The organism is Nitrosopumilaceae archaeon, assembly GCA_035631875.1.
In the GTDB taxonomy this organism is placed as follows: domain Archaea; phylum Thermoproteota; class Nitrososphaeria; order Nitrososphaerales; family Nitrosopumilaceae; genus TA-20.
The window spans coordinates 57,672-114,923 of record DASQHX010000013.1 but is presented as its reverse complement, the minus strand read 5'-3'; the positions used below and the strand labels follow the sequence as shown (position 1 = coordinate 114,923).

70 protein-coding genes (2 of these 70 running past the window's edge) are annotated in these 57,252 nt (G+C 35.4%); 32 read left to right on the top strand and 38 right to left on the bottom strand.

All coding sequences use genetic code 11. The annotated features are described in order from the left end of the window. From VEU72_09865 to VEU72_09845, 5 genes are all read left to right on the top strand, one after another. A protein-coding gene (locus VEU72_09865; GenBank protein ID HYL67438.1) for an arginase family protein crosses the window boundary here: on the top strand, positions 1-782 show its 3' portion. The gene continues 52 nt to the left of window position 1, outside the view; the window shows 782 of its 834 coding nt (coding positions 53-834); its start codon lies beyond the left edge, outside the window; its stop codon occupies positions 780-782. A 61-nt stretch (positions 783-843) separates the two neighbouring features. Further along, complete coding sequence (locus VEU72_09860) at positions 844-1,245, top strand: DUF2203 domain-containing protein (GenBank protein ID HYL67437.1); 402 nt, start codon at positions 844-846, stop codon at positions 1,243-1,245. Beyond that, positions 1,246-2,133: a prenyltransferase gene (locus tag VEU72_09855; GenBank protein HYL67436.1), complete on the top strand. Its 888-nt coding sequence runs from the start codon at positions 1,246-1,248 to the stop codon at positions 2,131-2,133. 40 nt (positions 2,134-2,173) lie between these two features. Beyond that, positions 2,174-3,280 (top strand): aldo/keto reductase, encoded by a 1,107-nt coding sequence (locus VEU72_09850; protein HYL67435.1) that lies wholly within the window; start codon positions 2,174-2,176, stop codon positions 3,278-3,280. A 69-nt stretch (positions 3,281-3,349) separates the two neighbouring features. After that, positions 3,350-3,493: a YHS domain-containing protein gene (locus VEU72_09845; protein ID HYL67434.1), complete on the top strand. Its 144-nt coding sequence runs from the start codon at positions 3,350-3,352 to the stop codon at positions 3,491-3,493. Here the strand turns inward: VEU72_09845 and VEU72_09840 are convergent. Then, the gene (locus tag VEU72_09840; protein HYL67433.1) at positions 3,490-4,443 is read right to left on the bottom strand and encodes an asparagine synthase-related protein; all 954 of its coding nucleotides are present in this window, start codon (positions 4,441-4,443) and stop codon (positions 3,490-3,492) included. The two genes, VEU72_09845 and VEU72_09840, sit on opposite strands and share 4 nt — an antisense overlap. 81 nt (positions 4,444-4,524) lie before the next feature. Here VEU72_09840 and VEU72_09835 point away from each other — a divergent pair, with 81 nt between their 5' ends. After that, complete coding sequence (locus VEU72_09835) at positions 4,525-4,941, top strand: transcriptional regulator (protein ID HYL67432.1); 417 nt, start codon at positions 4,525-4,527, stop codon at positions 4,939-4,941. Here the strand turns inward: VEU72_09835 and VEU72_09830 are convergent. Together VEU72_09830 and VEU72_09825 are read right to left on the bottom strand one after the other, a co-directional pair. Then, complete coding sequence (locus tag VEU72_09830; GenBank protein ID HYL67431.1) at positions 4,938-5,264, bottom strand: DNA-binding protein; 327 nt, start codon at positions 5,262-5,264, stop codon at positions 4,938-4,940. The genes VEU72_09835 and VEU72_09830 overlap by 4 nt on opposite strands. Positions 5,265-5,325: 61 nt before the next feature. Beyond that, the gene (locus VEU72_09825; GenBank protein ID HYL67430.1) at positions 5,326-5,844 is read right to left on the bottom strand and encodes a DNA-directed RNA polymerase subunit K; all 519 of its coding nucleotides are present in this window, start codon (positions 5,842-5,844) and stop codon (positions 5,326-5,328) included. Between the two features lie 52 nt (positions 5,845-5,896). Between VEU72_09825 and VEU72_09820 the strand changes: the two genes are divergently transcribed. Next, the gene (locus tag VEU72_09820; GenBank protein ID HYL67429.1) at positions 5,897-6,280 is read left to right on the top strand and encodes a cyclophilin-like fold protein; all 384 of its coding nucleotides are present in this window, start codon (positions 5,897-5,899) and stop codon (positions 6,278-6,280) included. On the opposite strand, the gene VEU72_09815 is transcribed toward VEU72_09820, so the two are convergent. Further along, entirely contained in the window at positions 6,268-6,579 is a 312-nt protein-coding gene (locus VEU72_09815) for a MarR family transcriptional regulator (protein HYL67428.1), read from the bottom strand. The two genes, VEU72_09820 and VEU72_09815, sit on opposite strands and share 13 nt — an antisense overlap. Positions 6,580-6,659: 80 nt before the next feature. Between VEU72_09815 and VEU72_09810 the strand changes: the two genes are divergently transcribed. The 3 genes from VEU72_09810 to VEU72_09800 are packed head-to-tail and all read left to right on the top strand — an operon-like array spanning position 6,660 to position 9,471. After that, positions 6,660-6,953, top strand: coding sequence for a hypothetical protein (locus VEU72_09810; GenBank protein HYL67427.1), 294 nt, complete (start codon positions 6,660-6,662; stop codon positions 6,951-6,953). A 37-nt stretch (positions 6,954-6,990) separates the two neighbouring features. Further along, entirely contained in the window at positions 6,991-8,763 is a 1,773-nt protein-coding gene (locus VEU72_09805) for an ATP-dependent DNA ligase (protein ID HYL67426.1), read from the top strand. A 54-nt stretch (positions 8,764-8,817) separates the two neighbouring features. After that, positions 8,818-9,471, top strand: a complete 654-nt coding sequence (locus VEU72_09800) for a DUF47 family protein (GenBank protein ID HYL67425.1) — start codon at positions 8,818-8,820, stop codon at positions 9,469-9,471. 100 nt (positions 9,472-9,571) lie between these two features. Here the strand turns inward: VEU72_09800 and pstS (VEU72_09795) are convergent, their stop codons facing one another. The 6 genes from pstS (VEU72_09795) to pstC all read right to left on the bottom strand — a co-directional run bounded on the left by pstS (VEU72_09795) (position 9,572) and on the right by pstC (position 15,651). Then, positions 9,572-10,687, bottom strand: coding sequence for a phosphate ABC transporter substrate-binding protein PstS (pstS, locus tag VEU72_09795; GenBank protein HYL67424.1), 1,116 nt, complete (start codon positions 10,685-10,687; stop codon positions 9,572-9,574). A gap of 309 nt (positions 10,688-10,996) precedes the next feature. Continuing rightward, entirely contained in the window at positions 10,997-12,142 is a 1,146-nt protein-coding gene (gene pstS, locus VEU72_09790) for a phosphate ABC transporter substrate-binding protein PstS (GenBank protein HYL67423.1), read from the bottom strand. A 163-nt stretch (positions 12,143-12,305) separates the two neighbouring features. Continuing rightward, entirely contained in the window at positions 12,306-12,932 is a 627-nt protein-coding gene (locus VEU72_09785) for a phosphate uptake regulator PhoU (protein HYL67422.1), read from the bottom strand. Positions 12,933-12,935: 3 nt separating this feature from the next. Beyond that, positions 12,936-13,742 carry a phosphate ABC transporter ATP-binding protein PstB gene (gene pstB / locus VEU72_09780; GenBank protein HYL67421.1) on the bottom strand — a complete coding sequence of 269 codons (807 nt, stop codon included), beginning with the start codon at positions 13,740-13,742 and terminating at the stop codon, positions 12,936-12,938. Continuing rightward, entirely contained in the window at positions 13,742-14,659 is a 918-nt protein-coding gene (pstA, locus tag VEU72_09775; GenBank protein ID HYL67420.1) for a phosphate ABC transporter permease PstA, read from the bottom strand. The genes pstB and pstA overlap by 1 nt, the downstream gene beginning before the upstream one ends. Continuing rightward, positions 14,656-15,651: a phosphate ABC transporter permease subunit PstC gene (gene pstC / locus VEU72_09770; protein HYL67419.1), complete on the bottom strand. Its 996-nt coding sequence runs from the start codon at positions 15,649-15,651 to the stop codon at positions 14,656-14,658. The genes pstA and pstC overlap by 4 nt, the downstream gene beginning before the upstream one ends. Positions 15,652-15,766: 115 nt before the next feature. Here pstC and VEU72_09765 point away from each other — a divergent pair, with 115 nt between their 5' ends. Continuing rightward, a complete protein-coding gene (locus VEU72_09765; GenBank protein ID HYL67418.1) occupies positions 15,767-16,822 on the top strand; it encodes a phosphate uptake regulator PhoU in 1,056 nt (351 codons plus the stop codon). A 34-nt stretch (positions 16,823-16,856) separates the two neighbouring features. On the opposite strand, the gene VEU72_09760 is transcribed toward VEU72_09765, so the two are convergent. Next, positions 16,857-17,216, bottom strand: coding sequence for a hypothetical protein (locus VEU72_09760; GenBank protein HYL67417.1), 360 nt, complete (start codon positions 17,214-17,216; stop codon positions 16,857-16,859). A gap of 176 nt (positions 17,217-17,392) precedes the next feature. Between VEU72_09760 and VEU72_09755 the strand changes: the two genes are divergently transcribed. Next, positions 17,393-18,214 carry a CHAD domain-containing protein gene (locus tag VEU72_09755; GenBank protein ID HYL67416.1) on the top strand — a complete coding sequence of 274 codons (822 nt, stop codon included), beginning with the start codon at positions 17,393-17,395 and terminating at the stop codon, positions 18,212-18,214. A 61-nt stretch (positions 18,215-18,275) separates the two neighbouring features. Here VEU72_09755 and VEU72_09750 read toward each other — a convergent pair whose 3' ends face one another. Continuing rightward, positions 18,276-19,781 carry a Ppx/GppA phosphatase family protein gene (locus VEU72_09750; protein ID HYL67415.1) on the bottom strand — a complete coding sequence of 502 codons (1,506 nt, stop codon included), beginning with the start codon at positions 19,779-19,781 and terminating at the stop codon, positions 18,276-18,278. 101 nt (positions 19,782-19,882) lie between these two features. Further along, positions 19,883-20,389, bottom strand: a complete 507-nt coding sequence (gene sixA, locus VEU72_09745; GenBank protein ID HYL67414.1) for a phosphohistidine phosphatase SixA — start codon at positions 20,387-20,389, stop codon at positions 19,883-19,885. A gap of 265 nt (positions 20,390-20,654) precedes the next feature. Here sixA and tmk point away from each other — a divergent pair, with 265 nt between their 5' ends. Together tmk and VEU72_09735 are read left to right on the top strand one after the other, a co-directional pair. After that, complete coding sequence (tmk, locus tag VEU72_09740) at positions 20,655-21,359, top strand: dTMP kinase (protein ID HYL67413.1); 705 nt, start codon at positions 20,655-20,657, stop codon at positions 21,357-21,359. Beyond that, positions 21,331-22,056, top strand: coding sequence for a thymidylate kinase (locus tag VEU72_09735; protein ID HYL67412.1), 726 nt, complete (start codon positions 21,331-21,333; stop codon positions 22,054-22,056). Before tmk ends, VEU72_09735 begins: the two co-directional genes overlap by 29 nt. A 38-nt stretch (positions 22,057-22,094) precedes the next feature. Here the strand turns inward: VEU72_09735 and VEU72_09730 are convergent, their stop codons facing one another. Both VEU72_09730 and VEU72_09725 read right to left on the bottom strand, forming a co-directional pair. Continuing rightward, positions 22,095-22,247 (bottom strand): hypothetical protein, encoded by a 153-nt coding sequence (locus VEU72_09730; protein HYL67411.1) that lies wholly within the window; start codon positions 22,245-22,247, stop codon positions 22,095-22,097. Positions 22,248-22,384: 137 nt separating this feature from the next. Further along, the gene (locus tag VEU72_09725; protein ID HYL67410.1) at positions 22,385-23,881 is read right to left on the bottom strand and encodes an alkaline phosphatase family protein; all 1,497 of its coding nucleotides are present in this window, start codon (positions 23,879-23,881) and stop codon (positions 22,385-22,387) included. A gap of 310 nt (positions 23,882-24,191) precedes the next feature. Between VEU72_09725 and VEU72_09720 the strand changes: the two genes are divergently transcribed. Beyond that, positions 24,192-24,581 (top strand): hypothetical protein, encoded by a 390-nt coding sequence (locus VEU72_09720; GenBank protein ID HYL67409.1) that lies wholly within the window; start codon positions 24,192-24,194, stop codon positions 24,579-24,581. A gap of 149 nt (positions 24,582-24,730) precedes the next feature. Here VEU72_09720 and VEU72_09715 read toward each other — a convergent pair whose 3' ends face one another. Together VEU72_09715 and VEU72_09710 are read right to left on the bottom strand one after the other, a co-directional pair. Beyond that, positions 24,731-24,862, bottom strand: coding sequence for a hypothetical protein (locus VEU72_09715; protein ID HYL67408.1), 132 nt, complete (start codon positions 24,860-24,862; stop codon positions 24,731-24,733). Between the two features lies 1 nt (position 24,863). Then, complete coding sequence (locus tag VEU72_09710) at positions 24,864-25,154, bottom strand: Lrp/AsnC ligand binding domain-containing protein (GenBank protein ID HYL67407.1); 291 nt, start codon at positions 25,152-25,154, stop codon at positions 24,864-24,866. A 471-nt stretch (positions 25,155-25,625) separates the two neighbouring features. Between VEU72_09710 and endA the strand changes: the two genes are divergently transcribed. Continuing rightward, complete coding sequence (endA, locus tag VEU72_09705; protein HYL67406.1) at positions 25,626-26,162, top strand: tRNA-intron lyase; 537 nt, start codon at positions 25,626-25,628, stop codon at positions 26,160-26,162. Here endA and VEU72_09700 read toward each other — a convergent pair. Both VEU72_09700 and VEU72_09695 read right to left on the bottom strand, forming a co-directional pair. Then, complete coding sequence (locus VEU72_09700; protein ID HYL67405.1) at positions 26,159-26,548, bottom strand: hypothetical protein; 390 nt, start codon at positions 26,546-26,548, stop codon at positions 26,159-26,161. The genes endA and VEU72_09700 overlap by 4 nt on opposite strands. Then, complete coding sequence (locus VEU72_09695) at positions 26,549-26,785, bottom strand: hypothetical protein (GenBank protein ID HYL67404.1); 237 nt, start codon at positions 26,783-26,785, stop codon at positions 26,549-26,551. A 109-nt stretch (positions 26,786-26,894) separates the two neighbouring features. Here VEU72_09695 and VEU72_09690 point away from each other — a divergent pair, with 109 nt between their 5' ends. Beyond that, the gene (locus tag VEU72_09690) at positions 26,895-28,679 is read left to right on the top strand and encodes an SDR family NAD(P)-dependent oxidoreductase (protein HYL67403.1); all 1,785 of its coding nucleotides are present in this window, start codon (positions 26,895-26,897) and stop codon (positions 28,677-28,679) included. Then, positions 28,679-29,155: a hypothetical protein gene (locus VEU72_09685; GenBank protein HYL67402.1), complete on the top strand. Its 477-nt coding sequence runs from the start codon at positions 28,679-28,681 to the stop codon at positions 29,153-29,155. Before VEU72_09690 ends, VEU72_09685 begins: the two co-directional genes overlap by 1 nt. On the opposite strand, the gene VEU72_09680 is transcribed toward VEU72_09685, so the two are convergent. The 3 genes from VEU72_09680 to VEU72_09670 all read right to left on the bottom strand — a co-directional run bounded on the left by VEU72_09680 (position 29,118) and on the right by VEU72_09670 (position 30,878). Then, positions 29,118-29,876 carry a sulfite exporter TauE/SafE family protein gene (locus VEU72_09680; GenBank protein ID HYL67401.1) on the bottom strand — a complete coding sequence of 253 codons (759 nt, stop codon included), beginning with the start codon at positions 29,874-29,876 and terminating at the stop codon, positions 29,118-29,120. The genes VEU72_09685 and VEU72_09680 overlap by 38 nt on opposite strands. An 85-nt stretch (positions 29,877-29,961) precedes the next feature. Further along, on the bottom strand, positions 29,962-30,630 hold the full coding sequence (locus VEU72_09675; protein HYL67400.1) for a hypothetical protein: 669 nt from the start codon (positions 30,628-30,630) through the stop codon (positions 29,962-29,964). A gap of 104 nt (positions 30,631-30,734) precedes the next feature. Beyond that, positions 30,735-30,878 (bottom strand): hypothetical protein, encoded by a 144-nt coding sequence (locus VEU72_09670; GenBank protein HYL67399.1) that lies wholly within the window; start codon positions 30,876-30,878, stop codon positions 30,735-30,737. A gap of 162 nt (positions 30,879-31,040) precedes the next feature. On the opposite strand from VEU72_09670, the gene VEU72_09665 reads away from it, so the two are divergent. Continuing rightward, on the top strand, positions 31,041-32,051 hold the full coding sequence (locus VEU72_09665; GenBank protein HYL67398.1) for a homoserine dehydrogenase: 1,011 nt from the start codon (positions 31,041-31,043) through the stop codon (positions 32,049-32,051). Next, positions 32,048-32,524, top strand: a complete 477-nt coding sequence (locus VEU72_09660) for a PUA domain-containing protein (protein HYL67397.1) — start codon at positions 32,048-32,050, stop codon at positions 32,522-32,524. The genes VEU72_09665 and VEU72_09660 overlap by 4 nt, the downstream gene beginning before the upstream one ends. Here VEU72_09660 and VEU72_09655 read toward each other — a convergent pair whose 3' ends face one another. From VEU72_09655 to VEU72_09630, 6 genes are all read right to left on the bottom strand, one after another. Continuing rightward, positions 32,525-33,103: a proteasome subunit beta gene (locus VEU72_09655; GenBank protein HYL67396.1), complete on the bottom strand. Its 579-nt coding sequence runs from the start codon at positions 33,101-33,103 to the stop codon at positions 32,525-32,527. It abuts the gene before it with no gap. 139 nt (positions 33,104-33,242) lie between these two features. After that, positions 33,243-34,589, bottom strand: a complete 1,347-nt coding sequence (locus tag VEU72_09650) for a M20/M25/M40 family metallo-hydrolase (protein HYL67395.1) — start codon at positions 34,587-34,589, stop codon at positions 33,243-33,245. 5 nt (positions 34,590-34,594) lie between these two features. After that, positions 34,595-35,458, bottom strand: a complete 864-nt coding sequence (locus tag VEU72_09645; GenBank protein HYL67394.1) for an NAD(P)H-hydrate dehydratase — start codon at positions 35,456-35,458, stop codon at positions 34,595-34,597. Positions 35,459-35,531: 73 nt separating this feature from the next. Beyond that, positions 35,532-36,368, bottom strand: a complete 837-nt coding sequence (locus VEU72_09640) for a tRNA (adenine-N1)-methyltransferase (GenBank protein HYL67393.1) — start codon at positions 36,366-36,368, stop codon at positions 35,532-35,534. Between the two features lie 39 nt (positions 36,369-36,407). After that, on the bottom strand, positions 36,408-38,288 hold the full coding sequence (locus VEU72_09635; GenBank protein ID HYL67392.1) for an arginine--tRNA ligase: 1,881 nt from the start codon (positions 38,286-38,288) through the stop codon (positions 36,408-36,410). Positions 38,289-38,291: 3 nt separating this feature from the next. After that, entirely contained in the window at positions 38,292-39,011 is a 720-nt protein-coding gene (locus VEU72_09630) for a phosphoglycolate phosphatase (protein ID HYL67391.1), read from the bottom strand. Between the two features lie 41 nt (positions 39,012-39,052). Between VEU72_09630 and VEU72_09625 the strand changes: the two genes are divergently transcribed. From VEU72_09625 to VEU72_09605, 5 genes are all read left to right on the top strand, one after another. Next, positions 39,053-39,292, top strand: coding sequence for a DUF504 domain-containing protein (locus VEU72_09625; protein HYL67390.1), 240 nt, complete (start codon positions 39,053-39,055; stop codon positions 39,290-39,292). 53 nt (positions 39,293-39,345) lie between these two features. Beyond that, positions 39,346-39,843 carry a VTT domain-containing protein gene (locus tag VEU72_09620; GenBank protein HYL67389.1) on the top strand — a complete coding sequence of 166 codons (498 nt, stop codon included), beginning with the start codon at positions 39,346-39,348 and terminating at the stop codon, positions 39,841-39,843. A gap of 79 nt (positions 39,844-39,922) precedes the next feature. Beyond that, complete coding sequence (locus VEU72_09615; GenBank protein HYL67388.1) at positions 39,923-41,029, top strand: GTP-binding protein; 1,107 nt, start codon at positions 39,923-39,925, stop codon at positions 41,027-41,029. A 37-nt stretch (positions 41,030-41,066) separates the two neighbouring features. After that, positions 41,067-41,243 carry a hypothetical protein gene (locus VEU72_09610; GenBank protein HYL67387.1) on the top strand — a complete coding sequence of 59 codons (177 nt, stop codon included), beginning with the start codon at positions 41,067-41,069 and terminating at the stop codon, positions 41,241-41,243. Between the two features lie 91 nt (positions 41,244-41,334). Next, entirely contained in the window at positions 41,335-41,556 is a 222-nt protein-coding gene (locus tag VEU72_09605; protein HYL67386.1) for a hypothetical protein, read from the top strand. A gap of 30 nt (positions 41,557-41,586) precedes the next feature. Here the strand turns inward: VEU72_09605 and VEU72_09600 are convergent, their stop codons facing one another. The 3 genes from VEU72_09600 to VEU72_09590 form a co-directional block, all read right to left on the bottom strand. Beyond that, positions 41,587-41,871, bottom strand: coding sequence for a hypothetical protein (locus tag VEU72_09600; protein ID HYL67385.1), 285 nt, complete (start codon positions 41,869-41,871; stop codon positions 41,587-41,589). Positions 41,872-42,073: 202 nt separating this feature from the next. Beyond that, positions 42,074-42,436 carry a hypothetical protein gene (locus VEU72_09595; GenBank protein HYL67384.1) on the bottom strand — a complete coding sequence of 121 codons (363 nt, stop codon included), beginning with the start codon at positions 42,434-42,436 and terminating at the stop codon, positions 42,074-42,076. Positions 42,437-42,734: 298 nt separating this feature from the next. Next, the gene (locus tag VEU72_09590) at positions 42,735-44,186 is read right to left on the bottom strand and encodes a collagen-like protein (GenBank protein HYL67383.1); all 1,452 of its coding nucleotides are present in this window, start codon (positions 44,184-44,186) and stop codon (positions 42,735-42,737) included. 137 nt (positions 44,187-44,323) lie between these two features. Between VEU72_09590 and VEU72_09585 the strand changes: the two genes are divergently transcribed. Further along, positions 44,324-45,466, top strand: coding sequence for a tetratricopeptide repeat protein (locus VEU72_09585; protein ID HYL67382.1), 1,143 nt, complete (start codon positions 44,324-44,326; stop codon positions 45,464-45,466). Positions 45,467-45,470: 4 nt separating this feature from the next. On the opposite strand, the gene VEU72_09580 is transcribed toward VEU72_09585, so the two are convergent. Both VEU72_09580 and VEU72_09575 read right to left on the bottom strand, forming a co-directional pair. Beyond that, positions 45,471-46,280 carry a rhodanese-like domain-containing protein gene (locus VEU72_09580; GenBank protein HYL67381.1) on the bottom strand — a complete coding sequence of 270 codons (810 nt, stop codon included), beginning with the start codon at positions 46,278-46,280 and terminating at the stop codon, positions 45,471-45,473. After that, positions 46,268-48,034 (bottom strand): nitrite/sulfite reductase, encoded by a 1,767-nt coding sequence (locus tag VEU72_09575; protein ID HYL67380.1) that lies wholly within the window; start codon positions 48,032-48,034, stop codon positions 46,268-46,270. The genes VEU72_09580 and VEU72_09575 overlap by 13 nt, the downstream gene beginning before the upstream one ends. A 238-nt stretch (positions 48,035-48,272) precedes the next feature. On the opposite strand from VEU72_09575, the gene VEU72_09570 reads away from it, so the two are divergent. The 4 genes from VEU72_09570 to trxB all read left to right on the top strand — a co-directional run bounded on the left by VEU72_09570 (position 48,273) and on the right by trxB (position 52,138). Then, entirely contained in the window at positions 48,273-49,289 is a 1,017-nt protein-coding gene (locus VEU72_09570; GenBank protein HYL67379.1) for a hypothetical protein, read from the top strand. A 37-nt stretch (positions 49,290-49,326) separates the two neighbouring features. Continuing rightward, entirely contained in the window at positions 49,327-50,145 is an 819-nt protein-coding gene (locus VEU72_09565; protein ID HYL67378.1) for a sulfide-dependent adenosine diphosphate thiazole synthase, read from the top strand. Positions 50,146-50,175: 30 nt separating this feature from the next. Further along, positions 50,176-50,970, top strand: coding sequence for a DUF6775 family putative metallopeptidase (locus VEU72_09560; protein HYL67377.1), 795 nt, complete (start codon positions 50,176-50,178; stop codon positions 50,968-50,970). A gap of 202 nt (positions 50,971-51,172) precedes the next feature. Beyond that, positions 51,173-52,138: a thioredoxin-disulfide reductase gene (gene trxB, locus VEU72_09555; protein ID HYL67376.1), complete on the top strand. Its 966-nt coding sequence runs from the start codon at positions 51,173-51,175 to the stop codon at positions 52,136-52,138. Here the strand turns inward: trxB and VEU72_09550 are convergent, their stop codons facing one another. The 5 genes from VEU72_09550 to serB form a co-directional block, all read right to left on the bottom strand. Continuing rightward, entirely contained in the window at positions 52,139-53,137 is a 999-nt protein-coding gene (locus tag VEU72_09550) for a cysteine synthase family protein (GenBank protein ID HYL67375.1), read from the bottom strand. A gap of 3 nt (positions 53,138-53,140) precedes the next feature. Then, complete coding sequence (locus VEU72_09545; protein ID HYL67374.1) at positions 53,141-53,380, bottom strand: sulfurtransferase TusA family protein; 240 nt, start codon at positions 53,378-53,380, stop codon at positions 53,141-53,143. 73 nt (positions 53,381-53,453) lie between these two features. Next, positions 53,454-54,374, bottom strand: coding sequence for a PHP domain-containing protein (locus VEU72_09540; GenBank protein ID HYL67373.1), 921 nt, complete (start codon positions 54,372-54,374; stop codon positions 53,454-53,456). Positions 54,375-54,434: 60 nt separating this feature from the next. Continuing rightward, positions 54,435-55,172: a coenzyme F420-0:L-glutamate ligase gene (gene cofE, locus VEU72_09535; protein ID HYL67372.1), complete on the bottom strand. Its 738-nt coding sequence runs from the start codon at positions 55,170-55,172 to the stop codon at positions 54,435-54,437. A gap of 40 nt (positions 55,173-55,212) precedes the next feature. Beyond that, positions 55,213-55,863, bottom strand: a complete 651-nt coding sequence (serB, locus tag VEU72_09530; protein HYL67371.1) for a phosphoserine phosphatase SerB — start codon at positions 55,861-55,863, stop codon at positions 55,213-55,215. A 104-nt stretch (positions 55,864-55,967) separates the two neighbouring features. On the opposite strand from serB, the gene VEU72_09525 reads away from it, so the two are divergent. Further along, positions 55,968-56,252, top strand: a complete 285-nt coding sequence (locus VEU72_09525) for a hypothetical protein (GenBank protein ID HYL67370.1) — start codon at positions 55,968-55,970, stop codon at positions 56,250-56,252. A 42-nt stretch (positions 56,253-56,294) separates the two neighbouring features. After that, positions 56,295-57,252, top strand: partial view of a proline--tRNA ligase gene (proS, locus tag VEU72_09520; protein ID HYL67369.1) — the 5' portion only. The gene runs 485 nt beyond the window's last position; 958 of the gene's 1,443 nt are visible here — the first part of the coding sequence; its start codon is at positions 56,295-56,297; the stop codon falls past the right edge of the window.

Here is a 57,252-nt window from a genome sequence, read left to right as displayed (position 1 = left end):
TAATAGGAATCCCAGACGAATCAAAATCACATGCACTAAGAAAAGGATCGTCTGAGGCGCCAGACAAGATTCGCGAAATTTCTTGCATCAGGGACACATACACCAGAGGTGACAAGACATCACTAGGATTGCCTATTTTAGGAATAAAAAAGAAAATTTATGATTACGGGAATGTGAAAAAACCCGAAATAGGAAACGTAATAGATAACATAATTTCAAAATCTAAAATTCCAATATCAATAGGTGGTGATCATTCTATTTCTTTAGAAATAATAAAATCAATTTCAAAAAAATTAGGCCCAATTTCTTTGGTTTATTTTGATGCCCATCCTGATTTTATTGGCTCTACTCAAAATTATTATGGTTCGGTCTTTTATGATTCATTATCTTACATTGATCTAAAATCAAGCCTACAGATTGGTATTAGAACCCCAGAACAAGAAGAAATTGAAAATCTAAAAAAATACGATGTCACTGTAATTACTCCTCTAGATATAATAAAAAATGGAATAGTGGAAACAGAAAAAACCATAGCGAATAAGATTGGAAAAAATGTGTATGTATCTTTTGACATGGATGCAATAGATCCAGCTTATGCACCTGGAGTATCAGTTCCAGTTCCAATGGGTCTGCGTAATACTGAAGCCATATATTTGCTCAAATCACTTGCAAAAAGAGCAATTGGTATAGATATAATGGAGGTTTGTCCAAATTATGATGTTAAGGATAGAACGTCACACTTGGCATCAAGAATGATTGCAGAAATCATATCATCAATTTAATCAGAAAAATAATTGCAAAACAGCATATATACTTTTAACTGGGTCATTTCGTAATTTACTAATGTTTTCATATTTTAGTATAAAAGATGCAAATGAGATTCTTCCAGTTGTTATTAAAAAGTTTAAAAATATTCTCAATATGAAAAATGAGGTTTTCAAAATTCAAAGCGAAATGGAAAACAACCCAAAGTACATGTCAAGCTTCAAAGATTATGTAATAAAAAAACAAGAACTTAATTTAGCATTATCCGATTTTTATAAATCCATTGAAGATTTAGAGAAAATGGGTGTGATGATTAAAAGCATAGATGAAGGTCTGCTAGATTTTCCATCACAAAGGTTTGAAGAAGAAGTGTGGCTTTGTTGGAAAGAAGGGGAGACCGAAATCAAATTCTGGCATGGAAAGGACGAAGGATTTATGGGAAGAAAACCACTTAGTATAAGTGACGAGTCTTTAGTGTAAATGCTATCTAGTTGGTTTAGAGTAATCAGAGTAAAGTTTCTTCTTGCCTCAGTGATTGCAGTTTGTCTTGGTCTTGCCATAAATTGGTGGCAACACCAAACCATCGACATCCTATATGGCATCTTAACATTTGTCGGAGTTATGGCGTTGCATGCAAGCGTAGATTTGCTTAATGATTATTGGGATTTCAAGCGTAACATAGATACAAAAACACAAAGAACCAAGTTCAGTGGCGGTACTGGTGTATTACCAGAAGGGTTACTAAAACCAAATGATGTTTACCGAGCTGGAATAATTTTCCTAATCATAGGTTCTGCAGTAGGAGGCTATTTTATTTTTGAAAAAGGAATAACCATTGCAATCATACTTGTATTTGCCATAATTTCCATTTACTTTTATTCCACAAGAATTGTTGATTCTGGATTAGGCGAAATTTTTGTAGCCATAAAGGGTGCCATGATTGTACTTGGTACATTTTTTGTACAAACTTCTCACATTACAGTTGAACCCATACTTGGTGGAATTGTTGTCGGGGTGTTATCCTCACTAGTATTATTTGTCAATTCGTTTCCTGATTTTGATGCTGACAAAGCAGGCGGTAGAAAAACTCTAGTCATAATGCTAGGTAAAAAAAAGGCATCTAATGCAGTATGGGTTTTCCCAATTATTGCATATGGTGTCATAATATTAGGAACAGCTACGCATGTGTTTCCAATTCTTTCACTGATAACCTTGCTTACAATTCCACTATTAATGAAATCAGGATTGAGGTTGAAACAAAATTTTGATGATCTTGATAAAATCGTTCCAGCAATGGGTTTGTTTGTATCATATAGCAGGATTACAGGATTGTTACTTGTCCTAAGTTTTCTTTTTTTGCCAAAATAAACCACATTACAATTAAATCAACCATGAGAAAAGACATGTTATGATTACAGGCTATGCTACACCCGAAGGTACTTTGAATTTTGCAAAAAGGAATCAGTCTGCTGCAAAGAACCATTTTAGACTATTCAGTGGACTGACTCTATCATCAATAGGTATTGGAACATATCTTGGAAATGTTGACAATATCACGGATAATCTAGTAAAGGAAGCTATCAAAAAATCAGTTCTTTCTGCAATAAACGTAATTGATACTGCAATAAATTATCGCTCTCAAAAAGCAGAAAGATCGGTAGGCAGAGCAGTATCAGAATTATTAGAAGAAGGCAAAGCCAAACGAGAAGAGTTGTTCATTAGCACAAAAAATGGCTATGTGACAAATGATGGTGATGTCAATGAAGAATTTTGGCAATACATTCACAACATACTAGTCAAACCAGGTGTAATCAAATCAAATGATATTTCTTCAGGGTATCATTGTATGACAATACCATATCTAGAGCAGCAACTTAATCAAAGTTTGAAGAATTTAGGACTTGGGTGTGTTGATCTGATTTATCTTCACAATGCAGCAGAAGGTCAACTACAAGACATTCCAAAAGAAGAATTTATGAAGAAATTAAAAAATGTTTTCGAATTTTATGAAAAGCAAAGAAAAAGTGGCACTATCAGATATTACGGCATGGCAACTTGGGATTGTTTCAGAGTACCAAATGAACATCCGCAACATATCCTACTTTCAGATGTAATTAGACTTGCAAAAGAGGTAGGAGGAAACGAACACGGTTTTAGATTTATTCAACTTCCTTACAACATGTATCTTGATCAAGCTTTAATTTTGAAAAATCAGATTGTAAATGATTCTAAAGCATCAATATTAGAAACAGCAATAAATTTAGGAATAGGAGTTTTTGCAAGCGTTCCTCTTATGCAAGCAAAACTTCTCAAACCAAATACAATACCAGAATTTGGAAATCTACAGAAACCATCACATCGTGCATTACAATTTGTAAGATCTACACCTGGAATAATAGCTCCACTTGTAGGACAGAAAACTGCAGATCATGTTAATGAGAATCTCGAATTAATTAAAATCGAACCATTATCAAATACAGAGTTTACAGATATGATCAAGAAGCTATCTTCATAATCATACAGCTAGGTTCACATCATGATTATCAACTGAAGTTTTAAATAGAAAAGATAATCGAGGTGACGTATGCCAGTAGACCCTGTTTGTGGAATTGAACTTGATGAGAGCCTGGCGTTAGTACACGAATACAAGGGAAAAAAGTATTATTTTTGTTGCCATGGATGTAAACGTATTTTTGTTAAAAAGCCAAACAAGTGGAAAAAAGACTAGATAGGAAAACTTCCACACATACGACAAAAGTGCGAACCTGTTGGGATGGCACCATTACATTCTGGACATCTGGGTTTTGATACTCCTAAAAAGGCAGGAGGGTCGTAATATTTGCGATATATCTCATAATAATAAAGAGATTCTTTTGTTCCTAATCTCACTTTCTCAGTTTCAAGATAAAGTAAAAGTTTGTCTTTAAACACAGAATCAGAAATATTATTACCAAAAAATGATGTCAGTCCTGCAGTTCCAGAACCGTCCTGCATAGCTGATTTTTCTCTCCAAACTATTTCCTTAGGAATTATTCCTTCGAAAGATTTTCTTAGAATCCACTTTCCAAATTTTTTACCATTTTCTTCACGTACTTTGAGATCTGCAGGTATTGACTTTGCATATTCAACAATAGAATCATTAAGAAATGGCATTTCAACGTCAACTCCAATAGATTCACCAATTACTTTAGTAGGAAAGTGCATTACCTGCCATATTCTTTCCAAATCCTTTTGCAGTTCTACAGGTGTCAGTTTTTGAAAGAAATGATAACCTGCAAAAAGTTCATCTGCTCCATCACCTGTAATTATACTAGAATAGCCTTTTTCCTTTACCATATTAATTGTCAAAAACATGACAATTGCATTACGAATTTCTATAGGATTAAAGACTTTGAGAATTTTTATTGTTTTATCTATAGCATATAACAATTGTTCTATTGATGCGGTTTGTACCTCTAATGGCAATCCAATTTGTTTTGCCACTAACTGCGAATATACCAAATCTGTAGAAATAAAGTCCTTGGATATAGTAGTAAATGTGTTAACTTTTTTATCATTTAGACAAAAAGCCAAAATTGAACTATCCAACCCTCCCGATAACGCAATGCTTTCTGATCTACAATTATTTACTACTGTAGAGAGCAGTTTGTGAAGATTTGAACAAATTTCTTGCAACATTTAAGATTTGAATTTCTCACTAAAATAAGGTATCTTGGCAAATAAGATTAGCTTTAAATATTTTACAGAAGCAATTTTGTTATGCTACTTCCGGCAGAAATTGAAACAAAAACACTGATACCTGCCATACGTGCCATACTTGCAAAAAAACTCATTGAAGAGCACAGCATACGTGAGGAAGAGGTGTCTAAGCTCCTTGGCGTAACACAAGCAGCAATAAGCAACTACGTGAGAGGAACTAGAGGAGATCCAATTCTCATAAACAAGCTACTTGAAGTAAAAGAAGTATCAGAGATGATAAATGATATTTGTAACAATCTTTCATCAAACATGGCATATACACCAGCAAGTCTTTCAAAATTCATTGGTCTTTGCAATTACATAAAATCTAGTTTGCTAATATGCGACATTCACCACAATTTGGAGACAAACATTGATGAAGCAATATGCAAAGAATGTGAAAATATGTTGTTAAAGGGACCTGGAACTTCGTTTTAGTTTGTTTTAGCAATTATTATTTTTATAGTAGAAATCAAGGTCATCCCGTATTTACCTGATCCATTTTCACTATCCACTGAAATGTCAACAATTTTGGAATTTCCTTTCATCATGTTTTCTGTTACAACATTAGCTACTGCAACTGCAGTAGGAATTGCATTACCTTTGGCTACCAGTGTGACTTGACCAGAATTTCCAAGATCCATTAATACGTCAAGTGCACATTCCATCACAGGCTCTTCTCTTATTACAAATACCTTTCCTTCGTTTGAAAAGGAAGGTTTGCCAATAAGTTGAGTTTCCTCTTCTTTTATTTCACTCAATAAGCTCAATCACATCACCAAAATTATGCATTTCATTTAAGTCTTATCGATAATTCATTCATTAGTTAAAAAGATCTATCGATATGTTCTGGAAATCCCCGTTTGGTAATACTCGCCTAATAGTAATTGGGATAACACGCCTTTCAAGTTCGGTATAAGCTAGATCAAGTGAAGTCGCAACTTCTTTTGGAATTGTTATGAATGGTGGTGCTCCAAGCGATAATTGTAAAGCTCTTGCGCCCAAAATTCTGGCTTTTTCAAAACGAGTTAATGTGGGCGGACCTATCATTATCTTGCCTTTGGTAGTAGTTTCATATTCTACAGGTGTATGAGTTGGGTCTATCTCAATTATCTCTCTCGCATCAATAATTTTTTGCAGTCTTTCTTGCTCTGCTAGTTCTTCTGGAGAAAGATCACCCTTTTTTGCTCTTTTTTCTTTCTTTGCTACTACCTTCTCTCCATCTTCCTCAGTAACCTCAGCCTCAACAGTCTCTACAACTTCTACTACTGGTTCTACTTCTTCTGGCTCTGCTGGAACTTCTTCAGTATCTGGAATAATCTCCTCAGGTTCATCGGACATTAATCAACTGTCTAAACAAACGTTATATAATTCATAATCCTCCTCTTGAAAAATGAGCACAGGATCAGTTTCAAAAATAGAGGCTATTTTGAAGATAAAAGGCAAATCAGAATTGAAATTTGAGTTAAAACGTCACTTGGCACCAAAAACAGTCGGTAATCTTACTAGATCTGTACCATTGGAAGGAAATGCACACATGATGGGAAACAGCTTTGCATATATGGAAACTCGGGTAAACACTGGTGGAGAAAAACTGCGAACCCAATTCAAAAAGGGTGATGTTGCTTTTATGGCTGCAAACGGATCCATCTGTTTTTTTGTAAATGATTTTGAATCTACAAAATCAATGACACTCATAGGGAAGGTAACATCAAACATTGATGCACTCAACGAAGTAAAACCCGGAGATGTATTTTTGATAACTCAGGCAGGCTGATAGATATGATGTCCGCTATGTCCACTTATTCTTTTAACTGATCCTTTTTGTAACAGATTCAGTAAAAAGGCGTTTGCAGTAGAAATCTTTACTCCTGTTTGTCTTGATACTTCTTGTACAGTGAAAACTTTGGCACTTTTAATGAAATTCATTGCTTGATTCTCATCAATTATTACAGAGATGTTAGTTTTTGACTTTTGATCTTTCTTCTCTCCTTTCTTTGGCCCTTCCTTCTTTGCAGCTTCAGCTGTTTGTGATTTTTCAGCTTGTGCCGGAGATTTTTTCTTTGCTCCACCCATGTGGATTTTTTTGTAAGGACCTATTTATAAACGAACAAAGCGTGCAGAAATCCTAAATATTTGCTAGTCTCGGTCTTGGTATGGGATTAGATGTAATTGAGGAAAAAAATCTTAACGATGTCATAGTGTATGCGCTTGATTATCCCAAGGTGGTTTTAGCTGAATCCAAAGGGTTTGCTACAGAAATAACAACTTTAGTAGACTTTGCATTTGGCCTGTATATTGGATACATCTCAGGAGTTTTCTTTGATGGATTTTTGACAAGAAACAAAAGATATCTAGAGTCTGAAGAATTATCAGATTTTCACGCCATTCTTGTTAAAAGGTCACCTGAAATTAGGCTTAAGATAAAAGCACATCTTCATTTAAAATAACTCAACCTTTTATTCCACAATTGGTAAAAATCCGCAGATGAAATTTTCACTAGTAGCAGAGACATTAAAATTCATGGAGGGTACAACAAAACGACTAGAATTAACAAAATATCTGGTTGATTTATTTAAGATCACTCCTCCAGAAATTATTTCACAGGTAGTTTATCTTTTGCAGGGCAAGTTAAGACCTGATCATGAAGGAATAGAAATGGGCATTGCTGAAAAAATCGCAATAAAAGCAATATCAAAATCTGCTGGCATACCAGCAAAAAAAATCCAGCAAGAATATAACAAGGTGGGAGATTTTGGTCAAGCTGCTTCAAAAATATTGGAGCAAAAAACACAAACAACATTTCTTACGCAAGACATTACGGTTGAAAGAGTTTATGATACATTGTACAAGATTGCAGAATTAAAAGGAGCACGTTCTCAGGATATGAAAATGAAATACATTTCTAGTCTCTTAAATGATGCAACCCCGATCGAAGCAGGGTTTATCCTTAAGATAATTACAAACTCTTTACGATTAGGTATTGCTGATTTTACTATTCTAGACGCTCTTGCAATTGCATTTACAGGAACAAAAGAAAACCGCGGGATGCTAGAACATGCATACAATGTATCAAGTGATTTGGGCAAGGTAGCAGCAGCTGTTGCAAAAGATGGAATAGATGCGATAAAAAATTTCAAAGTTGCTGTATTTAGTCCTGTGAGGCCAATGCTTGCAGAAAGGGTCAAGAGTCCACAAGAGGCACATGAGAAAATGGGCGATGAATTTGCTGCAGAATACAAACTAGATGGGGAACGTGTACAAGTACATCTCCAAGGTGAAAAAATAATTCTTTATTCTCGAAGTCTTGAAAACATTACAAACTATTATCCTGATATTGTTGAAAAAATTGGTAGTGCAATTAAGGCAAATGAAGTGATCTTAGAGGCCGAAGCTGTTGCAATCAATGAAGATTCTGGAGAATTTCTTGCATTTCAGGAACTTATGCACCGCAGACGAAAATACGGGGTAGCAAAAGCAGTATCACAGTATCCTATTACTGTGAATTTTTTTGACATCATGTTTGTAGACGGTAAAAGCTGTCTTGATATACAATATAAAGAGCGACGAAAAATACTAGAGAAACTAGTAAAAGAAGACACCTTTGCAAAACTCGTACCTATGACAATTGTAAAAAACGATAACGATGTGGAAGATTTCCTAGAAAACGCAATTAATGTTGGGTGTGAAGGACTGATGTTAAAACAACTCGATGGCACTTACAAAGCTGGTGCCAGAGGAAGTAACTGGCTCAAGCTCAAACGCGAATATAGAAATGAGTTAGGCGACAGTTTGGATCTTGTTGTCATTGGAGCATTTTATGGAAGAGGTAGGAGGACCGGTAAATATGGAGCATTGTTGCTTGCAACTTATAACAATGAAACTGATACGTTTTCCAGCATATGTAAAGTAGGAACTGGATTTACTGACGAAAGTTTAGATCAGTTTTATCAGATTCTTTCTGACAAGATAACTATAAAGAAAAATCTGAGAATTGAAAGCGGCCTTGAAGCAGATGTTTGGTTTGAGCCCGAAGTTGTAATTGAAGTGGTAGCTTCAGAAATCACACTTAGTCCGATACACAAAACAGCAATGGATGCAATTAGAAAGGGAAGTGGTCTGGCACTTCGTTTTCCAAAGTTCACTGGAAGGATACGATTAGAGAAAACTCCTGAAAATGCCACAACTGATCAAGAGATAATTTCATTGTATAATGGACAAAAAAGAGTGGTTCAGGAAGAGAAGCAAAACTACCTTTAACATTAGGAATCTACGTAACGATTATTAGCTGCTACCATCACAAACAACGTCTGGATGTATAGTGGGGAATTAGAGGTTCAAGCGAAGCGAAAGGCGCTTGCCGTTTTGCAAGATGAAATAAACCGAATCTTAAATGCAGTAAGAGATCTTGCCACATTACCAGGACTCATAATAAAACCAGACAAGGCAGAAATCAAGCAAGTCCTTGAAAGAATAAAAAATACAGAAGACGAGGTGGAATCGTTACGTCGAAAGATAACAAGGGAGATTGCAGACGTTGGTGGTCTTATGATGAACAGAGAGAATCTTTTACACACAGCTTATGTCACAGATGAAATTGCTGGATTTATCACAGGAATTGCTTTCAAACTATCAAACATCAAAGCTGTCACTCTAAAAAAAGAAAAACTTGACAAAGACATTTCGGATTTAATTGCGCTTGCTGTAGACCAAATATACAAGCTAAATGAAATTGTGCGGGCATTAAGTGGAAATTCCATAGTGGCAATTGATCTTGCTCATGAATCACAAAAAATAGAACGAAGTGTTGATGAAAAATACCGTGAACTTACCATCAAAGTTTTAGACGAAATTGCAAATACAAGAGAGTTGTTATTACTCAAAGATGTTGTCGAGGCAATTGAAGAGATGTCTGACAAATGTCTTGAAGTTTCTGATTCTTGCATTGTGTTAGCTTTGAGTTTGTAGATTAAAAGACAAATCAAGTAGAATCATTTTCAATTTAAATTTTTATCATTTTATAACGTTCGTTAGAGATTTTTAAAAAAGAAAAAAGGATTAGTTGTTTCTAATATCCACTGGAAGGCCACACTGGCTTGCCATTGAACATTATTTTATGAAGACCGCTTTCATCAATTTGTACTACACTGCTAGGCAATGGCACATACAATAGCTTTGTTGATCTTTGTTGTCCGTCTGTTACAAACCAGTACAACATGTGAACTAGATCACTTGCTTTTTGTGCATCCATTCCCTTTATCTTGTCAATGTTTTCATTGACCAATAGATACGTGTAGGTTGCAATTGGATATGCGTTAGCTCCTGGCGCATTGTTTATAGATACATGGCTCCAGTCACCATCAGATTGTGGCATTGATGTCACAGCTCCTTGGCCTGCAGCTAATGTAGTATCCACAGTAGCATCCAAAAATGCAGTCTTGTCATGGTTTTGTATGTATGCATATGTCATAGGTATGTTGGATCCAGCAAACTTGTTTGTTTTTGCATATGCCAGTTCTACATAACCCATAGACCAAGGCACTTTCTTTACAATTGCTGCTACTCCTGCATTTCCTGAACCACCTACTCCTGTAATCCATGGTACTGATTTGCCTTGTCCAATTCTTCCTTTGAACGCCGGACTTACTTTAGAAAGATAGTCCGTAAAAGCAAATGTTGTACCTGAACCATCAGAACGATGTACAAGAACAATTTTGTTTGCAGAAAGTGTAACACCTGGGTTTAGCTTTGCAATTGCAGGGTTGTTCCATGTTGATATCTTTCCCAAAAATATATCAGCTATGACCGGACCTGTTAGCTTTAATCCAGTTTTTTGGAATTCTGGAAGATTATAGGTCATTACAATTGCACCCATTGTCTCAGGAATGTGTAGTGTGTTTGGTGCTTTTACTGCTTCACTTGGTTGCAATGGTGCATCAGATGCGCCAAAATCAACCACCTTTTTAGTGTAGAGATTTACGCCAGCTCCACTTCCAACTGCTTGATAGTTTAGATTAATTCCAGGATATTGAGCATTGTAGTCAACTCTCCACTTATCAATTAGCGGAAATGGAAAAGTTGCACCTGCTGCTTTTATCGTGTACTTGTCACTATCAAGTGGTGCAGGTGGTACGGTGTCTGCATGTGCACTAAGTGATGTTGTCGGTACTATTAGGATAAGCATTAATGCTACACCTAAAATGATTTTTTTCGTCATTGAGCTTATGAGACGATGTTAGTTATTTACATATGACTTCCATAGATTACGTAAACAGCTATAACACATCACATCTATATAGAAATCAAAATTACATTTAGATAGAAAAAATTCTCTATAAAAATTTTGATTAATGAAAAAATATGAAAATGATCGATAAAATCAAAAAGTAACAAGATGATCAAACATATTTTAGAAAAAATCATTTGCATATAGAATTTTTATTATTGAATATTATTTGAAAATTGTAACTAAAAAATGAAAAAGTTGTTTGTTCTAGTATTTTGGTACGAATCTTAGTCCAGTCTTTGCAGAAACAGCGATTATAGATATAATTGCAATTGCAAGTACTAGAGCTGTTATTGTACCAAATTCTGGAACAGGTCCACCATTGTATTGTATTTGTGAAATTCCTTGTTCGTCTAATTTTACCACTGCGTCTGGCAATGGTACATAAAGCAATGATGATGAAAATTGTTGTCCGTCATGAATTGCCCAATTGAGAAAGTCAACTATTGCTTTTGCTTTGTCCTGGGTCATTCCCTTTATTTGTGATAAATCCTTGTATACCAAAAGATAAGTAAATGATGAAATAGGATACGAGTTATTTCCTGGTTCGTTAACTATAGATATTTTGCTCCAATCACCATCTGCAGAAGGTAGATTTGTTGCCGCAGATGCTGCATCAGCTGCTATAGTGTCAAGAGTTGGTTCTACAAATGCCGTTCCATCTGCATTTTGAACAAATGCATATGTCATGTTATTTTGCATCACATAAGCTAGTTCTACATACCCAATGCTATACGGAGTACTCTTAACTATTCCTGCAACTCCTGCATTTCCTGAGCCTCCAACTCCTAATGGCCATGGAACACTCTTTCCTTGTCCAATTTTGGTTTGCCAATCAGGACTAACTTTAGAAAGATAGCTTGTAAATACAAAAGTTGTACCAGACCCATCAGAACGATGGGCTACAACAATTTGTTGATTTGGTAAGGTTAGATCTGGGTTTAATGTTGATATCATTTTGTCATTCCAGTGAGTTATGTTACCGCTAAAAATATTCGCAATAACAGGACCAGTTAATTTTAGACCTTTAGCAATTCCTGGAATGTCATATGTGATAGTGACTGCGCCAATCGTTTCTGGAATATGTAATGTTCCAGGTGCTGCAGAAGATTCAGATGGTTGTAATGGTGCATCAGATGCAGCAAAATCAACTGCTTTGGTTGTATGTAGTTTAATTCCTGCACCACTACCAATTGATTGATAATTTAATGTGACGTCTGGATGAATCTTGTTATATTCAACTCTCCACTTATCAATTAGAGGAAACGGGAATGTTGCACCTGCTGCATTTAGACTCAATGCAGATTGTGCTATTATGTTAAGGGATGTTGCCGGTATGACTAAGATAAGCATTAAAACCACACCTAAAATAATTTTTTTTATCACTAATTTTATGAGATACCTCATGTTATTTAATTTAAACTCCATAGATTACATAGTAATCCAGAATTATAGTAATCTATATAGTTAGGATTGGCAGAAACGAATAATTTTTCTATATCGTTTGAAAATTTAACTAGTGAGTTTTACGCTTTCCTGTCACGATATAAGTGACAGATTCACCTATGAAAGCAGCATGATCAGCTATTCTTTCTAGATATCTAAGAACAAGCGCATCAGCAAGGGCACATTTTGTATTCTTTGAGTTAATCAGTGTTGGAAGGTGTTTGTTATAGTATTTATCAACAAGATCTTCATCTGTTAAAAGCTGCTTTACTGTGTCTAAATCAAGTCTAGCAAAACTTTGTACTGCTAGATTAATCATATGTTTTATTTCACCAGAAAGTGTGTATATTACTTCATTTTTACATTCTGAAAGATCTCCAAACGTATCCCTCACTACAGTAATATCATATGCATATCTTCCAAATCGAGTAAATCCATATGAAATTTCAATTGATGATCTAATCAATCTAAAATCGCTTGCTACTGGTTGATACCTTAAGATCATATCAAATGTCAAATCTCCCACTTGATCATACAAATTCAATATTTGGTTAGAAATTTCGTGAACCTCGTTTCGTGCATTTTGCCCACCAAGATATGAATCGATGGCCAAGTTTATGCTTTTGATAGATAAATCACACATTTGTTGCATCAATTCAGACAAGTGCGTAAGATGCGGATCTATAAGACGCGTCATTATTTATCCAAACTGGCCTTGTACATATCTTGCCGTAGTTTCATTCCTAGGGTTCTCAAATATTTGTTTTGTTTCCCCAAATTCTATCAAATCCCCTAGATACATAAAGCCAGTATAATCTGAAACCCTAGTTGCCTGTTGCATATTATGTGTCACTATAATTATGGTATATTCTTTTTTTAATTCGTTTATCATTTCTTCAATTTTTTGAGTCGCTATTGGATCAAGTGCTGAAGCAGGCTCGTCCATTAAGAGTACTTCGGGCTGTATAGCAAGTGCTCTTGCAATACAGAGACGCTGTTGTTGACCGCCTGAAAGACTCATTCCTGGTTTTTTCAAGTCGCTTTTCACTTCATCCCACAAGTAGACCATTTTAAGGCACCCTTCAACTATATCATCAATCACGGATTTATTTCTAAGACCGTTTAATTTCAAACCAGCTGCAACGTTATCATAAATTGACATTGTGGGGAAAGGATTTGGTTTTTGAAAAACCATGCCAATCTTTCTTCTATTAATAATTGGATCCTGTTTGTTAGTATAGAGATCCTCGCCATCAAGTAAAACTCTGCCTTCAATTTTGGCATTTTTTGTTAATTCATGCATTCTGTTCAAACATCTTAAGAATGTCGTTTTACCACATCCAGACGGACCAATCAAAGCTGTGACTGCTTTGTCTCGGAATTTCATCGTGATATTTTTTACTGCTACAACACCATCGTAGCTTGCAACAATATTTTCTGCTATGAGTTTGTATTTTGGATTTTCTGTAGTAATAATTTTAGTTGGTAATTTTTCTATTGTTTCCATTATAGAGCACCTCCTAGCATCCTAAGTTTGAGTCCTCTTCCTTTCTTTCTCAACACGATATATCGAACTCCGATATTTATTGAAAGTACCATTAATATTAAAACTAATGCTGCTCCCCAACCTTGTGCCACTGCGTTATCATATGGAAGTGATGAAAGTCTCCAAATTCTAAGTGGCAGTGCATCAATTGGACCGTCAAAACCAGCCATAAACTGACTACTACCAAGAATTGTAAAAATCAAAGGTGCTGTTTCACCTGCAATTCTTGCAACAGCAAGTAAAATTCCTGTCACCAAGCCATTTTTTGCTTGAGAAAGAATTATTTTTGTAATTACAGCCCATCTTTTTATCCCAAGTGCAAATGCTGCTTCCCTGTATGTAATTGGAACTAGTTTAAGTGATTCCTCAGTGGTTCTTGTAATAATAGGCAGCATTATAATTGAAAGTGCAAAAGTGCCAGCCCAAACTGAAAAATTTCCTAGAGTAAGAACGATCATAACAAATGCAAAGATGCCAATTACAATAGTTGGAAATTCTGCCAATACATCATTAAAGAATCGAATTGTTCTTCCATATCTGTTGTCACCATATTCTGAAAGGAAAATTCCTCCCATTACTCCTACCGGAACACCAATCAGACTAGACATGCCAATTAATACAATAGTTCCTTGAATTGCGGGTCCTATTCCACCAGCGTCTGCACTTCCTACAGCTCCTGGGATCTGTGTAAGAAATTCTATACTTAGAGCAGCAGAGCCATTTGTGAAAACTTCAATCAAAATACTTCCTAGCGGTACAATAGCTAAAACAACACAACCAAAAACAACTCCTTTTACAATCTTGTCTATTACTAATCTTCTACCTACGTTATATCTGAAATGTTTTCTAAATTCTGCCCTTTGTTCAACTGTAATCATGCCTGCACAGCTCCTTCATGTGATTTTATTACTCGGGCAACAAGAAGATGTGCCACCATATTAATCCCAAGTGCTACGATAAATAGAATCAGTCCTATTCCAATTAAAGCAGACATGTGTAATCCTGCTTGTGACGCTTCAGCAAATTCATTTGCCATTATACTTGACATTGTTTGTCCTGGCTGGAAAAGTGAAGTTGGAAACGCTGCTGCACCAGTAGAATTTCCTATTAGCATTGTAACAGCCATTGTTTCACCAACTGCTCTACCAAGACCAAGTATGGCAGCACCAATAAGACCAGATTTAGAATATGGTATAACAGCTAATCTGAATACTTCCCATTTTGTAGCACCAAGCATGTAAGCAGCTTCACGTTGACTGTTTGGAACTGCAAGCATTATTTCTCTTGAAATCGTAGAAATTGTAGGAATTATCATAATAGCTAGAACTACACTTGCTGTGAAAATATCCAAACCAAAAGGGGCCCCTGAGAAAACTACAGAGTTATCTCCAAATAAATTATGAAGTGGAGTCTCAACCCAGTCTTTCAGATATAATCTAAAAACAAAAAGCCCCCACAAGCCGTATATCACACTTGGAACTGCAGCAAGTAATTCTATTATTAATGAAAGTGGAGTCCGCATAATTTTAGGAGCAAGTTCTGACAAAAACATTGCAATGCCTATGCTTATGGGCACTCCGATCGCCATTGCTATTCCAGCAGTAACAAATGTACCAAGTATGTATGGAGCAGCACCATAACTTTCTCTTCCTTCTTCAGAGTTCCAATCAGAGCCTGTCAGAAAGCCAAGACCTTCTTTTTGCCATACTGGAGCAGATCCTGATACCAGATTAACTACAATCAATAGAATGATTGCCAGTACATATGTAGCAGCCATAGCAGCGCCTATTTTGAAAAATTTATCTACAAAACGTGAACCAGATTTTAATGGAATTCTCATCATAGATACAATTTTTGCATCTAGAGACAAATATCAGACGTTCGACCATAATCTCTTAGTTTTCATAGTTGAATATAGATCTATATAGAATACCATAGAACATTGTCAGAAGTTCTTTAATCTATATGATTACAGTTTAAGACACTTGGCAGAATTATTGGATGAAAAAGAAGTAAGAAAGCTACAGTTGGTAGGAGGTTCAACCTATGTATTATCATTACCAAAAAGATGGGTTGATGACATGCATTTGAAGACAGGAGACCCTGTTTCAATAGTCAGAACTGCAAATAATTCATTATCATTGTTACCCTCAAGAAATTCACAATCCACACAGACAATGAAATCAAATACGACAATCGCTCAGAAAGACTCTGTAGAATCCATCAAGAGAAAAGTCATTGCGATGTATCTTGCAGGATACCAGTTAATCGAGATAAAAAGCAAGGGGGGAAGAATTCAGCTCAATCAAAAACAAGCCATACGAGATTTGGTAAGAACAAATATGATTGGAACTGAGATAGTAGAATCAACACCAGAATCCATAACTATCCAGATTTTAACTAGCTTACCTGAGCTTTCAATCGCTGATGCATTAAAGCGAATGTTCTTGCTCACATCTACTATGCACAGACAAGCCATTGACGCATTAAAGGAGATGGATTCTGAGCTTGGTGAAGAAATAATTCATTCAGATGATGAAGTTGATCGTTTTAGTTTATACATATTAAGAAACCTTACACTTGCAGTTCAACATGAACGAATTTTACGTGACATAGGACTGCAAAAGCCATCTGATTGCATCAGTTATAGAATCGTAGTTAAATCTGTTGAAAGAATTGCAGATCATGCTGTTTCAATAGCAAGCAGGGTGAAATTTCTTAAATCTACATTAGAACCATCATTGTTACAAAAGATTACAAAATTAAGTGAGGAGTCATTAAAAGTGTTTGAAGATTCCATTACAGCATTAAATAAACGTGATTATCTTCTTGCAGACTCTGTTGCTACAAACGCATGCAGAATAGCAGAAAAAGAAAAAGAATTTACTGATAGTTTAGAGGAATCAAAAAAATATTCAAGCGTCATAAAATTTGTTTTGGAAGACATTCGCAGAACTGCTGAATATTCAAGTGATATTGCAGAAGCAGTAATAAATGAGACCGTTCAGGATGTAATTTCTGAAAACAATGTTAAAGATTAACTAAAAATGCTATATGATTTGTAAAATTTTCAGTTCAATCTACTATTTGGTTGTTTGATTCAATAGGCGAATTTATTATTTTAACGACTTTTGATGCAAGTAATAACGGATTTTCTCCAGGTTCACTTAGCACAATTATGGCATAATCATTTAATAAAAATGTGAAAAATGAGATCTTTTCTCTTGTTGAATAAGTATATTTCATTGCTCCAAATTCATCATCAAAATCTCGGATCATGGATAACTGTAAAGCACTTTCCATGAACAACATCTCTCTTTTTTGATCTGTAAGATCTTTTATTACCCTATCATCACGCATTTTATTTTCTATGACTCTACCTTTTTGGTCTATAATGGCTACAAGATTGATTCTTTCACTATTATTTAGAATCAAGTCACATAATCTATCTAACTGCGTATTTCGCTCAAGGGTAAGGAGGGCCGTCACAAGAGTACATGGTATCAAGAGGATGATAAGTTTGGAGCGTATAGAGTGTGAGCCACTATTGAGATTATGTAGACCTATGAAACATGGTTTGAAATATTAGAACGTCATAATTACAAAGTGGTATGACAGAGTTCCAAATTTTAACAAAGAAAATATTCATAAAAAATTTCCATAAAATTGTTGAAAAAAGTATCAATAAATTAGATGAGTATATGGATGATCCAAGTGAGGAAAATATTCACGACATCAGAATTACGATAAGAAGGCTGCAGGCTGCTTACAAAATACTACCAAAAAAGATTCGAAAACAACCAAATTTTCAAAATTACATAGATAAGTCAAATCTGCTCTTTAAGATAAACACAGAAATCAGAGATTTTGATATCATAACTATCAAGTTAGATCAACAATATTTTGCCAATCCATCTTCTTCTAAACTAATATCATCATTAATAATTAAACGAAAATCAAAGATTAGAGATGCGCATTTCGTTGCAACAAAACTAAGATCATTTTCAATGCCTAAAATCACTGAAAAACAGTTATCTGAATCAAAATTAAAAAACAGATTTCATAAGACTGTAAACAAATTAAATTCTAGAATAAAACAGAATATTCCTATTGTGATAATTGACGATAAAAAAATTGATGAACTTCATAAAATGAGGAAAGATTTTAAGAAGTTACGTTACACCATAGAATTATCTCTTAGTAACAAGAAAATACCATTACATATTGAAAACTTGAAAAAGATACAGGACAGATTAGGAGAAATTCATGATAGTGACATTATATTAGATTACCTCAAGAATCAAAAATTAACAAACGAAATTACAGACATGATTAAACAAGAGAGTTTGGAAAGAAATCTAAAATATAAGTTATTTGTAAAAACATTTTCAGAGCAAAGAATTGGTTTTGAAAAGTTAATTTGTAAGATTTAATTTATTTTCATAGTATTACATCACTTTTGGAATTACAAAAATCATGAGTAAGTTCTTCTTTCTATAATTCAAGTATAGAATTTTGTGCGCTTCCCATTTCAGAACGTATTGAACAGATCACATTAACGCCAAATACATTTTCAAAATTTCTCAATATGTGTTGCAGTAGAGTTTTAGGAACTCCTCTAGCTGGAATGACATTTAATTCAATTTTTCCAGGTTCGGATTTTTTTATTTCAATTTTTGCCTTAGTTTTTTCTAAAAATCTCAAAAGGTTAAGCAAAGAGGATATTTTTCTTACTGCCGTCTTATCTTGAGGTGTTAGAATAGACTTGTATCGTGAAAATAACCAATCTGCAGTTTTTTCATGTCTAGTATGTACAAGAGATAATCCCAAAATTAATTGATCAGTATGATTAAGAGACATGTCTTCATCAGCTATTGCATAAAACCAACTCTGAGGATTATTATATGACGATTTTTCCATCATCAATTTTAGTGCATATGAAAGAAGCACATATTCACGCTCGCCAATTAATTTGAAAACAATAAGTCCTTTTAAAAACCCTTCAGCATTTTGATTGATTGATCTCTCTTTAGTAATACTAAGAGATTGTCGTATCTGTTCAGATGTGATACTATTAGAATGATATGTTTTTTGATTTTCAAGAAATATTGAGAGCGCACCTTCACGAAGTCCATGGTTGCTTACATGAAGATTTTGAAATCTAAATTTGTCCATTAATGTATCTATAACACACGAACCAGCAACAATTGTTTCAGCTCTGCTAGAACCAATTACAGAGATTTTGGAAATCTCACCAGGTTTCATATCAGATAGTTTTTTGTTAATTGTATTAACTGATTTAAAATCCATTTCATAATTATGAATTTTGTCAAATGGATATTTTGTAACCTTTTGATCATATCTTGCCAAAGCTCTTAATGCACCACCAACTCCTACCAGAACTGTATTTTTATCTAGATCAAATTCTTTTTTACTTGGAAGAAGATTCCATATATGTCGCCTCATATTTTTATAATCTTTTGTAGCAAATGTAGAATTCTTATTAGCAAATTGTTGTGTTAATCTTAATGCACCAAGTGGTAATGAAATAACCTTTTTGATTCTGAATTTTTCAGCGTGTACAATTTCTAGGCTTCCTCCGCCTAAATCAAAAAATAGCGTGTTTGGTAATTGAAGTGACTTTATTGCGCCTACATATGAATAAAGGGCCTCTTCTCGTTCAGACAAAACCTTGAATCTGAATCCTGTTTCACGATATACTTCATTTAGAAATTCGTCTTTATTACTTGCTTCTCTTACTGCGCTAGTTGCTATAGGTAGGACAGACTTAATTGGCTGGAGTTGAATAACATCTCTAAATAACTTTAAAACTTCAATTGCTCTCATAATTGGTTTTTTACTAAGCTTGCCTTTTTCGTCCAATCCTTCACCAAGCTTTGCTTTCATCCCCTCTTGTTCATATATCTCAAAAGAATCATCATCTTTTACATTGTAATTTACCAATTTAACAGAATTGAATCCTAAATCAATTACTGACATTTTCATTTTGATTATTTACCCCTTTTTGATAAAAACACATTACTATTAATCTAGACTAGATTCATATTTTTTTACTAAATGAAAAACATAAGAAACTCTGATCATTTTGATATTTTTTTCATATGTTTTGGTGTTAGTAACCACCTCAGTTCTCCTCGTATTTTTGGTTGAAGTGAGATTGTTCTAATTCTTACTAATCCACCTTTTTTAAGATCGATTCTACAGTTTGATTCTCCAATAGCTTCTCCTACTAAATCACTCAGATACGGCTCATGTCCAACAAGAAGTGTTAGTGACCCCGGCTTTAATTTTGAAAGTTTATTGTAGAGTTCTAGTTTATTGCCTTCCGGTCTTAATTCATTTAATTCCACTACACTATTCCTGCTTTTTATGTACTTCATTACAATCTCTGTAGTCTGTTTACATCTTACTAATGGACTAGTAAATACATAATCAAACTCTAATCCTAATTTGACAAGTGCCTTTGCAATCTCTTCCATTTCTTGTCTTCCTGTAATAGAAAGCGACCTTTGGGAGTCATTTCTTGTAGATGAGCGTTTGCCAGCTTCACCGTGTCGCAAAATGTACAAATCCATTTCAAAATCCAACAAAATTTTCTGCCACAAGGTAAGATACATCATGATTTAGCATTATCATCAACATAAGTCATTTTAATACAAATATCTATGATTCGACTATGATTTCTTATTCTTCATATCAAAATATAGTTCTATATAGAACACTATCATCATTGCTTTAGACAATGATAGAAAACCATCCATAAATGAGTATAATAAAATGTGAAAAAAATGCTTACAATATAGAAGAATTAAATGTCTATTTACGTCCAGTGTCCCTAGAGATTTAAATTAAATGGAAAATAACGGTAGATTAATTGTAGTTGAAGGTATAGATGGTTCAGGTAAATCAACTCAAGTCCATCTTCTAGAAAAATGGCTGGCTTACAAAGGAATTAGTGTTTTTAAAACTGAATGGAATTCTTCTGAGATGGTAAAAGAAATCACGTCTAAAGGAAAGAAAAAAGGTCAGCTTACACCAACTACCTTTAGTCTGCTACATGCTACTGATTTTGCAGACAGGTATGAAAGAAACATTTTTCCGTTGTTACGTGCTGGTTATTTTGTTCTAGCAGATAGATACATCTATACTGCATTTGTGAGAGATGTTGTAAGAGGTTGTAATCCAAAATGGGTAAGAAGTGTTTACGATTTTGCAATCAAACCACATATCGCATTTTATTTCAGAGTACCAGTTGACATTGCAGTTGACAGAATTCTTGTTGGTAGACCTAAACTAAAATATTATGAAGCTGGAATGGATTTGAATTTAAGCAATGATCCGTATGAAAGTTATAGAATTTTTCAAGGAAGAATAATTGAACAATATGATTCAATGGCAGATTCAGAAGGATTTACTGTTATAGATGGTACATTAAATATTGAAGAACAGCAGAAATTAGTTAGAGAGAAAATTTCTGCTATTTTACCAAAAACACTTCCCAAAACACCTGCCAGAGCTTTGATTAAAAATGAAACAAAATACAAAAAAACAATTTGAAAAAAGAACCGTAGAATTTTACGGTCATGGCATAAAAAACTTGGAAGATGTTGAGATCAAAGGCAGATTAATCGTTATTGAAGGACCTGATGCTTCTGGAAGAAGTACAGAAATTGAGCTGATCACAGCAAAATTGGAGGCAGATGGTCATGCAGTTTTGAATACCGGCTTGAAGCGCTCAGAATTAGTAAGTAGAGGAATATTAGAGGCAAAGAGAGATTACAACCTAGGAAGGAAAACACTAGCACTGTTTTATGCTGCAGATTTTGCTGACCAATTTGAATATAAAATAATACCGGCTTTACAAGCTGGCTACATTGTACTTGCAGACAGATACATCTACACACTCATAGCTAGAAACGTAGTAAGAGGATTAAATCGAAAATGGTCCCATAATCTGTATGGTTTTGCTATAAAACCAGACCTTGTTTTTTATTTGGATGTAGATCCCAATATACTAATACATCGAGTATTTCAAAAGAATTCCTCGCTTGACCATTATGAATCAGGTGCAGATCTAGGACTTTCAGATGACATGTTTGAATCATTTTTAATATATCAAAGAATGATTTCCAAGGAATTTCACATGATGCAAAAAAGATACGGGCTTATACCAATAAATGGAAACAGACCAGTATCTGAAATTAATGCTGATCTACAAAAAAGAATAAACCTGTTTCTTGAAAAAAATCTATAATTTTTTTCTAGACAAAACAATTTTCTGTAACCAGTATATCACATAGAAATAAGATTGGGAGTTGAGTGACAGGTGCAGATGCATTCCAACTCATTGTCATCCTCAAGTCTTGGATCATCTTCAGCACTCAAGTCATCTTTTTGACCATGCTCTACCATAATTTTGTGTTCACAAAGATAACATATCCACATTTTCTATTCACCATATGTGCTGTAAAATATTTGATAAGCGTATGCCACATGAAAAACATATCTTATGTGCAATTCATAGAAAATTTATCATTAATCTATTAAATATGAAAAATAAAAGGGAGAAGAGTTATTTCTTCTTATTTGTTTCCAGTTTTTGGATCTAGGATAAGCTTATCCGTATCACCTTGTTCAAAGTTGAACATGTTATTCAACGAACCTGCTTTTCTATCAAACGATTGTGGATCTGGTATCTGTCCAATATTCCAGTTATCCTCAATGAATTTGAGTATTGAGGATTGGTCAGTCACTGAATGGTCGACAAAGTTCTCCTTTGCATATGGAGATATCACCATCAATGGCAATCTTGGGCCATAACCACATCTATCCTGATAAGCACCTAGTTTTGTAGTTCCGCAGGCAACATCCTGTGCAGGATCATTTGACTGGTTGAGAATTGTAGACATCACGTGATCATACCACCCATCTGAGTCATCATATGAGATGATTACTGCAGTATTCTTCCACTCATCCGTTTTTTGGAGCTTGTTGATTGTATCAACAATAAAGTGCTGCTCATCTATAGGATCAGAGTAACCTGCATGTCCATCTTGATACTTTGCTGCTTTAAGGAAGCTTACTGCTGGCATCTTTCCAGCGTCTACTGCTGTCCAAAAGTCAGTAATATCATACTGGTGGTTTGCTTGGCCATTGTGACCTATCTCATTAACTGATGCTGGAGGAAGGTGATGTTGATTTGCAGTTGAGGCATAATACTCAAATGGTTCGTGGTGTGCGCTGTAATCAGTTACATTAGCACCACCGATATTCAAGTGCGATGATTTGCATTTTGCCTTGTGTGCTGGATTACCATCCCATGGTGTACTTGGTTTAAAGCCACCTTGGAACCATCCCCAAGTAACTCCTTTAGCATTTAGAAGATCACCCACGTTCTTTCCACCCATAGCTGTTGGTGCAAAGCTTGAACAATCATCAAATGCTCCATCTGGATCTCCAATTACAGTATGATGTGTAACGGTGTCTACAACATCAGATGTTGTGACATTACCAGTTTCACCTGAAACCAAGTTCAACATTCCTGGAGTAGATGGACCAAATGTAGTACCAAATGAATTGTCGCTCATAGCAAAGTGTTGTGCATAATTCCACATTGCTGTGACGGTGTTTCCATCGTAGTATCCCATTACAGTGCTACCATCGGGATTACAGCCAGGACCAGTATTAGAAACTGTTTCTACGAATTTGTCCATCAATCCGCCATCAAAGGCTAATTGCTCTGGTTTGTAGTCATGATTCTCATCACATGTTATTAGTTGCGATAATGTGTTGTCTAATCTGAATGGTTTTTTGGAATTGGGATTGTTGTCAATGAGTGCCTGTGTCAAACCGTTTGCAGATGGTGTATTTTCTGATGCCTTGAATTTAGGTTCACCAGCTGGATTTGCTGCATTTGGATATGTGGCAAAATAATGATCATATGAAACGTTTTCTTGGAATATGACCACTACATGCTTGATTGGTGTTGTTGTTGATGGATCAATTGCCCAGCTTGTACTGCTGAGGAATAGAGATGCCATCATTAGTGCTGCGATAGTTGTTGTTAGAATTTTTGTCATTGAGACGATATCATGGGTTCATGCATTTCTTGATTCTGCAAATAGATCACGTTACACTATTTATCAAATATTGTCAGATCATAAAAATTTATTTTTTATGTTGATTACTCGATCAATTTTTCAGGTACATATGATCACAAAAAGATATAGTAAATACTTAGATAAAATAAAACGATCGTGAAACTGCGGTCTATGAAGGTCTTTAAGTATTGTCTTTCCTCAGATCTAGTAGACCGTTCCCCACAGTTACACTGTATCATACACACAAATAATCGATAATCTTTTTTATGCCTATAAATGTTAGATCGTCGTGGCTATAACAAAGACAGTTGAATTAGATGAATTATCAAAATCTATTATGAATATAGATCGAAATATACGTTCAGTTGTAGTCATAGATAAAAAGGGAAACACTCTACATAAGATAACACATCAAAGGTTCCCCGAGCCAAATTTAGAGCGGTGGAATGACACTCATTTCATGGAATGTACGTTTGAAATTTCTGTTGGAGAAAAGGTTGATGAACTTTATGGCATTATTAGATACCATCATTCAGAAAAAGATAATTTCATAATGTTTAGTTTCCCTTTTCACAAGAATGTCATTATTGTTACGTGTACAAAGAAAATTAGTCCAATCTCCTTTGCAACCAAAGTTGCCGAGTTAATAAGCAAGATCATTGTTGAGATTCAAAAATAACTAGTGCGGTCTACGTGACTAAAGAGACTCGTAGGATTCGCAACCACAATCAAAAATTGTAGACCGCATGATTATGGCGTCTTTTACATTATCTAAGGATTTACTATGATTTTTCTATAAGATATGAAAATGGTCTTTATGTTCTGTTATTATGGTTTGGCGGGATTTACAAATATTATGTGGAGATCGCTACTCATCCATATTGCAGTTGACAGTCCAAGAAATGGTCTGTGATAGTTGTTTCTTTTAGTTTTATTTTCATTAGATTGTTTCTCATCCATATTAGCTCACAACTACACATAACGACTTCCTTACACACATCAATGTTGTAATAGATTCAATGTAATCACTTTTGAAGATCTTCCAACGAATTATTTTCCTTAAAGATTCATGGTCTGTTGCTTCTACTTTAGCCAATATATCAAATTGACCTACAGTTCTATGAATATTCGTAACACCATTAATTTTCTCAAGGTTTTCAATAACGTGTTTTTCAAAACCTGGTTTACATCTTAGAATTATGTGAGCAGTAGCCATTTCATGAGGAGTTTGTATTTCATAAGTATTGTCCATGATGATGATGTTTTTGATATTTACTATCTAAGAGTTGTCTATGGTTTTTACAACTGTTCCATAGAGTTCATAGATTATGATTTTATTTTGATTTTCTCTAGTGAATTAATTCTATTTTATTGAAGCAATGGTCATGGATTTGAGGCTCTGTCTTTGACGTACAATTGTTACATATTTTTTGCATCGTTCCCCTACACCCAGCACATACGGAATATTTCATCAATAAGCCACCACAGCCCCTACAAGATTCATCAGGCATTGTTACTTTCATCAACTCCACCAATTCTGATTTAATTTAAAAATGATAAAAGTATTCAATATAGAATTATAGTATCAATGAGACGTATGTAGAATCTAGTTTGCTACGTGTTTGTAATCACAATAACAAACTGTATACGGTTTTGATTTCCTCTTATTACTTTCTCTTTATCTCTATAAGATTAATACTAGTCTAAATGACAACAATCTAACTTGAAAGGCGAATTAATAGAAAACAGAATTGTAGTATGGAACATCCAAGATTCACGCACTCTATTTGTGAATGGATATTATGGCAAGCCAGTGGGCATTGCCAAACCAAAACCAGAAGAAATCACAGTACCATTAATTTTAGATCTTATAGAAGGATTGTACCTAGTACAAAAATCAAAGATAAAAGTATTCAAGGCAAAAAAACTTCTAACAGAAAACAATCTACTTGAAATTTGCAGAGGTGAATACCACAACTTTGACAAAAAATATCTAGTCTACAAAGATTTCAGAGACAAGGGCTACATTGTAAATCCCGGAATTAAATTTGGTTGTGATTTTGCAGTATATCAAAAAGGCCCAGGTATTGACCATGCTCCATATCTAGTTCAGGTGTACAATACTGGTGATACTGTCTCTGCTACAAGTGTAGTTTTAGCAGGAAGACTGGCAACAACAGTAAAAAAACAATTCATCTTGGCAATTCCACGAGGTGAGAAGAAAGTAGATTGTCTAGCGTTAGATTGGTGGAGAGCTTAGCGCAGATTATTTTTAATGTGTGATGCTATTTTATCATAAACAGCAAACTGTTCTTTTGAAATTCCAAGCTCGTGGCTACTTTTCCATTTGCCATGTATTCTAACACCATTTTTTGTTGGATCTATCCAAATGAATGCATCATGGTAAGGTAATTTAGTAATCATATCGACAAGTTCGTTATCAGCATTTAGAATATCAGATATTCTTCCTCCAATCCATTGTACACCTACCACTTTTTTAGAGCCAAAGTGACCCTGTGTTTTTGGTTTTGATTCAGCAAGAAAACTATCATCACTTTGGTTTACATTTGCTTTAACTATAAAATGAGCCTGAAAACGGTCTTGTGCGCCCCAAGGTAAAGGATTTATGTTTTGCATCAAATCCATCTAACCTTTCTGAATTACCTGCACGATATCAATGTTGGAATTTTTTATTTTAATGCAGCCATGGTTTGTAGTCATGATTGGAGAATGGGTAAAACTTCCGCTATAATAATCGCCTTTTTCAACATCATCAGTGCCAATTTCTTTTGTTTCAGCTTCTATTCCTATATGATTTAAAAGGTCGCAGAATTCTTCATTTTTGTTTTTTTGTACAACAGTCTCTTGTTCAGAATCGTGCATGCGTCAAGGTAAATTTCACCCTCAAATAAATATTAGTCTTGGAACGACATATTAGCACAAGACAGAGCAATCGGAATAAATAATAGAAAAATATAGCCAACTTCTGTTAATGTTAAAATTTCAGGGAAAAGTTGCAGTTATCACTGGTAGCGGCACTGGAATTGGAAAGGCCATAGCAGTAAAATTTGCTGAAAATGGTGCAAGCATTGTCATACTTGGCAGAAGAAAAGAGCCCCTTGAAGAAACTGCAAAGGGATTAAAAGAAATTATTGGTAGAGTAAAGAGTAACGCGTTTGTTAAAATTTTTGCAGGAGTTGATGTCAGCGATGAAGAGGGCGTATCACGCATGTTTGATGAACTAAAATCATCAGGTAATGTAGACATTCTAGTTAACAATGCAGGCGTTTCTGGACCAGTAACATGTTTTGCAAACTCACCAATTACAGAATTTAAAAGCACAGTTGCCATTCACCTTACAGGAACTTTTTGGACATCAGTTCAAGCACTAAAAGCGATGAAGAAAGGTTGCAAAATTATTACAATTTCAACATTTTTTACAGAAGAGCGCCCTCTAGAGCAAAGACCATACAGGTTTAGGAGTCCATACACCGCTTCACAGGGAGCAAAAAATAGACTAGCAGAGGCAATGTCATGGGAACTAACTGAAAAAGGAATTATTTCCATAGCAACAAATCCAGGCCCTGTGCATTCTGACAGAATTTACAAAACAGTATATCCAAAAGCAGCTGCTGAGTTTATGAGAGTCAGTGGTTTTGAAACTTTGACTCCACAGGAAGTAGAAGAAGTCAATAATGACATATTGCCCTTGATGGGAGAATCAGAACAAGCAGTAAAAGAAGGAATTAAAAATGCAACTACAAAATTAGCAAAACTAAAAAACATTACATCAGAATCTGAAATAGAAAAACTTGACAAAACAATTTCTTCCTTGCTTGCAAAGATTCAGCAGATTGCAGAAAAAATTCAAAACAACACAAGTAAGATGATTGCTGATGAGCAATTTTTGTCCCAGTCTCAAGTGGCAGAAACAGTACTGTCTTTGTGTGATGATGAAATATCAAAAATTCTCAATGGTAAAGTCATACCAGGAGATAGAGTATTTTACCCAGTCAAGCCACATGTTTCATCATCTATTCCTGAATCACAATTTGACTTTAATGGTAAGGTTATCGTGCTTACTGCTGATATTACAGAGAGCTCTGATACATCACGTGTAGAATTTCTTGCCCAAAATATTGAAAAAAATGGGGGCAAAGTAGTTATCCTCTTATCAAAAAACAGTCCCCAGCAAGCACAAGAACAGCTATCTAAATTTCATTCACATCCAATTGACTTGTCAAATCCAGAACAAGTAAAAAGATTTTTCAAAACTGCCTCAGAAAAAATAGGAGTAATTTCAACTATAATTCATGTAACAGGCAAAGTTCCATCTTTTGCAAAACTAATAGAAACAACCAGATCACAATGGGATGGGTTGGTTGACAAATTCATAAACACTCCAGCAATAGTTGGGCAGGAAGCTCTCAATATTTTCGTACCTGGAGGTTCCAAGAATCCACCACTTTACAAGGGAAAATCAGGCACCATAATAATCATAGGTCCTGACTTGCCATCAGGCTCAAAAGTATCTGGCTCAGACAGAGCAAGAGTAGAGGTATTTCGAGGAGCGCTACGACCATTTGCTACAACTGTCAATCAAGAGCTAAGTGATGTGCTCAAATCAAATCTAAGAGCATTCCTAGTTTTGCCAGGAAGTATAGATGGAATAGAACCAAGTAATGAAAGAATTTTTAGCGCAATCAAATATTTCAGTTCTGGAAAAGCCACACAGAGCTCTGAGGTTATTTACTGTCCTGATGAAACAAGATCCTGATGAAGAAGTTTTCTGAGCTCAAAGTAGGTGACGAATTTTTTTCAGAATGTAAAATATCATTGCCTGAGCTTGAAAGTTATCTTAATTTTTCTAAGATAAAAAATGTAATATATGAGAATAATGAAAATATGAAAAAAGAATCAAGTACAATGATTTCTGGCAGAGCTATTCTAGGAAGAATGGAAGGAGAGTTTACAAGACTAAAAGAAATGTATGGAAATATGTTGATTTTTTATGGCATGGATGGCGATCCAGAATGGAAAAACAGACACACCAGGTTTCTAAAACCTCTTTATACCAATGAAAATCTAAAGATCAAATTTAAAATATCTGAGAAAACTGACCTTAACGAAAGTTATGGGCTTTTAGCAATAGATTTTGAGGGCTCAAAAGATAATGGCGAACTTGTTGTAGTGTCAAAACGCAACTTGTACCAGATCAAAAAGGAACCCTCAGAGAATCAGCAAAAAGCTTGATGGCAGTAATCACAAGTACCACCGTAACAAGAATTCTCAGTCTTTTCTCTTCTACCTGTAGTGAAAGTCTGCTACCAACTAGTCCTCCTGCAAATGCACCTATTGAGAGAAAAAGCGCCTGGTAAAAATCAGGATGGCCTAAAAGGGAGTGTGTAATCATACCAGAAGCAGATGCAAATAACAAAACAAACTGCGAAGTAGGCGCTGCCATTTTCATTGAGAGACCAATTGCTATTACCATTAAAGGAACAAAAATCACACCACCTCCTATACCAAACAGGCTTGAAATTATTCCTGCAAAAAAACTTGCACCAACTGCCAATACCATTATTTGTTTTGAAATATTGTGTTCCTTGGACTCCATCTTCCGTTTTAAAAAAATGTATATGCTTGATGCTAAAAGTACTATACCAAACAATATCTTAAATGATGCCGGAGTAATTCCGTCTGAAATGTATGCCCCAAGTATTGTACCTGGGATTGAAAGCAATCCTAGCTTCAAACCAAGTGAATATACTATGCGTTTTTGTTTTGCATAGGAAATTGTTGATGCTACAGCATTACTGAATGCAGCAAAAAGACTATCACTTGCTGCAAGTTGAGGTGAAAATCCAAAAAATGTCAAAATCGGCACAACAACAAATCCACCTCCTAACCCAATCATTGAGCCAATAATTCCTGCAGCAAATCCAAGTAATATCAATCCTAGATATTCAAACAATACAAACACCAACAGATACCATTATGGATTAAGTTAGTACGTCAACCTTAATGAACTAAGAAATATAGCAGAAGCTCTAGGCATCTCATCTAGCAACAAGCAACTTCCATACATATCCACTTTGGTTAGTTGTAAGTTCCATTTCAAAATGTTCAGAACCTAATGGAACTGCTTGTGAAGTGCTGTTGGGTTTTTTACCAGCAATATGAAAATCTCGAAAGGCATCAATCATATCAGAAAGGGTTGCATAGCCTCTTGGTTTTTCTTTATTCCAACATCCACATGTAGTCTCATTAATTACGGCCCCAAAAACTGTCTTTACATCATTTAGATTACTCATTGTTGGATCTGATTGTATGGCAACAATAACTAGACCTGGTGCTCGAGTAGAACCCACCATGTTAATATTTCCAAGAAAATTTCCATTTTTATCTTTAATCTCAGTTGATGTGCAAAATTTTACAAGCGACTGCTTTGTTTGATTTGAGAAAAAGTTACAGTATTGATTGATGTCGGTTTGACTGAAAAACTGTAATGGTTTTGACATGTTAATATCATCAGAAAGTAAACTTGTTTTCAGGTTTGAGTTTGCTTCATCATATGAAAAATCAAGATCAAGTGGAGAAATTTGTGATTGGTCAGTATTATCAGTTGATTGGTTAGATATGTTTGGCAATATTGCAATAACAGATATTATTGCAACAATAACGGCAGCTCCACCTATACCTGCATAGAGAAGTTTCTTTTGCCTCATGAAATCTTGAATTTTGTATGCTTTAATAAAGCAATCTCACAGTTCATGGAATTTTATGAATTTAATTAATACTAAATACAATCACATATTTGTAAAAAAAGTAGTTAAAGACTAGTCGTGTCTGGTTTATCAGTAGCCTTTGTTGCATCGAGTTTGGTTGGAGATTTGCTTCTTTTACTTTTTATGTAAACTGCAATGACACCAATTGCTGCAATAACAATTGCGCCAACTATTAATTTTGTCGACATAATCAAACGCCAGTTTGCTGTTTAATAAATCTGCTTAAATCTCACTATAAGTCACATATGCTACTACATGGTTGTGAAAAATTTTCATGCATGAAGAGTTCTTTCATTTTATTCGTCAATGAAGGAAATATACTAATTAATACCGAATATGTTTGTTGAATATTGCGCATAATATTATGTGGTTTTGGAGTTGTTGGTCAGAACTTTGCAAAACTCTTACTTTCGAGATCAGAAGATTTGTATGCACTTCATGGTCTAAAGCCCAGAATAGTGGGCGTTTTTGATAGTAAAGGATCTGCGGCATCCTCTGCAGGCCTTGATCTTAACAGACTTTTAGAAGTCAAGAAAAAATATGGTAATATAAGAAAATATCACAATAAAGAAAAAAATGCAAATGGGCTTGAAATGATCAAGGGAATGGATGCCGAAGTATTGATAGAAACAACTCCAAGTAATTACAAAGATGCAGAACCAGGAATGTCACATATTGTAAATGCCATGAAAAACGGTTTACATGTAATTACTGTAAACAAAGGACCGCTTGCTCTTGCATTTCCTTCATTAATTGAACTTGCAACATATAATCAAGTCCTGTTAAAATTTAGTGGTACGGTTGGCGGAGGTACACCAATTTTAGATTATGCAAAAAATAGCCTAAGAGGTGAAAGAATTGTTTCCTTTCAAGGAATTCTAAATGGTACAACAAATTACATACTAACTAACATGGCTAACGGAATGACTTTCAAGACAGCGCTAGCAGATGCAAAAAAAAGAGGATATGTAGAAGCAGATGAATCATTAGATATTGATGGTTTTGACGCTGCTGCTAAACTTGTCATACTAGCTAATTGGATAATGGACATGAAAGTTACCATAAAAGACATCAAGCGCATAGGGATTCGAGATGTTACGACTTCGGATATCAAAAAAGCTGCTACCAACAATTCTGCTGTAAAACTAATTGCATCATGTAATAAAGAATTACTAGTCTCACCTCAACAAATTTCTCTAGAGGATCCATTATGTGTAAACGGCACTCTAAATGCAATAACGTTTAATTCTGAACACTCTGGCCAACAAACAATAATTGGTCGTGGTGCTGGAGGAATGGAAACTGCCAGCTCCATACTGAGAGATTTGTTAGATATAAAACAGGAAATGTCAAGGCGTTGAAATCAAACTTATTATCAAAATCTGAAACTGCCGAGACACTAGAAAGTATTGCAACACAATGGAAGATAGAAGTTCCTAAAACAAAAAATCTTACTACTCATGAAATTTCAGATAGTGCAAGATTAATCACTGCAGATAATTTTGCTGCAATCAAGATAGATAAAATTTTCATTCCCTTTCTTTCTGAAACCTCAATGCTTGAAAAGTTTCCAAAAGTTGTGGTAGACATGGGAGCTGTGAAATTTGTATGCAACGGGGCAACAGTTATGAGACCAGGCATAAAAAATTATTCAGATTTTGAGAAAGATCAGATAGTATGCATTGTGGAAGAATCGCGCAACAAGTTTTTGGCAGTAGGAAGAGCGTTAGTATCAAGTAAAGAACTAGAAACTATGACAAAAGGCGAGGTAGTGAAAAATTTGCACTATATATCAGATGAGTTTTGGGAAACTGCAAAAGGGATTAAAAAATAATTAATTTTCAGTGAATTCTCGAGAACCAGTTTTGTCAACTACTAGCACATCTATTCCATCTCCACTTGCTGCATCTCTCATGATTGCAGAACGGATAGATTTTACTGCTAGTGTTACTGCATCTTTTTCCTTCATGCCTTGCTTGAATTCCTGATCGAGAACTCCAAGTGCCATTTCTGCACCAGTTCCTACAGCAGCATAATCATCTGGCAACACAGAACCTAATGGATCCAGAGTGTAAATTGCTGGTGCACCATCAACTCCGCCTACAATAACTTGTGTAAGTAAAGGATAGTATCTTCGCTCATACATTAATGATGACATCATTTTTGCAACAGAGTTTGGAGGAATCTCTCGTTTTAATTCCATTTTTCTAATCTTTGTAAGAGCACGCATCTGCATTGCTAAAACCTGCATATCAGCAACTAATCCTGCACAGCAAGCTCCAACATAATCAGTTATTCTAAATGTCTTTTTTGTGTTCTTGCTAACAAGAAAATTACCATAAGCAACTCTTCTTTCACTTGCCAAGACTACGCCACCATCATAAGTTATTCCGACAGCTGTGGCACCCGGCATATACACATAAGCCATAAATCCTGTGCAAAACGAGGACAATAAAGCCCTTTCTCTAAATGAAAGGCACTAATATGATCGATGATGCGCAAAAATGAATCATATCTAAAGTTAGGAATTCAAGAAACTAGCATGTATAGATTTAATCGAATTTACTCATTATTCTACAAATGCATTTTGTTGTTTTGTTTAACAGATCTATTCTCGCAAATTCGTTAGGAGAATGAATTCTAGAAAAAATGTATGTGCTTCCAATTGAGATACATGGAGCAGAAAGAACTTTGGCAAAAGAGTACATTGGCCCAGTGCCAGCAGAGGACACACTTACTATGGATCTCCCAAATGATTCGTTTGCAGCTTCTTTTACTTTAGATACAAATGGATCTAGAATCTTGGTTTTAGATGCAGCTTCACCATGAATCATGTTTATTTTGATGTCCCCAAAACCCTTTGATTTAAGATGCTGTTTTAGTCTTGCAAGTTGTTTTAATGGATCCATTTTTGGTACAAGTCTAAAGTCAATCTTTACTAGTGCTTGTGCAGGAAGAACAGTCTTTGCACCAGGACCAGTATAACCAGAAACAAAGCCTGCAATGTTACATGTTGGTTCTCCTACCAGTGCTTTTCTTGCTGCAATTCCTGTCTTGTTTGCAACAAACCGTTTAATTCCATATTCTTTTTTGAATTCTTTTTCATCAAACGGTTCAGTTTGAATTAGTTTAAGCTCTTCTTTTGTGAATACATCTACTTCATCATACCAGCCTTTGATGAGTATTTTTCCATTAACATCACGAAGTGTTTTTAATGCCTCCAAAAGTCTCCATGCTGGATTTTCAATTAAAACAGCTAGACTAGAATGTGCGTCGCGTATTGATTCTGTTACTGAAAGTTCAACATACAGCAAGCCTTTCATTCCAAGGCTGATTATTGGCCTATCTTTGGCATCAACATATCCAAATTCCCAAATTACTCCATCACATGAAAATTTTTTCTTGTATTTTTTTAGATATTTTTCAATATGCATACTTCCAATTTCTTCTTCTCCTTCAACTAGAAATTTTACATTGCATGGTACATCGCCTTCTATTTTTAGATAAGATTCAACAGCTTTAATTCGAGTTATTAATTCGCCCTTGTCATCAGCAGAACCGCGTCCAAAGATTTTGTTACCTTTAATTTTTCCACTAAATGGTTTGTCTTTCCAAAGATCAAATGGTTCTGCAGGCTGTACATCATAATGATTGTAAAATAGCAAAGTTTTCTTTGGGTTTTGTTTAGATTTTACTTCACCATATACTACTGGAGGAATTCCTTTTCTAAGATAAAGTATTTCAGAATGGATTCCAGAATTTCTCATTATTTTTGCCACAAGTCTTGCACACTCTTCAAGACCTTCATTTTTTGCAGAAACACTAGGTTGTCTTATCAAAGTTTGAAGATCAGAAATGAGACCTTTCATGTTGTTATCTATGTATCGAAGTACTTGCATCAGAATCACTTTACCCTGTCAAATGGTTTCATTGCATCAGAAATAAATTCTAAGAGATCGGTTGCAACAATGTGTAACCCGTGCTTTTTTTGGGCAAGCATCCCTGCCTTTCCATTTATAAAAACAGCAGCCGCTGCAGCCTCTACAGGATTACGATTTTTTGACAACATTCCTGCCACCATACCTGAAAGTACATCTCCTGTTCCACCAACAGTCATTGCAGGCGTATTTTTCACATTCAGATATGTCTTTTGCCCATCGCTGACAATGTCAGTGGGTCCTTTTAGTAATATGGTAAGAGAGTTTTCTTTTGCATATTTTTCTACAATTGAAATCCGTTCCTTTTTAGAATCAGATGGTAGTTCTCCAAACAATCTTTTGAATTCGCCTGCATGTGGAGTGACTATAACTTTTTTATTTTTAATTATAGGTAGCATATCTGATACCAACGCACTTGCATCAAGAGAGAGCCTTACATCTTTATTCAAAAGCGATGTTACAAGCAACTTTAATGCTTCAACATCTTGTATTGCCAACCCCATCCCTATTGTTGCTGAATCTAGTTCTTTTGGTATAATACCAAGTAGTTTGTGTACAGCACCTCTTGTAAGCTTGGCATCAACCAAAGGTAGTACGATAAGATTTGGCGAGATTGCTCTTGTTGCTTGCACATTTATTTTTGGCACACAAGTGTACACCAAATCGGTTCCACATCGTAATGCAGCAAGAGATGAAAGTATTGGTGCACCGTGATAAAAATAACTACCACCAAGAACCAGAACCGTACCATTATCACCCTTTCTTGATGAAAATTTTCTTGAAGGAATAAAACTTTTCACTGTAGTAGCTTGTAAAATCTTACTTGTCAATACCGATAATCTTCTTTTTGGGTGAATAAACTTTCCTTGTTAGAAACCATTATTCTTTCCTTTGAGGTGTAATCTATTCTGTAGACTCTACTACTTCAATCTCTTCTTTTGGCAATCTATTCTTAAATGCCCGTGGACTTGAGACTTTTCTTGCAAAGGCAACATAAGTGGTATGACCAATGCTACGAAATGAATGTCTTGTTTTTCCCTCGCGTGCCTCAATAGTTCTGACAATTTGTTCTGTACATTCTATATCATAAAAGTCATTTTCGTTAAGTGCAATTGCAAGTTTTTCAAGCTGATTCATTGTAGGACATATCGCAACAAATGCCCCACTTCCTTTTAGCATCTTTCTTGCTTGAGGCACTACCGTCCAAGGATCACCAAGATCAACTACTACAATATCTACATCAGTAATTGGAACTTTCTTGACAGATTTTATGTCAAGCTTTTCCATTGTTACATATTTTGCAACTCCTGCTTTTTCTATATTTTTTCTAGCAATCTCCATAAAATTTGGATCAACGTCAAATGTGTATACATGTCCACGTGGGTTTACAATGCTTGCAAGAAATGTAGTAAGAGAACCGCTTCCAGTTCCAATTTCTACAACTTTTTGTCCACTCTGAAGTCCAGTTCTTGCAGCAATATACCCAAGATCTTTTGGATACACTATCTGTGTACTACGCTGACTCTTCATGATATAATCATGAATTGTGGGCTCTAGCAGATAGATGTATTTTCCTTTGTTTGTTTTAATTGTAGAGCCATATTCTTTTCCTACAACATCTTTGTGATTAATTACACCAACATGTGTGTGAAATTGTTGTTTTTTTGATACCTTCATCAGCCATTTTTTTGAATCATTATAAAAAAACAGGACAAAAGAATTTTGTTTTATTTTCTTCACAGAAATAAAGCCAATATCATACGGATAAGAATTTACCTGTTACATCCTTGATGGTGAACTAATTCCAAGCAAATCAAGTGCCTTGACAAGTGTTTCTTTAAAACAATACACGATACAAAGTCGTGCATTTATCAGAGACTTGGTCTCAGCAGTAAGGACCTTTACATGTTCATAAAAGGTGTTAAATGTAACTGCAAGTTCATAGCAGTATTTTGCAATTATTTTTGGAGATAGGTTTTTTGTAGCATCCTCTATCTGGATATCAAATTTTCCAATCACCTTAACCAGGTTTGACTCATATTCTGTAGTAAGACCATCAAATGATACATCAAAGTTTGGTTCTGTCTCTGCCTTTTCTAAAATCCTTGAGGCCCGTGCATATGAATATTGTATGTATGGACCAGTATCACCTTCTAAGCTAAGTGATTCAGTCAGATCAAAAGTAATTATTTTATCAAGATCTTGTTTTATCATTGCATACCGTAGTGCCCCCACAGCAACTTGCTCTGATATCTTTACAAGTGAAAGCTCATCAAGATCTGGATTTCTCTTTTTTGCTTCCTCATATGTTTTTTTACCAAGTATATCTAAAACATCATCTGCGTTGACGTAGATTCCTTTTCGTCCTGACATCTGTGCTTCCTTACCAGATGTATCCACACCAAGAGTCTTTGCAGTATCTGCACTTAGAGTCACAGATTCATATCCTAAATGAAAGTATGCACCTTTCTGAGATTTGAAGTCAGTCATTATTTTTGTAATTAATTTTTGTAAACGAAATTGTCGTGAATCAATTACAGTTATCACTTTTTCACCGACAAAGTTGAGTTTGTTTCCAGTCTTTTCAAGTGTTGTCTCCCAAAGAACTCGCCCGTTTGCTTGCTCTGCATATTTTTTATAATAAAATGGATCATCAAGCATTCCAAGCTTCCACGCTGCATATGGAATGTCTTTTGCAATGTATGTTGCAATTCCATTACTTCTCACAAGAACCTTGTCTTCCTCATCTGCGGACTTTATAACCCAACATCCTTCATTCTTGCCTTCCTTCTCAAGTTCAATAATTCCCATTGATTTCATCTTTTCAAATACAATTTTCCAGAGATTTGACATGACAATTTGTGACTCAAAATTCAGGCAATCATATGTCACTCCAAGACGCCAGCAAGTCTTTAGTTGTTCATCAAGAACTTTTCTTGTAATGTCATTAGCAAACCTTGCAGTCTCAGATGTGCCTTCTTCTAATTCCTTGAGCACAAGTGTTCTTTTTTCTGCCAGATTTGAATCAGTTTCATATTTTTCTGTAATATTTACATAAACAACATCTCCACAATAATGATCAAATTTTTGACCCTTGGGTTGCTCTACAGAATATCCACCATATTTGAAACCTACAATGATATCTGCTACTTGTAATCCTGAATCATCAACATAGTTTAGCACCCTTACATCGTATTGTGATTTGTGTAGTATTTTTGAAACTGTGTCACCTATGATTATGTTTCTCACATGACCAATGTGTAGCGCCTTGTTTGGATTTACGCTAGTGTGTTCTACTACAATTTTCAAGTTTTTTCCAACATTAATGTCGCCATATTTTTTTTGCATAGCAGATGTTATTGTAGAATTATTTAATTCAACAAAATTTGCAACAAAATTCACATATCCTGATTGGTGTGCAGTGATTTCCTTTACGAATTTGCCTTTGTTTTTTTGATACTGTTTTGAAATAATATCTGCAATTTCAAATGGTCTTTTCTTGAGACTCTTGGCAAGTAAGAATGCAATATTGCAGCTCACATCACCAAACTCTGGTCTTGAAGCCTCAGATACTTCAAACTCTACTTTAGGATAATGTAGTTCATTAGAAATTTGCTCAAGTCTTGATCGTATTTCATCAAAGAGCAGTCGAAGTGTCACATCTTACTCCCGTGATAGTTTAAGCTCAACATACTCCAATGCCTCAATAACTCCATCACCCTCATTTCCTGTTACAGTCATGGATGCCTGTGATTTTACATCTTCTGGTGCATTACCTATTGCGATACTCAATCCTGTTGCCTTGAATAACGGAATATCAGTTTCACTATCACCTATTGATATGATATCATCTTTTGTAGCAGAAAACATGTTCATTACCTCTTCGAGTCCCCTAGCTTTGTTTATGCCCTTTGAGTTAATATGAAATGCATACTGGCTATCAGAAAGATTTACTGGTAAATTATTTTCAGAAACAATTTTTTTTGCTAAATCTATATCAAAATTTCTTTCAAGAACAACCTCGGTTAGCCTTGGAAATACATTTTTTATTTCTACTTGAGGAATTTTTGTCTTTAAAAATTCAAATGCTTTTATGCAATCCTCTTTTTTTCCCAATAGCTTGTGTTCAGATGGACCATACATTACTGCTCCACCATTTTCACCTACTGCAATCCTAGTTGTGCCCCCAAACACCGATAACACGTATGCTTCAACAGATGATCTACCAGTAACGAAAATTACCTTGTGTCCTAGCTTTTCCATGTATCGCAGTGCTGCAAGTGCATCAAGGTCAACTCTACCGCCCTTTGTGTCTGTAATTGTTCCATCAATATCTATGGCAAAGATTTTTGGGCGCACCAAGTCAGATATAATATTGGGCATAATAACTCCTATCTAAAATACTATTTTGTAATAAACACAACATGCCACGAAAAGGTAAACTTGCCGAGATTCTCAGTAAAGCAAGGTATGCAGACAATCCTAATTCATACATGGTTGGATATCTGGACTATGACACAATAAAAGAAACCACATTACCAGAGTTCATAAAAATATCAGATAATTTTGAAACTATTCCAATAACAAGAATTCATCACATCAATAAGGGAGGCAAGACTTTGTACTCTAAAATAGTTAATAAAAAAGATTCTGATATTGCCTGATCGTTTTTTATCATTTAAAGACCTCTAAATATACCTAAAAAAATACCCAAACAGTGTTAATTGATTTTTTAAAACCCATACTTGAGAATCCTTTCTTTGTAAAATATGGGCTACTAGGTCTTTTTCTTAATTCTGTCTTTGCTTCATTTATTCCATTTCCGATTGCAATAACATCAACTGCACTTCTTCTAGATGGTCAAAATCCAGTAATGGTATTCACAGTAATGGCAACAGGCTCTGTAGGAGGCGGAATTCTGACATATCTTGTGGGGTATGATGGTAAAAAAATTTACAGACTCCTCCGTAAAACACAAAGAACAAAGGATTATGACAAGAGCTTTGACTGGTTGAACAGATATGGCTGGATCATAATTTTTGCATTAAGTTTGGTACCCATACTGACTGAGATTGTGACAATTATTGCAGGAGTAAAGAAATATGATTTTAGAAAATTTGCAATTTCTATGTGTATAGCAAGAACACTTAGCTCATTTGCCTCTGTTTATTTTGGAAGCATGTTTCTCCATTATTTTAATAACCTCAAATTTTAGCCACAAACACAACATAATGTAACTTGATAGCAAATTAGAAGGATTTTATGCAGTAAACCCAAACATACTGTGAATCAGAATGGGAGTTCCAGAAAAAATTCAAGCCATAAAAGATGAGATGGCAAAGACTCAGGTTAACAAGGCAACTGAACATCATGTTGGACTACTCAAAGCAAAGCTTGCAAAGCTAAAACGTGAACAAGAAGAATCAAAATCTAAATCATCTGGAAGTTCAGTTGGTTTTGATATCAAACGAACTGGTGATGCCACTGTTGTTTTTATTGGATTACCAAGTGTTGGAAAATCTACTTTGTTAAATAGACTTACTGGTGCAAAATCTGCTGTAGCCGCATTTCAATTTACTACTACTACCGTAGTTCCAGGGATGATGGAACTTCGAGGTGCAAAAATTCAGGTGTTGGATTTGCCTGGAATTATCAAAGGTGCATCAACTGGAAAAGGATTAGGAAAAAGAGTACTTGCAGTTGCAAAAAGTGCAGACCTTGTTTTAATTATTCTTGATGTTTTTCAGCCATATCATGATGGAGTAATTCGGACAGAGCTTCAAAATATTGGCATACGACTAGATCAAAAACCACCAAACATTGTAGTAGAAAAAACCTCAGATGGAGGATTATCAGTTAATCAACAAGTGCCTTTAACTAAAATGTCAATTAGTCTACTAAAAGATATTTTACGAGTTTATGGAATGAACAATGGAAGGGTATTGATAAGAGAAGATATTGATTCAGAACAGCTTGTAGATTTTATTTCAGCTAACAAGACATATGTCCAGTCCCTTACAGTGATGAACAAAATAGATCTTGTAAATCAAGGATTTTTAAACGAACTACAATCTAACATAAAAGCAAAAATTATACCAATTTCTGCAGATTCCGATATCAACATAACTGCGCTAAAAGATGCAATTTATGAGAAATTAGATTTTATCAGAATTTACATGAGGCCCAAGGGAGGCGAAACAGATTTCAAAGAACCTCTTATTACAAGAAATGGCTCTACTGTATTAGAGATTTGTAATAAACTACATCGAGATATGAGAAGAGATTTCAAACATGCTCTTGTATGGGGCAAAAGTGTCAAGTTTGGTGGACAAAGAGTAGGTCTGACTCACATATTACAAGATGAAGATGTTTTAACAATAGTAAAGAACAGAGGCACATAAAACAAATACTTTATTCTGTGAACAAGTTTTCTAAGACATGGATGCAGAATATGAAGAGCGTTGGTGCAAATATTGTATGATAAAAACAAAACAAGAAATTATTTTCATGCCAGAAATTCCAACATACAAGCGAAGACGACAATACAAATGTACACAGTGTGGAAAAAAATCATGGTTGCAAGGTAGAAGACCATCTGCAGAATCAGTTTATTGATCAAAGTTGCGATCAGAAATATTATTTTACAAAAAAATGTATGTGTTGAATTACATCAGTTAGTGTAAATTATTTTAGTTTAACTATAGAAATGCAAGTAAATTATACATTTTTTCAATGGCAACAAAAAAGCGAGCTAGAAAAGCTGCAAAGCGAAGATCAGCTCCAAAAAGATCTGCTGCTAAAAGAAGATCAGCTCCAAAGCGATCAGCCTCAAGGCGAAGATCAGCTCCAAAGCGATCAAGATCAGGCAAAAGAAAAGCAGCAAAACGACGAAGATAGTTCTGATCTAAAACAAATTATCGCTGCATAAGCGATAATTTGCTTATTTTTAGAATAATTCTCAACTAAACATCTGACCAGGCGGGGCAGATGATTTTCCTTTTATTGAATCAGGCTCCATTGAAAATTTTCTTTCGTTTGGAATCACAGTGATTTTTACCGATGTGTTAATTGCATAGTGCGGTGTACCATCTGGATTTTTGTAATTTGTTGCAATTCCTACCCTGTCTAAATCCACTTTGACTTTGACAATAGTTCCATCTTCTAGTTTAAATGAGACATATTCAGTTCCTGTTCTCTCATGGTCTAAGAGTTTGAAATCAATCTTTTCTTTTGGTTGACTCATTAAACAGAAATCCTCTTGCAGTTATTTGAAGATACTGCATAATAACAGTGAATAAAAATAATTACATTCAGATCTTTTTCATGTACATAGGGAAAAAGCAGATGAGTTCATCGTTAATCAGTAAAAAGGGTACGCCCCCCTTGTGAGTAAAAACTGAAGCTAACTACGTAAATATGGTACGTTATGATTTGTTGGAAAGTAGTTAAAACATATTATTTTTGGAAATGTAATCAAACATTTTCATGGTCTTGTCCCTATGCTTTCTTACTGCAGTCATAATCCTATGACAATCTATGCAAAGTAATATGAAGTATGGATTCAAGTCCACTCCATTTTTCCTTAAATCATCCATCTGATAGAGAACGCTTTTAGGCATAGTTTTACCTGTAAAATATTGTTTGTGATCAAATTGAAGATTTGAAATTCTGGCATGTTTGTTAAACCTCTCTCCGCAACCCGCACACATTCCCCCCAATAGTTCAATATATTCAAGTCTTTTTTTCTTGGTTCTCTCTCTTTTTTCTAATTGAATTTTTAATCTATTTTTATTGTATCTGTCTTTCATATTCTTTTTTTGCAGTTCATATTTTTCAGGAAATCTTTTGTTATACTCACGAGAATATTTCCCACTGGCTGTTAACTCATCATCTGCTTTGCGTCTTTGAGGCATGACTAAAATTTGTACATAAAAGACATTATTATTATTTGCCTAATTTTGTGAAAAAAGTCATAGAAATAGACATAAATTCATTCATCATTCTAGAATCTATACTTTCAATCTCTCCTAACCAAAATCGTTTTCTATCAGCATTAAGATTTACTTCTTTTTCAAATGTTTTGATCTTTCCAATTTCTAAAAGTCTCTAATACAAGTAGCTTAGTAATTTTATCTGCTGTTCTGTTGTGATCATGTTCTTTGACGTAAGAATTTCAAGCAAGTTTGTTAGCATTGCTCTTTCTTGTTCTGAAAATCCTGTTGGACCCTTATCACCTGGTGGACCTGGTGGACCCCTTGGACCTTGTTCGCCTGGAGCACCTTGTGGACCCCTTGGACCTTGTTCGCCTGGTATACCCTCAGGTCCTCTAGGACCTTGATCACCTTGTAATCCTTGAATCCCTTGCGGGCCTTTTTCACCTTGAGGACCTTGTGCTCCTTGTGCACCTTTATCGCCTTGCGGACCTTGTGGACCTTTTGGACCCTTGTCACCTGGAGCACCTTGAAGACCTCTAGAACCTTGTTCGCCTGGTGGACCTGGCAAACCGCGTGGCCCTCTATCACCTTGTTGACCAGGAACTCCTGTCAGTCCTTTTTCTCCAGATGGACCTTGCGGACCTTGCGGACCCTTGTCACCTAGTGTACCTTGTGGACCTGTTATACCCTTGTCGCCTTGTGGACCTTGCGGACCAATAGGTCCCTTGTCACCAAGTGGACCTGGCGGACCTTTAGGACCATGTTCTCCAGGTGGACCAATAATTCCTTTATCTCCTATTGGACCCTGATTACCAGTTGGTCCTTTTTCTCCAATTGGCCCAATATCTCCGGTAAGACCTTTATCGCCTTTATCACCTTTATCGCCTTTATCACCTTTATCGCCAGTTGGACCAGTCTCACCTCTAAGACCTTTGTCGCCAGATGGACCTTTGTCACCAGTTAATCCTTTATCTCCACGTGGTCCTTGTTCGCCTTTGTCACCCTTGTCACCTTTGTCTCCTGGAAGACCTCTTGGGCCTTGTTCGCCTTTGTCTCCAGGCGGACCTGGTGGACCTTTGTCACCTGTTTGACCCATAGGACCATCATCACCTTTAGTGCCAGGCGGACCTGGTGGACCTTTGTCACCTTGTGGACCTGGCAAACCAGTAGGTCCTCGAAAACCACGTTCCCCTACTCGCTCAGATTCTATTCTTACTTGTGGGCGTGAAGCTGGTTCACTTGTTATAGGTTTTACATGTTCTCTAGTTTCTGGTTTTTCATGTTCTATAGTTTCAGGATCTTTTTTTGTAAAGCCAGATGAAATTTCAGTTTCAAAAACAGTATGAATTGAAGAGAATTGATCACTAACTACAATCCATACAGAACCTCGTTGAAAAACAGATTCGGGTAATGGATTTCTTTCACTTCCTAAAACTTGGTCAAATTTTCTATCTTTTACTCTAAGATGAAAGCTGTCTTTCCACAGTGAAGAAAAACTTTTTTTTGCAATATCATCAGCTTGTGGTGGACTGTCACAAATTGCAATTTGAACTTCAAAGACACCAGATGAAAGTCTAAATGGAGAGATCCCTGTGATCTCTAGCGTTCTTCCTGCGTCTGACATATCCTAGGTGTAATCATTGAGTATTTTTGTATTTTCCATGCGATATAAAGACCGTTTACGAATGAAATCAAGAAAAATCAACAGCAAGATACCCCGGAATAGTATTTATCTGGCAAAAACGCCTATTTACATTATCCTTGAGGAAGTTATTCAAAGACAAGCCGAAGGAACCAAAGACAGATTCTACGGAAGAATATAATATTGAACCTAGTGAGAACTCTAAAGAATCCAAGTTAACTGATCCGGATTATTCTAGAAACAAGCTCTTCAAAAAAGGAGTCTCCCTTATGGCTGATGAAAGAATGGAGGATGCTGTACTTGCTTTTGAAGATGCACTTAGAATTGATCCAGGGCATGTAGATTCCCTACTAAAATTAGGATATGCACGTTTTCATATGGATGATTATTCCAGAGCAATGGAAGCATACAACAAGGTACATCAGATTGACGTCACAAATGCAGATGCTTGGAACCTAAAGGGATTGATTTTTTACAAACAAAAAAACTATGAAAAGGCTTTGGAATGTGTTGAAAAGGCAATTGACTCAGATCCCACAGATGGGATGGCATGGTATAACAAGGGATGTTATCAATCTCTTTTAAATCACATACCTGAATCACTTGATGCACTCAAGCGTTCTGTTGAAATCGATGTAAAAAATGCAAAGAAGGCTGTCAGGGATAAAGACTTTGAGAATGTCAACGCAGATGAAGGATTTAGACGAATAGTGGAGGTTGTTGTTTTAGAATCTATAAGACAAGGTTATCACAAAGTAGGCCAAATTGTCTGGACTACAATGATGGGAAAATCAGAGGTAGAAGATGCTGCAAGAAAATTAATGGAAAAAGGATTGATTGTAAAAAGTGAAAAAAACATGGGATTCCAAAAAATAGATGAGTATGAAATTGTACCCGAGTTGGCAGAAAAAATAGGAGTGGAAAAGAAAGGACTACTCAATACAAAGAAAAAGAGCCCCATACTAATTCAACAACTCAAAGAGATGAGCGAAGCAATACAAGCTGTAAAAATATCAATAGAAAAAGGCGATGTAAAAGAATTAATTGCAAATCTCGAAGTGTTCATTGATCCTGCAAAGAAAGGTCCTCAGATGATTGAACATTTTTTTGAGGAACACAGAGAGATACGATTATACAAAATAAGATTAAGCGATAAGGGTTATGAATTTCTTGAAGCAAACAAAAAGAAGATGCTAGATCTTTTTGACAGTATCGAGACAGCTGTTACAAAAAAACTTCGAAGTGAAGTTGCACAAAATTAGATAATTATTCAGCGGAAAGATCCCAGTAATTTGCATCATTTTGTCGTTCTATTGGCTTTTCAAGAGATTTCCACTCCTTAAATGAACGAACATAGAGCTTTACATTTTCCATCCCTATTGATTTGAGTGCATAATACCCTAGTCCGGAAAGAGTTCCTACACTTCCACAATATGTGATTACTTCGGCATCAGGTGCAATATTCCTATTTTGAATTAGACGTTTTAATTCTTCTTTTGGTCTTAGTATGTTATCAGGTGAAGCTAACATTCGGTATGGTATGTTCATTGCTCCAGGAATATGGTTTTCAAGAAAGTTCAATCTTTCGCGGTTATCAATTAGTACTGCGCCTTTTTCCTTGGCAGGTGCCAAATAATCTACTGTTGCAAGAATTTCAGGTCTAAGTTTTAATGAATGATTTTTTTTGTCAAATGATATTTTTTCTGTGTTTGTCTCAAGACCCATCTTCTTCCAAGTACCAAAAGTGATATCCAAAAGTGAGACATCTTCATGACCAATGTACTGCAAAGTCCAGGCAACTCTTGATGCGAGTGCCCCAAAAGTATCATCATAAACGACAACTGGTGTTTCATCAGAGATTCCAAAAGATTGCACGTATTGCAAGACCTTTTCAGGACTGTCATCTGCAAGTAGATTTGCCAAAGGAAGATTTACCGCATCAGGGATGTGACTTTGTTTGTAATCCTCTTCTTTTCTAATATCAAGGACTCGTACACTCTTGTCCCTAATTTCAGATCGTAGTGCATCTGCATCAATTGTTGGGCGCATGATCTTTTCTTTACTCAAGCAGCACATTCGCCCTTTCCAGTTCTTGCATGATAACTTACGTCGTTTCCATAATCGACGTAAAAATCCTTTTCCTCTTCAATGGTCGGGGCAGCCACAACAGGTTTTAAAATTTCCTTGATATCATTAAAAGATTTCACGCCATTATCGCCGTTATTGTCTATGACTCTATGTATCCAAGAGTCTAGTGTTTCACCATTTTTTTTATCTGATTTAAAAATCTCAATTATTTTTAGAATTACTGGAATTACTCTTTTTGCAGGAATTTTCATGCATATCAAACCTAACATTGCTTGTTCATCGGATCTACCGCCAAGAGACATGGTATACAGTGGATACATCTCTTTACCCATCCTTCCACCTCCACCATAAAACCCAATTGTAGCAATCTCATGTTGTCCACAAGAGTTAGGGCAGCCACTTATCTTGATTGTAGCATCACGTAAATCATCATCAACATCTAATTTTAGTTCAAGGAATTTTCTTTGAATTTCTTTTGCAATTCTGTGTGAATTTGTTAATGCCAGATTACATGATGTGGTTCCAGAGCATCCAATTACAGATGCCATAGTTAATGCACCTGGATTTGCAAGACCAACTTCTAATAATTTTGAATAAAGTTTTGGAAGATCCTCGTCTTTTACCCATCTAAACACCATATCTTGTAAGAATCCAGTTCGTGCTCGTCCTTCTGCAGAAAATTCTCTTGCAATTTCTGCCATTGCTCTTAATTGATTAGAAGTTACGTCGCCAGATTCTAAAGTTAGAAATACTGAACTGTAGCCATTTTGTTTTTGACTTATCACATTACTTTTAACCCATCTTGAAAATCCTTCAGGTTTAGCTGGAGTATCTGAACTTATGCTCATTTTACCAAGAACCTCTGGGATCTTGTCTAGGTCAAGTTTTACCACAACTGATTGGGTTACCCTTACCATCGCCCTTTCTTTTAGTACAATGTTTTGGAATTTTTCCCAGCCCAATTCATTAACAAGATATCTCATTCTGTTTCTTGCCATATTTTCTCGATTTCCCATCCTGTCATAAACTCTGATAACTGAGATAATTGTATACAACAAATCTTCCTCGGAAGTAAATTCCTCAAGTTGATGACCTACAAATGATTGTGCTCCCAGTCCTCCGCCAAGAAATATTTTAAATCCATTATGCGTTTTGCCGTCAGCATCAATTTTTTGAGGAATCAAACCAATATCCACTATCCTTGCCATTCCGTGTTTTTCACAACATGTAAAATTAAGCTTAAATTTTCGTGGAAGAGATTGATTCATTGGATTTCGCAAAAGAAATCTTGCAGTAGCAAGTGCGTAAGGAGTAGGATCAAAAACTTCTTGTGTGCAAACACCAGCAAGAGGACTGCACATTACATTTCTTACCGAATTTCCACATGCCTCCCTTGATGTCATTCCAATTTCAGCAAGACCACGCATTACTTCTGATACATCTTCTAATGCAATCCAGTGAAGTTGAAAGTTTTGTCTTGTAGAAACATGCGCACTGCCTATTGAAAATCCCTCACTTAGCAGAGCAAGTCTTTCTAATTGTTCAGGATAAATTTCTCCTGCAGGTACTTTAACTCTCACCATGCTGTAATCATCAGTCATTCGGCTGCCATATGCACCATGTTGTAATCTAAAACGTCTAAAATCATCACGGTTAATTTTTCCACGTCTGAAGAGCTTTACCATTTCTGCAAATTTTTCAGCCTCCTCTAGCTTACCCCAGTTTATCTTTGGTTTGGGCAAATTATCTCCTCTAGATTGGCTCAGGCTGGTCTTACTCAAGTATACATAATTTCGCGGTGGATTGAATATAAATTTTATAATATGGGAATTTTAGCCTGACATTGTAATTTTGTGACACAAAATTGCACATTTCAGACATGGGTTTTTGAGTTTATTTGAATTCAAAAAAAATCATTCATTCAAAGATAGATCAAATGTCTAGAAAAGAGTTAAATGTTCACCGACAAGAAAAAGTCACGTGTCTGACCAAATCAAAATAGCAATAGCAGGATTTGGGAGTGTTGCCTCAACTCTAATCAAAGGATTACAATTTTACAAAAGTTCAACTGAAGGTCTTTGGCATCCAAAGCTTGCAGGTTTTGGCATAACTGATGTGGTAGTTACAGGCATTTACGATATTGATCCATCCAAGGTAGGAAAAAAAGTTAATAGTGTTGTATCAGATTACAAAGTTGATTCAGATTTAATAATACAACCAGGAATTTCAGAAGATGCCATGTCACATAATTTTGCTCAAATGGGCGGACCAAAATCTGCAAGATATGAAGATATAGTTAATTCCTTAAAGAAAACAAATCCAGATTTCTTGATCAATTTAATTTCTTCAGGCATGGATAAAAGTGGAGAAAAATATGCAAAGGCAGCCTTGGATGCAGGGTGCTCCTTTTTTAACGCTACTGCTTCAAAAACTGTAACTGAACAGATGCGCTCTGCATTTACATCAAAGGGATTAATGATACTTGGTGATGATTTGATGAGTCAATTTGGCGGTACTGCATTTCATCGAGGCATGATGGAATTCATTACACATCGTGGAATCAAAATAGAAAAGGCATATCAACTTGATGTAGGAGGAAATAAGGATACACAAAATACCATGGCTGAAGAATTAAGAGAGAAAAAAAGAAAAATAAAAACAGATTCAATATCAATTGAAGTTCCATATCCATTCAGATCCACAGCAGGAACCACTGAATATGCTGAACAGTTGGGGAACTCTCGAGTAAGCTACTATTGGATGGAGGCAAAGGGTTTTTTGGGTTCAACAATTGAGATGGATTTGTCTCTTAAAACTAACGATAGTACAAATGGATGTAATGTCATACTTGATTCAATTAGGGCTGCAAAAATATCCATTTCTAAAAAAGATCTAGGCAAATCAGAAATAATTTCTGCATATGCATTTAAGAATCCATTAAAAAAAGTCAAAATCAGGGAATCAATAAAAGCATTTGAAGATGCATTTACCAACTGAGCAAACTATTAATGTACTTGGTAAGGGATAATTTTCTATGCAACAGGTTACTCATTCTGATGAAGCACCAAAAATTTTTGCCGATGTTAAAGAATTGGAAATTACTAGGGCAATCGCAAATGAATTTCATTCAGTATTAATTGACAGAGCAGATTCTGATGTAATAATAATCGGTGCAGGGCCTGCAGGTCTCACAGCAAGCAAAGAGCTTGCAACCATGGGATTCAGAGTATTGGTCATTGAACAAAACAACTACCTAGGAGGAGGATACTGGCTTGGTGGATATATGATGAACCCAGTTACGGTTAGAGCTCCTGCCCAAAAGATATGGGACGAACTTGGCATTCCTTACAAAAAGGTATCAGAAGGACTATATCTCACGCCTGGTCCTCATGCTGTTTCAAAACTTATTGCAGCTGCATGTGATGCAGGAGTCAAATTCTTAAATTTAACAAAATTCGATGATCTAGTTTTAAAGAATGGTAGAGTCGGAGGAGTAGTAGTTAATTGGATGCCTGTATCTGCACTTCCAAGAAATATTACATGTGTAGATCCAATTGCATTAGAATCAAAAATGGTAATCGATGCTTCTGGTCATGATTCTGTAGCTGTAAAAAGACTAGTTGATAGAAAGCTTGTGGAATGGAAAGGTATGGATCCTATGTGGGTTGATGACGGTGAAAATAGAGTAGTTCACAAGACAGGCGAGGTTTTTCCTGGTCTTGTTGTTGCAGGCATGTCAGTAACTGAAACTTATGGCATACCAAGAATGGGACCAACCTATGGCTCTATGTTACTTTCAGGCAAGAAAGCAGCTGAAGTAACAGCTGCAAAAATGAAAGAATTAAGAAGATAAACTATATTCAAGTAATTCTTAATTGGTTTGTTGAAACTCTCCAAAGTTTTCTTATACGATGAACCTTCGGTACCAGAAATTAAGATAGATGAGCTAGGAGAATTTATCAAAGAGAAATTTTGTGTTAGAGTAGAAATAAGAGATAGGTTTTTTGAGTTCTTCAAAGATCCAACTAGAAAAATTGCACATGATCTATCTGCATCAAGAATTTTTAATCCATTAATTCCTTTTGAGAAACATGTTCCAACACAGGAGGAAATTACCTTTGAAGAGAATTCATTTATGAATTTTACAAACGTAAGTAATATTGTAATGTATGACGGATTTGAATTCAAGCAAATCATAGCCAACGCAATACCTCAATCAGAATCACAGTCAGACATGTTTCATCTGATTTGTACAGACAAGCTTACCTGCACATATGACTATGACGATTACAGATACCATGGAAGAGCAGTAATTTGTTCAAATCCAGCAATCATATCCACTACAGGAATGATTGAAGCTCCTGCAAAACCTCGTGAATATTATCTAAAAATGTTTGAAAACATCTCACAGGGACTTAACTTGGATGTTTTGAAAGATCAATTCAAAGGAAAATATCTAGAGTATCACGATGTAAAATTAAGCGAGATAATCAAGGGATATGCAATGCAAGCATTATTTTATTATTTAACTGGTCATCCATTTTGTGAATCAAAAGACTGTAAACTGTACAATGCACATTGGCAAGAGGACCTGTTACATTCACAGACAATATCTAACAAGCTTTGCAGCAAACATCAAAAAATTCTAGACGGCATTATCAATTATTTAAAACAGTGACCAAGCGTCTCCAAAGGTCAAAGGATTGCCATAATTAACATCATCCCGTTGGAGTTCTATGGTCTTCATTACGATATATCTGACATGATAAATTGTTTATCCATCGAAATTGAAGATATACTAGTTTATTGAAATACATCATAATGATTATTCACACTTTGCAGGATTTAATTTAAATATGAATCTCAAATCAATTTGATCAGTGCAAGCTGAAATCAAGGCAGAGTCCAAAAAACCTGAAACAAGGAGAAAATATGATGTGATCATAATTGGTGCAGGTCCAGCGGGATACACTGCTTCAATATACACATCACGTGCAAAACGTGATACGCTGATAATATCAGGAGTATTGCCAGGAGGTCAGTTAATGCTTACAACAGAAGTTGAGAATTATCCAGGATTTTCAGACGGAATATTTGGTCCAGAGCTTATGATAGAGATGAAAAAACAAGCTGAAAGAATGGGAACTACCATTATAGATGACGAAGTAGTCAATGTGGATTTTAGACACAAACCATTCAAGGTTCTCACTTATTCAGAAGAATATGAAGCAGATGCGGTAATAATCTGCACAGGTGCAAGTCCAAGAAAAATTGGTGTAAAAGGGGAGCAAGAATTTAGTGCAAAAGGCGTTTCATACTGTGCCACTTGTGATGGACCATTCTTTAAAAATCAAGACATTGTAGTTGTTGGCGGAGGAGATTCAGCGGTGGAAGAGGCTACATTTTTAACTAAATTTGGCAAATTGGTTCATCTAGTTCATAGAAAAGATAGTCTCAGAGCAAGCAAGATCATGCAGGAGAGGGCATTTAACAATCAGAAAATAAAGTTCTACTGGAACAAAGTCATAGAAGAGATTTCCGGGAATGATAAAGTAAATCAGATAATCATCAAGGATGTAGTGACTAATGAAAAACAGACATTAAGTGTTGGCGCACTCTTTGTTGCAATAGGGCATGAACCAAATACTAAGTTATTCAAAGGTCAAATTGAGCTTGATGAACAGGGATACATTGTTCTAAAGGATAATACCAAGACTAGTGTAATTGGAGTCTTTGCAGCTGGAGATGTGCATGATCACAGATATAGACAAGCAGTTACTGCAGCAGGATTTGGTTGCATGGCTGCAATTGATGTAGACAAGTATCTTTCTGAAAATAAAAAATAATTACATGTAAGATGCAGCAGACAAATGCACTGCTTCTTTTAGTGCCTTGTCAAATTGTTCCTCTGTAAACACTCTTTGTTGAATATACAAGCTTTTGAATTTGCGACCATCATCTGCAAATATTCCAACTACACATCCTTTATCTAATGAAAGTTTTTCCATTGCAGCATAAACCGCACCTGAAGATGGGCCCACTACAAGTTTTTCTTTTTCAAATAATTTTACTACTGCTGCAAAAGCTTCTTCATTAGTTATTGTCATCCAGTCATCCACTAGGTTTTCACGTTTTTTGAATAAAACCGGTTTGTCTGATTCTACAAAGTTACGTAGCCCTTGAATCAAGTGATTTTGCTGAGGCTGAACCGCAATTGTCTTAATTTCTGGATTTTGTTCTTTTAGATAAGCCGAAATTCCAGTTATGGTACCTCCAGTACCGACACCTGTCAAAAAGTGAGTTACCTCTCTTTCTGTCTGCTTCCAAATTTCAGGTCCAGTTCCTTTGTAATGACCCATGAAATTTGCTTCATTTTCATATTGATTAGGCATGTAATAGATATCTGGTCTTGCAGAGGATATCGCTCTTGCAAGTGCTATGCTTTGATCTGTGCCAGCACCAACCTTTGGACATAAATCGTCACTTGTTTGGAATAACTTTGCACCTAGTGATTCAATTATTTTCTTTGTTTCTTCACTTGCTTTCTCAGGAATTACTATCTCGACTTTGTAGCCTAACAGATTAGCTATGCCAGTTAGTGCAATTCCAGTATTGCCAGATGTGGGTTCTATAATGATACTTTCATTCTTTTTTAAAATTCCACGCTCCTCCCCATCTTTTATCATCCAATAGGCAGCCCTGTCTTTTACAGAACCAAATGGATTATGTGATTCTAATTTTGCATAAGAAATTACATTGCCTGAAGAAAGAGAATTTAATTTTATAAGGGGTGTATTTCCAATTTTCTGTAAGGTTTCAGAATCATTTACCACTTTTGTTGCCAAGTATTACTTCACCTTTTTTATGGTGAACTCTAGATCTTTGTCATTCTTTTTTAATTCTAAAAGCTGATGGCCGTTTCTATTTACCCATCTTGATATATCTTCTTCAGATGCAGGATCATCTGCAATCACTTTTAGAACGTTTCCTACTGTCATTCTTTCAATTTCTATTTTTGTTCTAAATACAGGTTCTGGGCAAAACAATCCACGTACATCAATTGTCTTAGCTGGTCCTAATTCTGACATTTATTTCACCTTATAATTTAAAATGACCGCAATGTGATATTAAAATCTATTCTTGTATACAGAAAATGTTTTCTCAAGTGAGGATCATGGGCAGTATTGCTCTCAAATTACGTTCATATAAAATTGTATGATCATGATTTTTGAAATTTATTTTGTTAGATAGTTTTGTTGTCAGATGTACTGCAATTTTATACACAGCTGTCCACATCAGACTGTTTGGATTGGATTCAAACGTTCTAATTAAAAAAATACAAAGTCCTGTCAGATGTGGATGTGTTTGCTGAAAATATTTTATAATGTCATCTTTTGAATTTTCAATTTTATATTTTGCATGCTCTATCATTTCCTTACTTGTAACATAACCTGTTTTCCCAATAGAGATTTTTCCTTTACGCATTGCATACAACATATCATCTAATGTATTTTCAGAGTCAATCAAATTAACACACCTTCCTAGTGTGGATACAACATGAGAATCACTTCCTGCCACTTCAATCATGTTGTTACTTTTGGCAAAATATGACGCACGTAGATTTGAATACCTATCAACATTATTACTGTTAAAGACTTCAATTAGATCACACAGTATTGCTTGTTCGCGTAAACCATTACTTAGAGCAAATGGATGAGGCGCACATGAGATGGCTCCTTGTGATTTAATCGCATCAAGTATTTCATCCAAGGTCTGTCCAGATTTTATTGTTTTAGAAAGTCCATATGCAACAACATGTATTCCAGCATCAGTGGTAATCTCTTCTGCTGGATAGACCTTGAGATTCTTGAATTTTTCATGATTTTCCTTATATTCAAGCAAGGAAGAAAATCCATCCAAAGTATTATGATTTGTGATAAAAAAGGCATCCAATCCAATCTTATGTGCCTGTTCTAATTGTTCAGAGACACTAATCCCGCAATCATATGGGGTTTCTTTTATGCCAAGTTGAAAATTAGAAAACTCGTTGTGACAATGTAGCTCTACTTTTAAAATACTCAACGTCTATTCGTACTGCTTACTTTAGAATATATTCTTTATTTCAATAATTGTGAATATGGTTTACCTAAAGAGATCTTCATTTTTTGGCCTAAGCAGATCCTTCATATCACTTTTTGAATCACTAAATTTGTAATTTCTTACAATACTAATAGGAGTATTGAGAGATTTGCCCATAACTAGTTCTGATGCAGAACATATCTCATCAATAATTGCAATTTCAGTAACATGTAAAATCCGACCAAAACTATCTTTTGTTCCAATATAATCAGCAATTGCCGAAATACCAGCAAATCCAATAGCACAGTTTGTTTGACCCATTCTAAATGGTCTGCCAAATGTATCTGATATTATTATGGCAACATTCTTTCCTGTTTTTTTCATTATTGACTCTCTTAATTTTTGTGCAGATGCGTTTGCATCTTTTGGTAATAGTGTAACATATCCCTGCTTGACATTGCTTTCGTCAACTCCAGCATTAGCACATACAAATCCATGAATGGTTTCAGATATTATTATACCGTCCTTTAATCTCACTATACGTTTTGATTCATCAAGTATTTTTTGTATAACCTGTGGATTTTTTCCATATTCACTGCCAATACCTGTTGCAAGAAGAGATGGAGTTATTGTGGATAGTTGTACCATACGTCCTTCCTGTTTAGATATTATTTTTTGTGTTACGATTAGAATATCACCGTCTTTAATTTCTGGTTTTGATGTGGACAATACCAATTCAGAAATGTCATCATCTTGCTCTATTTCTTTATCAATCTTAACTGGGATTATTTCTAATGACATTTGTAAATTCTATTGCCTGTGGATTTAAAATAATATCTAATTACGCAACAGTTTGTAATTCAAGATTCATTCCATAATGTTTGTTAATGATATCAATCAACAATGAGAGATCCTTTTCCTCAAGAGTTACAGTAGCCAAGTCTTTCACAACATCCTGTGCCCTAAATGCCACACCAAGACCACAGATATTGAAAAGTTTGATATCATTTGCACCATCAACTACTACAACAATGTTTTCCTTTTTTTCCTTCCATTCATTTACTTTTATTATAGCAGATTTTGCCTTGTCAGAATCCACGTGAATTATAACGTCATCTAATTTTCCATCTTTGAAAACAAGTTCGTTTGAAAAAACATAATCAAGTCCTAATTCTTTTTTGAGTCTGTCTGTCATTATTGTAAATCCTCCAGATACTGCAAGTAACTTCCATCCAGCCGCCTTTAGTGCACGACAAATTTCTTTTGCACCAGTCATAATTGGTAGAGAATCAGCAATCTCTTTGCATGTTTTATAGTCTATACCCTTTAGTGCATTAATTCTGGTTTTGAGACCTTCTTCCCAATCTATGACACCCTCAATACCCTTTCGTGTAATCTCCCAAATTTCATCTTGCTTGTTTATTTTTTCAGCAAGTATTGGAAGAAATTCTGCATCAAGCAAAACACCCTCAACGTCAAAAATCGCTAGCAACTAGTTTCAGTTTGACAACACAAATCTAGATTATATTAAGTTTTGATAGATCGGATTTTTGATAAAACCACTAGCAATATATTTCGCAATTTCTGATGAACATCATGGGCGAGCTTCCACACAAATATGAAGTCACTATCAAGGTAGCCACTGCGCCATACAAGCTTTCAGATAAGATCAAAGATGAGTTGAAAGCTTCAGGCATGATGGATGACAAGGGCAAATTGAAATTAAAAGGTGTCAGCCCAAAAATGCTCAAGCGAATGAAAGAAGAAGCCGTAGATTGCCCAGTTCTTAAATCAGAGATTGGATTTGTCCAATGTTTTGTTTGCCCAAACTTTCAAAGTAGAATAACAGGAAAAGTACTTTGTAAAGGCGACCCACTCTAAAGACCAGAAAGCTCATTAGTACATATCCCAAATTGATGTAAATTGAGTAAAGAGATAGGTATAACAGCCAAAAAAAATGAAAATTTTAGTGAATGGTACACACAGGTTGTAATCAAGGCAGAGCTTGCAGATTATGCTCCTGTCAAGGGCCTAATCGTGCTCAGACCATATGGATACTCAATTTGGGAGTCGCTAAAAAATTCACTTGATGAAAAACTAAAAAAGACTGGTCACCAGAATGGTTTTTTGCCAGTTTTAATTCCAGAATCACTTCTTAGTAAAGAATCAAAACATTTTGCAGGATTTAATCCAGAAGTTTTTTGGGTAACCCATTCTGGAAATTCAGAGTTGGGAGACAAGCTTGCATTAAGACCAACTTCTGAGACTCTGGCATATTCCATGTATTCTAAATGGATAAAAAGTTGGAGAGATCTACCATTGAAGATTAATTTTTGGAACACCGCACTACGTGCAGAAATAAAATCAACAAAACCTTTCCTTAGAACATCAGAATTCTTATGGCAAGAGGGACATACTGTGCATGCAACAAAAGAGGAAGCTGAACAAGAGGTAATGCTAATACTTGAATTATACAAAAAAACAGTGGAAGAGGAATTGGCCATACCAGTAATTACTGGTAAAAAAACTGAGAAAGAAAAATTTGTAGGTGCAGTCTATACCACAACCATGGAAGCAATAATGCCAGATGGCAAGGCTCTCCAAATGGGAACGTCTCATTTTCTAGGGCAGAATTTCTCAAAACCGTTCGATGTCAAATTCTTAGATAAAGAAAATGTGGAAAAATTTGCATGGCAGACATCATGGGGTGTTTCTTGGCGATTGATAGGAGCCTTGATAATGGTTCATGGAGATGACAAAGGCTTGGTTTTGCCCCCTCAAGTGGCACCAATTCAAGCAGTAATTGTTCCAATTTATTATTCAGAGTCTGATAAAGAGCAGATTATTAAAAAATCAAAAGAAGTAGAGGAAATATTATCAA

Excerpts from the sequence above, each read along its gene's own strand:
- VEU72_09860 (HYL67437.1), top strand. The coding sequence starts at position 844 with ATGTTTTCATATTTTAGTATAAAAGATGCAAATGAGATTCTTCCAGTT.
- VEU72_09855 (HYL67436.1), top strand. The coding sequence starts at position 1,246 with ATGCTATCTAGTTGGTTTAGAGTAATCAGAGTAAAGTTTCTTCTTGCC.
- VEU72_09850 (HYL67435.1), top strand. The coding sequence starts at position 2,174 with ATGATTACAGGCTATGCTACACCCGAAGGTACTTTGAATTTTGCAAAA.
- VEU72_09845 (HYL67434.1), top strand. The coding sequence starts at position 3,350 with ATGCCAGTAGACCCTGTTTGTGGAATTGAACTTGATGAGAGCCTGGCG.
- VEU72_09840 (HYL67433.1), bottom strand. The coding sequence starts at position 4,443 with ATGTTGCAAGAAATTTGTTCAAATCTTCACAAACTGCTCTCTACAGTA.
- VEU72_09835 (HYL67432.1), top strand. The coding sequence starts at position 4,525 with ATGCTACTTCCGGCAGAAATTGAAACAAAAACACTGATACCTGCCATA.
- VEU72_09825 (HYL67430.1), bottom strand. The coding sequence starts at position 5,844 with ATGTCCGATGAACCTGAGGAGATTATTCCAGATACTGAAGAAGTTCCA.
- VEU72_09820 (HYL67429.1), top strand. The coding sequence starts at position 5,897 with ATGAGCACAGGATCAGTTTCAAAAATAGAGGCTATTTTGAAGATAAAA.
- VEU72_09815 (HYL67428.1), bottom strand. The coding sequence starts at position 6,579 with ATGGGTGGAGCAAAGAAAAAATCTCCGGCACAAGCTGAAAAATCACAA.
- VEU72_09810 (HYL67427.1), top strand. The coding sequence starts at position 6,660 with ATGGGATTAGATGTAATTGAGGAAAAAAATCTTAACGATGTCATAGTG.
- VEU72_09805 (HYL67426.1), top strand. The coding sequence starts at position 6,991 with ATGAAATTTTCACTAGTAGCAGAGACATTAAAATTCATGGAGGGTACA.
- VEU72_09800 (HYL67425.1), top strand. The coding sequence starts at position 8,818 with ATGTATAGTGGGGAATTAGAGGTTCAAGCGAAGCGAAAGGCGCTTGCC.
- pstS (HYL67424.1), bottom strand. The coding sequence starts at position 10,687 with ATGCTTATCCTAATAGTACCGACAACATCACTTAGTGCACATGCAGAC.
- pstS (HYL67423.1), bottom strand. The coding sequence starts at position 12,142 with ATGCTTATCTTAGTCATACCGGCAACATCCCTTAACATAATAGCACAA.
- VEU72_09785 (HYL67422.1), bottom strand. The coding sequence starts at position 12,932 with ATGACGCGTCTTATAGATCCGCATCTTACGCACTTGTCTGAATTGATG.
- pstB (HYL67421.1), bottom strand. The coding sequence starts at position 13,742 with ATGGAAACAATAGAAAAATTACCAACTAAAATTATTACTACAGAAAAT.
- pstA (HYL67420.1), bottom strand. The coding sequence starts at position 14,659 with ATGATTACAGTTGAACAAAGGGCAGAATTTAGAAAACATTTCAGATAT.
- VEU72_09755 (HYL67416.1), top strand. The coding sequence starts at position 17,393 with ATGACAGAGTTCCAAATTTTAACAAAGAAAATATTCATAAAAAATTTC.
- VEU72_09750 (HYL67415.1), bottom strand. The coding sequence starts at position 19,781 with ATGTCAGTAATTGATTTAGGATTCAATTCTGTTAAATTGGTAAATTAC.
- tmk (HYL67413.1), top strand. The coding sequence starts at position 20,655 with ATGGAAAATAACGGTAGATTAATTGTAGTTGAAGGTATAGATGGTTCA.
- VEU72_09735 (HYL67412.1), top strand. The coding sequence starts at position 21,331 with ATGAAACAAAATACAAAAAAACAATTTGAAAAAAGAACCGTAGAATTT.
- VEU72_09730 (HYL67411.1), bottom strand. The coding sequence starts at position 22,247 with ATGTGGATATGTTATCTTTGTGAACACAAAATTATGGTAGAGCATGGT.
- VEU72_09725 (HYL67410.1), bottom strand. The coding sequence starts at position 23,881 with ATGACAAAAATTCTAACAACAACTATCGCAGCACTAATGATGGCATCT.
- VEU72_09715 (HYL67408.1), bottom strand. The coding sequence starts at position 24,862 with ATGGATGAGAAACAATCTAATGAAAATAAAACTAAAAGAAACAACTAT.
- VEU72_09710 (HYL67407.1), bottom strand. The coding sequence starts at position 25,154 with ATGGACAATACTTATGAAATACAAACTCCTCATGAAATGGCTACTGCT.
- VEU72_09700 (HYL67405.1), bottom strand. The coding sequence starts at position 26,548 with ATGGATTTGATGCAAAACATAAATCCTTTACCTTGGGGCGCACAAGAC.
- VEU72_09695 (HYL67404.1), bottom strand. The coding sequence starts at position 26,785 with ATGCACGATTCTGAACAAGAGACTGTTGTACAAAAAAACAAAAATGAA.
- VEU72_09690 (HYL67403.1), top strand. The coding sequence starts at position 26,895 with ATGTTAAAATTTCAGGGAAAAGTTGCAGTTATCACTGGTAGCGGCACT.
- VEU72_09685 (HYL67402.1), top strand. The coding sequence starts at position 28,679 with ATGAAGAAGTTTTCTGAGCTCAAAGTAGGTGACGAATTTTTTTCAGAA.
- VEU72_09675 (HYL67400.1), bottom strand. The coding sequence starts at position 30,630 with ATGAGGCAAAAGAAACTTCTCTATGCAGGTATAGGTGGAGCTGCCGTT.
- VEU72_09670 (HYL67399.1), bottom strand. The coding sequence starts at position 30,878 with ATGTCGACAAAATTAATAGTTGGCGCAATTGTTATTGCAGCAATTGGT.
- VEU72_09655 (HYL67396.1), bottom strand. The coding sequence starts at position 33,103 with ATGCCGGGTGCCACAGCTGTCGGAATAACTTATGATGGTGGCGTAGTC.
- VEU72_09650 (HYL67395.1), bottom strand. The coding sequence starts at position 34,589 with ATGCAAGTACTTCGATACATAGATAACAACATGAAAGGTCTCATTTCT.
- VEU72_09630 (HYL67391.1), bottom strand. The coding sequence starts at position 39,011 with ATGCCCAATATTATATCTGACTTGGTGCGCCCAAAAATCTTTGCCATA.
- VEU72_09625 (HYL67390.1), top strand. The coding sequence starts at position 39,053 with ATGCCACGAAAAGGTAAACTTGCCGAGATTCTCAGTAAAGCAAGGTAT.
- VEU72_09615 (HYL67388.1), top strand. The coding sequence starts at position 39,923 with ATGGGAGTTCCAGAAAAAATTCAAGCCATAAAAGATGAGATGGCAAAG.
- VEU72_09610 (HYL67387.1), top strand. The coding sequence starts at position 41,067 with ATGGATGCAGAATATGAAGAGCGTTGGTGCAAATATTGTATGATAAAA.
- VEU72_09605 (HYL67386.1), top strand. The coding sequence starts at position 41,335 with ATGCAAGTAAATTATACATTTTTTCAATGGCAACAAAAAAGCGAGCTA.
- VEU72_09600 (HYL67385.1), bottom strand. The coding sequence starts at position 41,871 with ATGAGTCAACCAAAAGAAAAGATTGATTTCAAACTCTTAGACCATGAG.
- VEU72_09595 (HYL67384.1), bottom strand. The coding sequence starts at position 42,436 with ATGAAAGACAGATACAATAAAAATAGATTAAAAATTCAATTAGAAAAA.
- VEU72_09590 (HYL67383.1), bottom strand. The coding sequence starts at position 44,186 with ATGTCAGACGCAGGAAGAACGCTAGAGATCACAGGGATCTCTCCATTT.
- VEU72_09580 (HYL67381.1), bottom strand. The coding sequence starts at position 46,280 with ATGTGCTGCTTGAGTAAAGAAAAGATCATGCGCCCAACAATTGATGCA.
- VEU72_09565 (HYL67378.1), top strand. The coding sequence starts at position 49,327 with ATGCAACAGGTTACTCATTCTGATGAAGCACCAAAAATTTTTGCCGAT.
- VEU72_09545 (HYL67374.1), bottom strand. The coding sequence starts at position 53,380 with ATGTCAGAATTAGGACCAGCTAAGACAATTGATGTACGTGGATTGTTT.
- cofE (HYL67372.1), bottom strand. The coding sequence starts at position 55,172 with ATGTCATTAGAAATAATCCCAGTTAAGATTGATAAAGAAATAGAGCAA.
- VEU72_09525 (HYL67370.1), top strand. The coding sequence starts at position 55,968 with ATGGGCGAGCTTCCACACAAATATGAAGTCACTATCAAGGTAGCCACT.